This is a genomic window from Flintibacter hominis, from assembly GCF_014287965.1.
GTDB lineage: Bacteria > Bacillota > Clostridia > Oscillospirales > Oscillospiraceae > Lawsonibacter > Lawsonibacter aceti.
In genome coordinates, this window is record NZ_JACOPO010000001.1 from 570145 (window position 1) to 626702 (window position 56558).

Genomic DNA, 56558 nt, shown 5'->3' on the forward strand with positions numbered 1-56558 from the left:
CCTTGGCCCGGAGGATATAGCCGTAATCCTCGCCCATAGCCAGGGCGGACAGGGCCTCCTGCAGCTCCTCACGACTATATTTCCGGGGTGTTTCCCGGCCCCAGGAGGTAAAGATCTCGTCGGCGTCGTGGTGGTGATGGTGGTCTGCGCCACAGGCCATACAGGTGTCACAGGCGGTGTCGTCACAGATGTGGTCGTGGTGGTGTTCATGCCCATGCTCATGATGATGCTCGTGTTCATGGGCGTGGTGATGTTCATGCTCGTGGTGGTGATGGTCATGGCAGCCACAGTCACAGTGGTCGTCGTGGTCATGATGCTCGTGTTCGATCTCAGCCATCAAATCTTCCGCCAGAGTGTGGCCACCCTCCATGGCAGCGACGATTTGGCTGCCAGTAAGCTGATCCCAGGGGGTGGTGAGGATGGCCGCCTGGGAATTTTTTTCCCGAAGGAGGTGGACAGCGCCGTTCAGCTTGGCGGGGTCCAACTTTTGGGTCCTGGACAGGATGATGGCGGAGGCGTGTTCTACTTGGTCGTTGAAGAACTCGCCAAAGTTCTTCATATACACCTTGGCCTTGGAGGCATCTACCACAGTGACGAAGCTGTGGAGGTGGAGGCCGGGGGCCTCCTTCTGCACCCGCTCCACGGCAGCGACCACGTCAGACAGCTTTCCCACCCCAGAGGGCTCGATCACGATGCGGTCAGGGGAATAATCGGTCAGCACCTGCTTCAGAGCGGCGCCGAAATCGCCTACCAGGGAGCAGCAGATACAGCCGGAGTTCATCTCCGTAATCTCCACACCGGCGTCTTTCAAAAAGCCACCGTCGATCCCAATCTCACCGAACTCATTTTCGATGAGGACGATCTTCTCGCCCTGAAAGGCCTCATCCAGCAGCTTCTTGATGAGCGTGGTCTTACCAGCGCCCAAAAACCCGGAGATAATATCGATCTTTGTCATAACAGTCATATCCTTTCACAGAGAAATATTGATGGCCTGGGGCCCTCTGTTTGGGGGCCTAAGGAGGGGTACAGCGGGAATGCCGGTCAATCCCAGAGCAGTCCGATGCCCTCCATAATCTGATACAGCATCCCGGCAGCCACCTGGCGGGTCCCCAGATCGGCGGGGGCCAGATCGCCCACCAGCGCGTCCAGGGAGGCCAGATTTCGGGCGGGTGCCTGAGCCCACGGAGCGTATTCGTAGTAGGTTGCCCAGTCGGCGGCGGACACCTCCTGTTGGCTGAGATCGTATATATTCATATTGGCCCAAGCGGCCACGGCGGAGAGAATGGTCACCATCTCCTGATAGGTGATGGTGCTGTCCGGGCGGAAGGTGCCATCACCGTAGCCGGAGATAAACCCCATATCGGCCATGGCGGAGATGCCGTCAGCATACCAGGACTGGGCACTCACATCAGAGAACTGGTCCAGCACACTGTGGTCGGCGGGGAGTGCCAGGGCAGTGGCCGCCATAGTGCAGAACTCAGCCCTGGTGACAGTGTTGTCCGGGCGGAAGGTGCCGTCCTCATAGCCGCCCAGCAACTGATAGGTGGCCAGCGTGCGGATCTCCCGCTCAAACTCGCTCCCTTCCAAGTCGGAGAAGGAACGGGCGGTAAAGTCCAACTGCTTCTCCCGTGCCAGGTCGGCGGGGGATACCTCAGTCCAGGTCCGGGTGCCGGCGCCTTGATACAGAAGGGCGGAAGGGGGCAGAGCCTCCAGCAGCTCGGTAAAGGCAGCCTTGTTGTCTGCATTGAGCGCCTCACTGATCTTCAGATAGAAGGTCTGGCCGGCCAGAGACAGCTTCAGATGGCCGGAGGCGCGACTGGGTTCCTCCTGGCCCAACAGGAGAGCGGCGGCAGGGGCGTTTTCAGCGGAGATGACCAGGGTAGGAAGGACGCCTACGATATGGTTGGTGGTGCCGTCGGGGGAGAAGAAGCGGAGGGTGGTGATCTTCAGGCAGTCCCCATCAAAAATACCGGTAGTGTTGCTCTCGTCATAGATGTTCTGGGCAATCCCCTTGCCGAAGGTGCGCTGACCCAGGGCAATCCCCGCCTCATAGTCTCGGATTGCGGCGGCGAAGAGCTCGGAGCCGCTGGCGGAATGGGGGCTGGTCAGGATGACCAGGGGCTTGTCCGTCAGGTCCTCCACCAGGGGGGAGGTGGCCCGGTAGTAATAGCCGCCGGCGCTGTCACGGAAGTAGACCATGATGGCGCTGCCGATGAACTGGCCAGCAGTGAGCGCGGCGGACTCATCTGTACCACCGGGGTTGGAGCGCAGATCCATCAGCCAGATGGCGGTCTGGTTGTCCAGTTCCTCAATGGCAGCCTGGACCACAGAGGCGGTGCTGGCGCCAAAGCTGGTGCAGTCGATGACTGCCACCCCATCCACCAGATCATAGGTGACGATAGGGATGAGGACCGAGCGGCGCTCCATCGTGTAATCCCGCCGCTGCCCATCTGACTGACTGATGACAGTGATGGTGACCGTAGTGCCCTCCTGGCCGCTGATCATAGTGCGGGGATCGACCCCGGCGGCGGTAGCTACGCCGTCTACGGCAATGATGCGGTCCCCGGCCTCCAGCCCAGCCTCAAGGGCGGGGGAGTCCGGCAGGATGGACATGATACGGTAGCCGTCGTTATAGGCGTTTTCCACAGAGGCGCCAATTCCGACGACTGTGTCCCCATTGACCGAGGAGAGAAAGGCCTGATATTCCTCGGTGTTCATGTAGACGGTGTAGGGGTCGCCGATGGCCTCTAAAATCTCGTCCAGAGAGTCCAGGGACCAGATCTCATCCGGCAGGGGATCCACATAGTAGGTCTGGAGTAGGGTTTTGGCGTCCTCCAGCTCTAGGGCGGAGGCAGGCAGTGCCGTTAAGGACAGAGCGACCGCCAGGGAAAGAAAGGCAGATAAAAATTTTTTCATGGGTTTCTCCTTCAACATAGGGGCCTGTCGTACATCCGCCGGATGCCGCAGTTTGGCATCCGGCGGACAGGGTATAGCAACTTGAAAATAGAACTTCACCGCGTATTCCACATAAAAAATATTATACCTCTTTTTTGTCTCGCTGGCAAGGGGAGAAGGGGGTAAAAGTCCTTCTAGAGAAGCCTTTGGGTTAAGATTCTGGAGCAGGCACCAGATCGGGGCTGATGGAGTGCAGCCCCTGCTGGAGCCCTGCGGCGCTGATCATTCCAGGGGCGTAGAGCTGCAGATTTCCCTGGCTGTCGATAAAATAGGTGTGGGGGAAGCCGGTGACTCCGTAGGTCAGGATGCCCTGATAGTCGATATCGTAATATACAGGGAAGGAATACCCTGTCTCCATGAGAAAAGCCTCCGCCTTTTCTCGCGTCTCCCCCTGCATGGCGTCCCCCACATTGACCATGACAAAATGGATCTCCTGACCGTACTGTTCAAAGGCCGCCTGAAAGTCCGGCATCTCCTCCTTGCAGGGGGGGCAGGTACTGGCCCAGAAGTTCAGCACCACCGGTTTGTCTCCAATCAGGTCGGACAAATCCAATAAATTCCCTTCCGGGTCCTCAAGGGGAAAGGAAGGAGCGGGGACGGGGCTGCTCTCCTGAGAGGAGGAAGCACTGTCCTCTACCGGGGGCAGGCCAGGGGATCTGCCCTGGGAAAGTGTGTTGTACAGCAATCCGGCTCCCGCGAGGAGCAGAACCAGGACGGCGGCCAGAATAAAAGTCTTTTTAGAACGTTTCATAGAATTCCCTCCCTATGCCAAAAAGGTCAGAAGCTGCCCCATGGTGCCAGTGGCCATCATTATACCAACCAAGACGAGGAGCAGGCCGGACAGTTTTGTAATAATTCCATAGTGGGCCTTGATCCAGCCGAAGGCGCTCTTTAGGGATTGGATGAGCAGGGCGCTGGCCAGAAAAGGAATGCCAAGGCCGGCAGAATAACACAACAAGAGGAGGATACCCTGGAGGGCCGAGCCCTGCTGGGAGGCCAGCATAAGGGCGGAGCCTAGAAATGCACCTACACAGGGAGTCCAGCCCACTGCGAAAATGAGCCCGAAGAGCAGAGCGGAGAGAAAGCCCATCTCATGGGTCTGGCTGAATCCCCGAGTACCCTTGAAGATATTAAGATTGAACAGACCAAGAAAGTTCAAACCAAAGAGAATGACCAGCAGGCCGCTGACGAGATTGACGGCCGTCTGGTATTGCCGAAGCAGGGCGCCGATGGAGCCAGCAAAAGCCCCCATAGCCACGAAAACTATGGTGAAGCCCAGGACGAAGCCGACGGCGTTTTTTAGTACCGTGCCCTGACTCTCATCTGGGTTGCCCCCGGCGAAATAGGATAGGTAGATGGGCAGCATAGGCAATAGACATGGGGAGATGAAGGTGATAATACCCTCCAAAAAGGTGATGAAATAGGTCATAGGGCCCTCCTATTATTTTATATAGATATATCGGCTTCAGGGATTAAGGGTAAAGCATGGAACACAGGCTGTCAAGGCGGAGATATTGCCTTTAATATACTAAGAGAGGGAGAGGCAGTTCTGTGACCGAGTTACAAGGACTCTTGTTTTTTTCAGAGAAAACAGCTATCATAGAGTCAAAAGAAAAGGAGGGGTGCCCATGACTGGATACTGTTTGGAAGAACTGGCGTTTTGGGATAAGCTCTCTAACCAGGAGCGGGACCGGGTAAGGGCAGCCGCCTATGAGGCGGATTATGAGCCGGGGCAGATGATCTGGTCTGGGGAGCGGGACTGTCTGGGATTGCTGTTGATCCGATCAGGCGTCGTGCGGCTGTTCCTCTTGTCCGAGGATGGGCGGGAAGCTACTATCTCTCGTATTTCCGGGGGGCAAGTCTGTATTATGACGGCCGCCTGTACTATGTCTGTGTCCTCCTTCAATGTCCAGGTCCAGGCCGAGGGCAGGGTGGAGGCGGTGGTCATTCCTGCGGTGTGTCTGTCAACGCTGGTGCGGGATAACCTGTATGTGGAAAATTTCCTGTACCGGGGTGCCACCCAGCATTTTTCCCAGGTGCTCACTGCTGTGGAGCAGATGCTGTTCCGCACATTGGAGCAGCGGCTGGCGGCCTACTTGCTGGAGGAGTGTGAGCGGCTGGGGACCGATACCTTGAAGGTTACCCAGGAGCAGATGGCCCAGGCCATTGGTAGCGCCCGGGAGGCGGTGACCCGAACGCTGAAGAAGCTGGCCGCCTCCGGGGCTGTGGAATTGTTTCGGGGTGGTGTAAAGCTGACAGATAAGAATGATCTGGAGCGCAGACTGTGAAGAAAAGGAGCGCCGGGTAGGTTCCTGGCGCTCCTTCATATATCATGATCAATATTTGTCCCACCTCGTGTATTTGAATCTCCGTAGAATGAAAGCGGCTTTGGTCCGCTGAAACTGGAGCCCAGCACGATGGGGCGGCGCGGGCTCATTTCCGCCGAGCATTTTAAACATCTCAGGTATCTATAGAAATAACCACACCGTTAGGTGTGGTTATTTTTATGGAGGTGCCACCCAGATTTGAACTGGGGAGTGGAGCTTTTGCAGAGCTCTGCCTTACCACTTGGCTATGGCACCTTATTTAAAGATGGAGCAAAGAGGTCTTTGCTCCATCTAACTGGAGCGAGTGACGAGGCTCGAACTCGCTACCTCCACCTTGGCAAGGTGGCGCTCTACCAGATGAGCTACACTCGCGTTTTGGATCCCCCGCAAAGTTTCCTATGCGGGGGATGGTGCCTCCGGTCGGAATCGAACCAACGACACGAGGATTTTCAGTCCTCTGCTCTACCAACTGAGCTACAGAGGCAAATGGCGACTCGGAAGGGACTTGAACCCTCGACCTCCGGCGTGACAGGCCGGCGTTCTAACCAACTGAACTACCGAGCCAGGTAGTCCGAAGAAATGGACCATCAGGAAAAAGTGGTGGGAACAACAGGGCTCGAACCTGTGACCCCATGCTTGTAAGGCATGTGCTCTACCAGCTGAGCTATGCTCCCCACTGTGCTCGCTCTTGCGACGGCTTGCTTATTATACTAAACTGTTTCCCGCTTGTCAACAGGGAAATGCAAAATTTTGGCGTAAAAATTTTCGGGTCCATTTTTTTACGCTCTGGGCAAAATAAACCGTCTTTTCTGATCCAGATCTGAGAGCCTTGACAGGCCAGGAGCATGACAGCTATAATGATAAAACGATAGAGTTAAATCGAGAGCCGGCGTTCCAGTCCGGCATATCGTGAGGAGGTTCCAGGAAATGAGCAGCCAAGTGAAGCGCATCGGCGTACTGACCAGCGGCGGCGATGCCCCTGGCATGAACGCCGCGGTCCGTGGAGTGGTCCGCACCGCTGTGAACCAGGGGATCGAGTGTGTTGGCATTCGCCGGGGCTGGAGCGGCCTGATCAACAGCGACTTTGTGCAGTTGAGCGGTTCCAGTGTCAGCCATATTATTGACAAGGGCGGAACTATGCTCTATACGGCCCGCAGTCTGGAGTTTATGCAGCATGAGGGCCGGGAGAAAGCCATCGCCACCTGCAAGCTGTTGGGGTTGGACGGCATTGTAGCCATCGGAGGGGACGGTACCTTCCGAGGGGCACTGGCCCTGTCACGGCAGATAGCGGAATCTGGCCACAAGCTGGAGGTGGTGGGCATCCCTGCTACCATCGACAACGATATCGGCTGTTCCCACTATACCATTGGATTTGATACTGCCTGTAACACCGCCATCGAGTGTATCGATAAGCTGCGGGATACCATGCAGTCCCATGAGCGTTGCTCTGTGGTAGAGGTCATGGGCCGCCACGCCGGTTACCTGGCGCTCTATGTAGGCATCGCTGTGGGCGCTACCGCTGTCCTGATTCCCGAACGGACGGTAGATTTTGAGCGGGATGTGGTAGAGAAGATCCGCAGGGCGCGTCTGGCTGGCTCCACCCACTACATGGTGGTGGTAGCCGAAGGGGCGGGCAGCGCTATTGAGATCGGCAAACGCATCCATGAGGAGGTGGGGATCGATCCCCGTGTCACAGTGCTGGGGCACATCCAGCGGGGCGGCTCACCTTCCGCACGGGACCGGGAGACTGCCAGCCGCATGGGATACGAGGCAGTCATGGCGCTGGCCCAGGGACGTGGGAACCGGATCATCGCCACCCGGGACGGCCGTATCGTGGACTTGGATATGGAGGAGGCCCTGGCGATGACCAAAGAGTTTGATATGGACCGCTACGATGTGCTGGAGGCCCTGACCAACATCGGAAACTAAACTGCGGCGGAGAAAAGGCCTCGGAGCGGTCGGCTTCCGGGGCCTTTTTCCTTGTGTGATAGACGGAAATTTAGTATAATAAATGAGAGAGAATCTTCGGGCAGATCCGGGGAGGGGAGGAAAGATCGATGAAGATTGTAGTCGTAGACGGCCAGGGGGGCCGCCTGGGCAAGCTGCTAGTGGAGGGGGTCAAGTCCCGCGTCCCCCAGGCGGAAGTATATGCCTTGGGGACCAACAGTATCGCCACCTCTACCATGCTAAAGGCGGGGGCGGACCACGGCGCCACGGGAGAGAATCCGGTCCTGCGGGGCGTAGAAGACGCGGACGCGATTCTGGGCCCAGTAGGCATCGTGGTGGCAAACGCCATCCTGGGGGAAGTGACTCCGGCTATGGCACAGGCCGTGGGCAGTTGTAGGGCAAAGAAGTTCCTGGTCCCCATGAACAGCTGCGGGGTCCTGGTGGCCGGGGTGAGGGAACAGGCGCTCCCGGTCTATGTGGCCCAGGCAATCGACCAGATGATGGCGGAATTGGAAGGATGAAGGATGGAACGGCGTGAGATAAGCGGGCTGGAGCCCTCTCTGTTGGGCTACGGCGGGATGCGCTATCCCCTGGATCGAGAGACAAAAAAGATCGACCGGGAAAAGGCGGCAGACTTGATCCGGAGGGCTATGGAGGCGGGCATCAACTATTACGATACCGCCTGGACTTACCACGAGGGAGAGAGCGAATCCTTTTTAGGGCAGGCCCTGAAGGAGTACCCCAGGGAGAGCTACTATCTGGCCACAAAGCTGCCCTGCTGGCTGGTGGACAGCCGGGAGAAGGCGGAGGAGCTCTTTCATACCCAGCTGGAACGGCTGGACAGGGACTATGTGGACTTCTATCTGCTCCACAGCCTGAGCCGCCGTACCTGGACAAAAATGGTGGAACTGAAAATTCCCTCCCTGCTGGAGGAGTACCAGCGCCAGGGAAAAATCAGAAAACTGGGATTTTCCTTTCACGACGACTATGAGGTGTTTGAGGAGATACTCCGGTTCCGGCACTGGGACTTTTGTCAGATCCAGCTCAATTACATGGACACAGAGCACCAAGCCGGCCTGAAAGGGCTGGAGTTGGCCAGAGGTCTGGGGGTCCCAGTGGTGGTGATGGAGCCGGTGAAGGGCGGCTTGCTGGCCAAGCTGCCGGAGGAGGTGGCCGCTCCGCTCCGAGTGCTGGACCCGGAGGCCTCTGATGCGTCTTGGGCTCTGCGCTGGGTGGCCAGCCGGCCCGGCGCAGCTGTTCTGCTCAGTGGAATGACCACTATGGAGCAGCTAGAGGACAACCTGGCCACCCTGGGGCAATTTCGGCCCTTGTGTCCTGAGGAGGAGGCTGGAGTGGATGAGACCACCCTGCTGCTGAAACAGCGGGTAAAGAACGGCTGTACTGGCTGCCGCTACTGCATGCCCTGCCCTGCTGGCGTGGATATCCCTGAGAGCTTCAGGATCTGGAACAGCATGGGGATGTATGAGAACCAGAGATTGACGCGCCGGTCCTGGAAAGGGCTGGGGGAGGGGGCACGTCCCGCCAACTGCGTGGGCTGTGGCCGCTGTGAGGAGCTGTGTCCCCAGCATATCTCTATTCGGCGGGATCTGGTACAGGTTACCGCCCAAGTGGAGGAATTTATTCAAAAGTAAAAAAGCTGCCGGTCTTTCTTCTGAAAGGACCGGTAGCTTTTTATTGCCCGGAACAGTGGATCTGACAGCAGTCTTTCACATGACAGGCCTGAAAATAGTGGTCCTCCAGAGGGACCCAGATGTTCAAAAAACGATCTACGCAGCCGGGGTCCCGCCGTTCCAGACGGGTCCGGCGGACCCCCCAGGGGGCCTCTACCCACACCCGAAGCTGGTAGCGGTCCCGTAGGCTGGGGTGCAGAGAGTAGCTTCCCTCTACCACAGTGAGGGGGCCTGGCTCCACAGGGACAGCCGGGCCAAAGCAGCCGGACCGGCACTGCCAGGGCCGGTATACCGCAGTTTGGCCATGGCAGAGGGGGGAGAGAACCTCGCGGTCAAACCGCTCATGGTCCACATTTTCTCCCGGCTTGGCCAGACGCTCCGGCGTCCTGTCCTGAGGCAGTAAAAAGAAGTCGTCCATATGGAGCAGGGGACAGCAGTAGAGCTCTGCCAGAGCGGCACCTAGGGTAGACTTGCCAGAGGCGCAGGGGCCGTCGATGGCGACAAGGACGGGTTGCCCCTGGGTAAGCAACTGGTCTACAGCGGCCAGGAGCGGTATTTGATTTACATAATATTGAAATACTACACGGTAAGCAGGGGAGTAGGTATCACGATAGGTCTTGCTGTGACTAAGCGCGGGACAGCCTTGGGCACGGTACTGGGCCAGATATTGCTTTGAACTCTCCTGGGAAAAGGGGAGGGCCTGGAGCAATTCTAAGTCCTGCTCCAACCCTGCCCGGTCAAGGACTGTCTTTTGGGCGGTGAGGACAAAAAGGCGATTCAATGTTTTGATGGATAGCTTTATCCCTTTACAGGCACTTAGCGACAGCCTGCACAGGCCGTTTCCAAGGGGCTCGGACAGAGGAGAGCTTGGATCGGCCGGCAGCCGGCCCCACTCCTCCGCCAGCCGGTCTAGGGCCGCCCTCTCGTCGGAGATGAGATGCCCTGGTCCCATATGGCTCTGATAGATAAATTTTATGGCGTCCCGAACCTCCATGGCCGGATGGTTGTCATAATGCTCCTTCAGGAGCTCCGCCAAATCAGACATGGCTCAACCCTCTTGGGGGATCAGATTGGCTCGCTGAAGGGCCAGAACGATGATGGGGATGGCCACCAGTTGGAGGATGATGCCGGGGATGGCGTTGGTAAAGGCACCGGCGACAAAGGCGGAGAAGGGAAATTCCGTACCGCTGGAGGTGAGCAGGGCGAGCTGGACCACGCCCCAGACTACCCGGCCGATAAGCATGGCGGAGATGAGAGAGGCATAGATGCCGCCCAGAGTCTTGGGCAGACGCCGGTACAGGAAGCCGGACATAAAGCCGTAGACCGCCATCTCAACGGCCATGGAGATGGCGGTGGGGAACGGCGGCGGCATACCGAGGATAGCGGAGCGCATCAAGGGCGCGATAAAGCCCACCGCTGCGCCCCAGGGGCCGCCGCACAAGTAGCCGCACAGGATGGTTGGCAGATGCATAGGCAGCAGCATATTACCGATCTGGGGGATGTTTCCGGTAAAGTTGGGAAGGATGTAGGCCAGGGCGAGCATTAGGGCGGCGATGACCATACGCTTGATGGAAGTGCTGTTTTTGGTCGTTGTCATAAATGTTCTCCTTTACATACAGATGAAAAAATACCGGGAAGGCTCCCGCCCTTCTGGGCAGGAGATACCTTCACGGTATTGATTTTCAGAAGATATGGAACTATGGGCGCGGACGCCGGCTTCCTGCCGACATTGATTGAATTATAGCATAGGCTGCCCTAAGAGGTCAACCCCCTGGGGTCCCCTTTTAGTAATTGCCTTTGCCGCCGTTCCATTTCCACTCCCGTACCTCAGGCAGATCCTGACCATAGGTGGTGATATACTGCCGGTGTTCCACCAGCTTGTCCTTCATCTCCTGAATAAGATAGGAGGCGCTGTTGCCAAGCTGAGGCAGCCGCTTCACCGTGTCCATCACCAGGTGGAAGCGGTCGATGTCATTGCGTACCCGCATATCGAAGGGGGTGGTGATGGTGCCCTCCTCCTTGTAGCCGCGGACGTGGAGCTTTTTGTTGTGCCGGCGGTAGGTCAGCTCGTGGACCAGGGTGGGATAGCCGTGGAAGGCAAAGATGATAGGGGCCTCAGTGGTGAACAGGGCGTCGTAGTCCTCGTCGGTCAGGCCGTGGGGATGCTCGGTATGGGGCTGGAGCTTCATCAGGTCCACCACATTGATGACCCGGATCTTTAAGTCAGGGAGGTAATGGCGCAGGATGGTGACTGCGGCCAGAGTCTCCAGGGTGGGGGTGTCGCCGCAGCAGGCCAGCACAGCGTCCGGCTCGTAGCCCTGGTCGTTGGAGGCCCACTGCCAGATGCCGATGCCGTGGGTACAGTGCTTAATAGCCTCGTCCATATTCAACCACTGGGGCCGGGGCAGCTTTGAGGCCACCATTACGTTGATATAGTTCTTACTCTGGATACAGTGATCGAAGCAGGACAGCAGGCAGTTGGCGTCGGGGGGCAGATAGAGCCGAACCACATCGGCCTTTTTGTTGGCTACATGGTCCAGAAATCCGGGGTCCTGATGGGTGAAGCCATTATGGTCCTGCTGCCACACGTTGGAGGACAGCACATAGTTCAGCGAGGCGATGGACTGCCTCCAGGGGAGCTGCCGGGCCACCTTCAGCCACTTGGCGTGCTGGGATACCATAGAGTCCACTGTGCGGATGAATGCCTCGTAGCTGCTGAGAAAGCCGTGCCGTCCGGTGAGCAGATAGCCCTCCAGCCAGCCCTGACACAGGTGCTCGGACAGGGCAGCGTCCATGACACGGCCGTCATGGGACAGGTTCTCGTCCGACCTGGAGTCGATGGAGTCGGTCCAGCGGCGGCCGCTGGCCTGAAAGACCTGAGAGAGCCGATTGGAAGCGGCCTCGTCTGGAGCAAAGACACGGAAGTTCCGGTTTTCCAGATTCCGCTTCATCACGTCCCGGACATATCCTCCCAGCACATCCATGTCGGCGGCCTCCACCATGCCGGGCTGGGGGACGTCCAGGGTGTATTCCCGGAAGTCGGGCACCCGCAGATCCCGCAGCAGGAGTCCGCCGTTGGCGTGGGGATTGGCCCCCATGCGGCGCTCTCCCTGAGGGGCCAGTTCTCGAATAGCGGGGAGGAGAGAGCCGTTTTCATCAAAGAGCTCCTCCGGCTTATAGCTGCGCAGCCAGCGTTCCAGCTCCTGGATACGGCCGGGCTGTCCATCATGGACAGGGATGGGAGCCATGTGGGCCCGCCAGCTGCCCTCCACCTGCTTACCGTCTACCTCTTTGGGGCCGGTCCAGCCCTTGGGGGAGCGCAGAACAATCATGGGCCAACGGGGACGGGAAGCATCACCTGAGGTGCGGGCGTACTCCTGGATACGCTGAATCTCACGGACTGCCCAGTCCAGGGCCGCGGCCATCTTCTGATGCATGGTCCTGGGTTCGCTCCCCTCTACAAAACGGGGTTCCCAGCCGCAGCCCTTGAAGAACATCTCCAGCTCCTCGTGGGAGATGCGGGAGAGGATGGTAGGGTTAGCCACTTTAAAGCCATTGAGGTGGAGGATAGGCAGGACAGCTCCATCGCTGATGGGATTGAGAAACTTGTTGGAGTGCCAGGCGGTAGCCAGAGGGCCGGTCTCCGCCTCGCCATCGCCAACGACGCAGGCGGCGATCAAATCCGGGTTATCCATGACGGCGCCGAAGGCGTGAGACAGGGAGTAGCCCAGTTCTCCCCCCTCGTTGATGGAACCTGGGGTTTCAGGGGCTGTGTGGCAGGGGATGCCGCCGGGGAAAGAGAACTGGCGGAACAGCCGCTTCATTCCCTCGGTGTCCTGACTGATGTTGGGATAGACCTCGCTGTAGGAGCCGTCCAAGTAGTCTTGGGCTACCACGGCGTTCCCTCCGTGGCCGGGGCCGCAGATGTAGATCATGTTCAGCTCATACTTGACGATTGCGCGGTTGAGATGGGTATAGATAAAATTTTGGCCGGGGCAGGTGCCCCAGTGGCCCACGATGTTCTGCTTCAAATGGGCGGGCTTCAAAGGTTCCCGCAGGAGGGGGTTGTCCAGCAGATAGAGCTGGCAGGCGGACAGGTAGTTTGCGGCCCGCCACCAGGCGTCGATGGCGTGGAGCTGTTCCCGAGTGAGCGGGTCCTTTTTGGACATACGGGCGGGGGCCTTGACGGCCTTTTGTGTGTTGTCGGTGCGCTTTGGCATTGGCTTATCTCCTCCGCATAAGGGTTTTTCTATATCTTAAACCATATCGCCCAAACAATCAATGGGTAATCTCGGAAGTAAGCGGTAAAAATGAGAAGATAACGAGATTGTTAAGAGAGATCATAAAAAAGGGATGGCGTTAGAAGGGGTAAAAGCCAAAAGGAAGAACCGGAATATGAAGACGCGTCCCCCTCCCGTGTGGGAGAGGGACGCGTCTGGTCAACTGCGCTTGGAGCGGTTGATGGCGGACAGGATGGCCCGCAGGGGGGCCAGATTGATGTTGTGGGACAGGCCGACGCCCCAGTATTTCTGCCCAGTGCGCTGGTCCTGGAGCAGAATATAGGCCACGCCCTGGGAGTCAGAGCCGTCGGTGATGGCGTGGGAGGAGTAGTCCAGGAAGGTAAAGTGGGACATCTTCTCATCCTTGATGGCATTGAAGAAGGCGTCAATGGGGCCGTTGCCCTCGCCGGATACCTTAAAAATAGTATCGGTGTGCTGGAGGGTGCCCCAGAAGGCGACATGGGAATGACCTTCGCTATCAATGTTTTCCGCAAAGGCGTGCTTGAGCAGCTTGTAGGGCTCCTTGGCCTCGATGTACTCCTGCTGGAACAGCTCAAAGATACGCTCGGGGCTGATTTCCTTGCCCACAGCGTCAGTCTCCTTCTGGACCACGGCTCCGAAGTCGGGGTGCATGGCCTTGGGCAGATCGAAGCCAAAGTTGTGCTCCATGATATAGGCCGCGCCTCCCTTACCGGACTGGGAGTTGATACGGATGACTGGTTCATACTCCCGGCCCACATCGGCTGGGTCGATGGGCAGGTAAGGGATCTCCCAGTAGTCGGAGTTGGACTCCTTCATATACTGGGTACCCTTGTTGATGGCATCCTGGTGGCTGCCGGAGAACGCGGTAAATACCAGTTTGCCCACATAGGGCTGCCGGTCGCCTACCGGCATCTTGGTGCACCGCTCATACATCTCACGGATCTTGTTGATGTTGGAGAAGTCCAGCTTGGGGTCGATGCCCTGAGTATACATATTCATGGCCAGGGTGACAATGTCTACGTTTCCAGTGCGCTCGCCGTTGCCGAACAGGGTGGCCTCCACCCGTTCGGCTCCGGCCAGCAGGCCCATCTCCGCTGTGGCCACGCCGCAGCCCCGGTCGTTGTGGGGATGGAGGGAGATGATGGCGCTGTCCCGGCTAGGGATCTTCTTGCAGAAATACTCCAGCATATCGGCAAACTGGTTGGGCATACAGTTTTCCACGGTAGTGGGTAGGTTCAGGATGACCTTATTTTCCGGGGTGGCGTGGAGACGCTCCAGCACAGCTTGGCAGATCTCTACCGCGTAGTCCATCTCAGTGCCCATGAAGGACTCAGGGGAGTATTCAAAGCGGAGGTCCATGCCCTCCTGGATGAGGGGCTGGGCCATCTCATAGATCAGGTCAGCGGCGTCAGTGGCGATTTTGGTGATGCCGTCAGTGTCCATATGGAATACCACCTTGCGCTGGAGGGTGGAGGTGGAGTTATAGAAGTGGAGGATGACGTGCTTGGCGCCGCGGATGGCCTCAAAGGTTTTTTTGATCAGGTGTTCACGGGCCTGGACCAGCACCTGGATGGTCACGTCGTCTGGGATGTGCCCTCCCTCAATCAGTTCCCGGCAGATCTCATAGTCGGTTTCACTGGCGGAGGGGAAGCCAATCTCAATCTCCTTGATGCCAATGTCCAGCAGGGTGTGGAAATATTCCAGCTTTTCCTCCATATTCATGGGGTCTACCAGAGCCTGGTTTCCGTCCCGCAGGTCCACGGAGCACCACACGGGGGCTTTTGTGATGACCTTGTCCGGCCAGGTGCGGCCCACGATCTTCTGGGGCTGGAAGGGGATGTACTTTTTGCAGCCTGGGTTCATAATGAGTTCCTCCTTTTTGTTTGCTCCGCTGTAGTTGGCGGCGGAGCGGCCATCAGGGGATGAAAAAACGCCCCTGACTTTTAAAAGTCAGGGGCGTGTATTATAACCACGCGGTACCACCCTGGTTCAGCTGTGGGTCTCCCACACAGCCCTCATAGCCTCCAACAAGGCCGCGGCCGGTAACGGGGCCAGACGTTCCACCCTACTCGCTGGTTCAGATGGACTGCTCGGGGGCCAGTTATACACAGGCTGACTCACACCGGCTCGCACCGACCGCCGGCTCTCTGGGTGAGAGGGGCCTGCCTTTTTCCCCTTCATCGCATTTTCTTGCCCATCATTTTAGCCGAAGGAGGGCCCTTTGTCAAGAGATATTTTAGAGTGGGAGGGACTAAACTTTTTTGAAAAAAGTGGTTGCTTTTCCACAGAAACTATGCTATTATATCAGTTGCGTTTACGAGAATACCCTCCATGGAGAAAGAGGTGAACATACAATGAAGGAAGGCCTCCACCCTAATTATGAGCAGACCACCATCCGGTGCGCCTGCGGCAACGTGATCGAAACTGGTTCCACTAAGAAGGATATCCGCGTGGAAGTGTGCTCCAAGTGTCACCCCTTCTACACCGGCAAGCAGAAGATGGTAGACACCGGTGGCCGTGTCAGCCGCTTCAATAAGAAGTTTGGCCTGGCCAAGTAAGATCCCGCTTTCAAAAGCCGCACCGAGGAATCGGTGCGGCTTTTTGCGTATCGCTGCAAAAAAGACGGGTCAGCCGCATACCCTATTTAATGGTCCTGTATGATATTAAATTAAGGAGGACAATGTCATGTTCAAGAAAATCGCGCCTAAGGAGCTGAAAGAAAATCCCTTTTCACTGATCGGGGACAAATGGATGCTGATCACCGCTGGAACAGAGGAGCGGTGCAATACGATGACCGCCTCTTGGGGCGGGCTGGGTGTCATCTGGGGGGCGCCCGCGGCCACCTGCTATATCCGGCCACAGCGGTATACCAAGGAGTTCATCGACCAAGAAGAATATTTCACCCTGACCTTTTTTGGGGAGGAGTACCGGAAGGCCCTATCCCTATGCGGTTCCAAGAGCGGACGGGATATCGATAAGGTAAAGGAATGCGGCTTTACAGTAAAAACCGCGGAATGTGGCGCTCCCTATTTCGAGCAGGCCGAACTGGTGCTGGTGTGCCGTAAGCGATTTGCCCAGGCACTGGATGCCAAAAACATCCCCCAGGAGATCCGGGAGAAGTGGTACCCGGAGAAGGATTACCACACCCTGTACATCGGGGAAATCGTGGAAGTTCTGCAAAAATAAGGCGGGGGCAGTCCCGCGCTGTGATTCGGAGGAAAAATGTCAGACAAACTTACGCAAGAAAAATTTGACCGGGCTGTGCTGGTGGGGCTGAACGCCTTCAGCATGTCCCAGGAGGAGAACGCCACCGAGGAGACGATGGAGGAGCTGGCCGCTCTGTTGGAGACTGCGGGGGGAGAGACCGTGGGTGTGGTCACCCAGTCCAAGGACAGCCCAGACCCCCGCACCTTTATCGGGGAGGGCAAGGTGGCCGAGGTAAAAGAGCTGGTCCAAGCCATGGATGCCAACATGGTCGTCTTTGATAACGCCCTTTCCCCCTCACAGCAGCGGGCCCTCACGGAGGACCTGGGAGTGGCGGTTCTGGACCGATCCGCCCTCATTCTCGACATCTTTGCCCAGCGGGCCAGAACCAAGGAGGGCCGCCTCCAGGTAGAACTGGCCCAGTACAAATATTTGCTGCCGCGGCTGCTTGGTATGTGGAAGCACCTGGAGCGTCAGGAGGGCGCCATCGGCACCCGTGGCCCCGGCGAGACCCAGTTGGAGAGCGACCGCCGGCATATCCGGAAAAAGATATCCAAGCTGGAGGGGGACTTGAAGGAGGTCCGCCGGGTACGAGCCACCCAGCGGGAGCGCCGCATCAAGAACGAGGTCCCGGTGGTGGCCATTGTAGGGTATACCAACGCGGGCAAGTCCACACTGCTCAACCACCTGACCGGGGCGGAAATCCCGGCAAACGACCGGCTCTTCGACACGTTGGACACCACTACCCGGACTCTGGAGATCTCTGACACCTGTACCGTACTGCTGTCCGACACGGTGGGCTTCATCCGTAAGCTGCCCCACCATCTGGTAGAGGCATTCAAGGCCACATTGGAGGAACTGGAGTATGCCGATTTGCTGCTCCACATCATCGACGCCTCGAACCCCCAGTGGAGGGAACAGGCCCAGGTGGTGGACCAACTGATCCATGAGCTGGGAGCGGACCAAACTCCGCGCATCGAGGTATTCAACAAGTGCGACCTGTGGACGGGGGACATCCGGCCCCACGGGGAGGGCATTGTATCCATCTCTGCCAAGACCGGGGAGGGGGTGCCTGAGCTGCTGGCCGCCATAGGGAAGCGGCTGGACAACGGAGCCAGGCGGGTTACGATCCATCTGCCCTATGACCGGGGCGGACTGCTGGAAAAGCTATACCAGGACGCGAAGGTGGAGAACGTGGAGTATGGTGAGACCATCGACGTGGTGGCGGTCTGCACCCCCAAGGTCATCGGCCAGCTTGGCCCTCTGGTGGAGGGGTGGAAGCCCCACAGAGAGCCCTGGGAGGAATGACGGTGGGCTTTGAGCTTCGGGAATGGCGTCCGGAGGACGCCCCCTCCATTACCCGGTACGCAGATGACCCCCAGGTGGCGGCCAATCTCCGGGACATATTTCCTGCCCCCTATCACCTGTCCGATGCACGGGAGTTTATCCAAAGCTGTATGGAGGCGGATGAGGGACAGGCTATCTTCCGAGCCATCTCTGTGAACGGGCAAGCAGTGGGCAGCATCGCCCTGACCAGAGGGACAGACGTATACCGCCTCTCCGCCGAGCTGGGCTACTGGCTGGGGCGGGAATTCTGGGGCCGAGGCATTATGCCGGCCGCTGTGGAGGAGATGTGCCGCCTGGGCTTCCATCGCTGGGATATCGTTCGCATCTTTGCCGAGCCCTATGCCCATAACGCTGCCTCCCGGCGGGTGCTGGAGAAGGCAGGCTTCCATCTGGAGGGCGTGATGGCGCGGGGAGTAGTCAAAAATGGACAGCTCCACGACTACTGTATGTACGCAAAGCTGAAATAAGGAGAGGCGGGACGGCCAGCGCCGTCCCGCTTATTTTGTAAAGATCCCGCTCAGGGAGAACAGGTCGTGGTCAGATACCATACGGCGACACGAAGGAGAATGGCGTCTTCCAGCAGGGAGTCACAGCTTTCGGAAAAGTCTTCCAGCCATGCGCTGCGGTCTCCATACTATCACCTCAAATCGAGCAAGAGCTGTAAGCTCTTGTTTCAAAAAGAATAGCTATCAGCTATACTATAATTTAAAGCAGGTGATTGCAATGAAGGATTATCGTAAGATTATGAGAGCAAAGCGAGAAGCAAAAGGCCTGAGCCAGCATAAACTGGCCCAGCAGCTTGGGATTACGCAAACATTTTTGAGTGAAATAGAGAGAGGCCGTAAAAATCCTTCTCTGGAACAGTTCTTCCGCATCTGCGAGGCGCTGGACATCCAGCTGTTTCCCGAGGAGGAATAGGGTGCCCCGCCCGGCGGGCTGGTCAAACGCATACTATCTGCACTGAGGTGACTATATGATCGAATACTATATTCCTACCCAGCACAGCCAGACAGAACTGGTAGAGAAGCGATCCCGGTTTATCGGCCAGGTGTGGCGGGTGTCTTCTGAGGAGGAGGCCAGGGCCCGGATTGAGGAGACCAAAAAGAAGCACTATGACGCCCGGCACAACTGCTGGTGCTACCGGCTGCGGGAGGGGGGCGTGGAGCGATACTCCGACGACGGCGAGCCCCAGGGCACGGCGGGCCAGCCCATGCTCAATGTATTCCAACGGGAGAACGTCAATGATGTGGTGTGTGTGGTCACCCGGTACTTTGGTGGGATCCTCCTGGGGGCTGGGGGGCTGGTTCGGGCCTATTCCGCCGCCGCCAAGGACGCCCTGGACGGGGCGGGGATCTCGGTGGTCCGCCGGTGGGTGGCCATGGAGGTCCCCTGCACCTATGCCCAGTTTGAGGGGATGCGCCGGGAGATCGGCTCCTTCGGCGGCGTGGTGGAAGCTGTGGACTATGGGGTGGACGTCGTGCTGTCTGCCCTCTTGCCCGAGGAGCGGGCGGAGGACTTTGCCGCCCACATCCTGGACGTGTCCGCCGGCACCGTGGAGGCGCTGGAGGCCGGAGAAGCGTTTAAGGATGTCCCCTGGAGGCTTCCCACGGCGGATGAGAGCTGAGTGCTGCTCAGAAAAAAGCCTCGCATTCTTTCGCGCCGGAAGGCGCGAAAGAATGATAATCTGTTTTTTTCGGCAGCGTGTACGTCGGAAAAAACACTTCAAAGGCCGCCCATGGGCGGCCTTTTCTGATGCGGTGCAGTGTTTCTTTGTAACAAAAGGGCCTCGTCGATAGTCTTATAGTTAAAAACAGAAGGGGGAGGGAGAAACGGTTGAGCTGGGAAGATTACCGGGAGTTTGAATTGGTCTATCGGGAAAACGCAAGGCTGGTATATCGCTTTCTTGTCAGCCGTGGATGCCCTCCACAAGAGGCGGAGGACCTAACTCAGGATACCTTTGTTAAGGCTCTGCTTCATATCCACCGCTTCAAAGGGGAGTGCAGGCTGTCTGTCTGGCTGTGCCAGATCGCAAAAAATACCTGGCTGACCCATGAGACGCGGAGGCGGCGGGAGCCGTTTCCAGTGTGTCAGGAGCGCGGAGCGTGGGATAGCTCCCTCTGGGAATGGCTGGATCTGGTAGAGCGCCTGGAGGAGCCATACCGTTCTGTCTTTGTAGCTAAGGCCCTGGAGGAGCGCCCCTATGAGGAGCTTTCTGCTCAATACGGGAAGAGTGAGAGCTGGGCCCGTGTGACCTATCACCGGGCCAGGGAAAAATTAAGAGCCATGATAGAGGAGGGAGAAAAATGAAAAACAACTGTGATATCGTCCGTGACCTGCTGCCCCTGTATGTGGACGGGGTATGCAGTCAGGAAAGCGCCAAACTGGTGGAGGAGCACCTGACAGACTGTCAGAGCTGCCGGGAATTGCTGGACAAGCTGAGAGGGGAGGAGGAAATTATCCCCGGCTCCCCCTCCGCTGCCCCGCCGGAGGACGGCGCCAAGGTGCTGGAGCGGACAGCAAGGACGGTGGGCTTTCATGTGGTGCGGGCATTAGTCGGCATTTTTGCCATCGTTATGATCTGGATGGTGTACCTCTGGCAGGAGGGAATGGCGGGTCAGGGGAATTACCGATATGTGTCCTACGGCCTTCATGAGATATTTAACCTGGTGATCCTGATTACTGTGGCGGCCACCTGGATATGGATGATCGCGGTGCTATGGCGTATAGTACGGCAAAAACGCTGGCGGCGGTATTGGGCTCTGGCGCTGACCCTGGCGCTACTGGCAGGGGCACAGATCGCCTACTTTGTTTGGATGTCCGGATATACCGCCCATACGGGCGTGGCACAGGTCCTGAAGGTAACTGATCAGACACATGTGGTAGTTCAGATCGGGGAGGAGATTTGGGAGATGGAAACCGTTCCGATTTTGTCTGATCTGCTGGAGGAGGATGGAACCGTGTATATGATCGATTACTATACTCGGACCGACCGGCCGGGATGGGCCTATCTAAACTATGTCTGGGATATCGTGATAAACGGCCAGGGAGAGTACACAGATGGATAGAGGACTAAAAAAGTCAGCCGCCCGTATGGGCGGCTGACTTTCTATTTGCCATATTCCATTACACAGCGCGGGTGACCTTACCGGAACGGAGGCATCTGGTGCAGACGTACACGTGAGTGGGAGTGCCCTTCACGATCGCCTTCACGCGCTTCACGTTGGGCTTCCAGGTGCGGTTGGAACGACGATGGGAGTGGGAGACCTGGATGCCGAAGGTGACGCCCTTGTCGCAGAATTCGCATTTGGCCATGTTGCTTACCTCCTCGCTATGAGAATCGCTTTCCAAAAAGCTTCGACTGATATCATAACAGATATTCCGGCAGAATGCAAGCACTTTTTTCAAAAACTGGCCACGAAAAAATTTTAGAAAGAGGGGCGGTGCGCTTGCGTCCCAGTCGCTTTTCGTCTATACTGAAAAATAAGGAAGATCAAGGGGGGATGCCCCATTGATAACACAGTGAAAGGAGCGTGTCCCAATGGCGGAAGGAATAAGCAGTGTCCGGCTGGGAGATATTATCCAGGAATTTGGTCTGGAGGTGCTGAACAAAGGAACAAACTATGAGAACGTCCCACTCCGGACGGTGGACGTGAACCGTCCCGGTCTGCCGCTGACTGGATTTTTTGAGCATTTTGATACCGCGCGGCTGCTGCTCATCGGTCTGACGGAGTACACCTATTTGGAGACACTGGAGCCGGAGAAGCGGAGAGAACGCTTTGAGGCGCTGCTGTCTTACCCGGTCCCCGGCCTGATCGTCACTCGTGGGATGGAGCCCTTCCCTGAGTGTATGGAGATGGCGGAAAAGTACGACCGCACGGTGCTGCGCACCAAGGCACAGACCTCCGCCTTCATGAGCAACCTGATCGGCAGCCTATGTGACCGCCTGGCCCCCAAGATCACTCGGTCCGGAGTCATGATGGAGGTATATGGAGAGGGTGTTCTGTTCCAGGGGGAGTCGGGCGTGGGTAAGAGCGAGGTAGCTATCGAGCTGATCAAGCGCGGCCACCGCCTGGTGGCGGACGACGCGGTGGAGATCCGCCTGACGAACCACGGCACTGTGGAGGCAACTGCTCCCGAACTGATCCGGCACTACATGGAACTGCGGGGCATCGGAGTCATCGACGTGCGCCGGCTATTCGGTATGGGAGCTATCAAGGACAAGCAGCAGATCGATCTGGTCATCGACCTGGAGCCCTGGGACGACCATGCGGTCTACGACCGGCTGGGGCTGGATACCGTGCAGACGGATATTTTGGGGGTCAAGGTGCCGGAGGCCACTATCCCGGTGAAGCCCGGCCGGAACCTGGCCAGTATTGTCGAGGTAGCGGCCATGAACAACCGCAACCGCAAGATGGGCCACAATGCCGCTCTGGAGCTGACCAACCGGATGGACCGGCACTTCGAAAAGCTGATGGAAGAGGGAGATCTGTGACCATGTACTATGTGGGTATCGATGTAGGAGGGACCAACCTGGTCGCCGGTCTGGTGGACCGGGAGGGCAGTATCCTGAGGAAAGCCGGGGTGCCGGTGGACAAGTCCCTAGATGGCGCGGGGCTGTGTCGCCAGCTGGTCCGGCTGGCCGTAGAGGTATGCCGGGAGGAGGGGGTGGCCCTGGATCAGATCCAAGCTGTGGGAGCCGGCTTTCCGGGCCTGGTGGACAACAGGACCGGCGTGGTGGTCCAGACCGCCAATATGCCCTTCCGGGATACGCCGGTGCGTCAGTTGTTCCAGCAGGAGTGGGATGTGCCGTTCTTTTTGGGCAACGACGCCAACTGTGCGGCCATCGGTGAGTACTGGGCCGGCGCCGCGAAAGGCTGTGATCCGGCAGTGGTGGTCACCCTGGGCACAGGAATCGGCAGCGGTATGGTGGTGGGAGGCAGGCTGTTTACCGGGTATGCCAATTCGGGCATGGAGGCGGGCCACATGATTATCCAGCCCGGCGGTGTCCCCTGCGGCTGCGGCAATCACGGCTGCTGGGAGCAGTATGGCTCGGCCACCGCCCTCATTCGGATGACCCGCCAGGCGATGGAGCAGGACCGGCACAGTGTTCTGTGGGAGCTATGCGGCGGCGATCTCTCCAAGGTCCAGGGGCGGACCGCCTTCCAGGGGGCCAGACAGGGGGACGGCGCCGCCCTTCGGGTGCTGGAGAATTACCGCCAGGGGCTGTCCATAGGTCTAATCGATCTGGTCAATATCTTACAGCCCCAGATCATCTGTCTGGGCGGTGGCATCAGCAACGCGGACGACGATCTGCTGCTGACTCCCCTGCGGGAGCTGGTAAAGAAGGGCTCCTATGACAAATCCATGCCCACCCGGCTGGAGCGGGCCGCACTGGGCAACGACGCCGGAGTGGTAGGGGCCGCTCTGCTGTGCGACATGATATAAAATTTTAATAAAAAAAGTCCGAACCAGATCCCACAGATTTCGTCTAGAGAATTAGAGGACGCGGAAGGCTTCCCCCTTGGTGGGAAGTGACGCGCGAAAGAGTCGAGACGAAATGAAAAAGGGGGATCTGTTATGAGAGGAAAAAAGACACTGGCCACGGGGCTGACTCTGCTGTTTTTGCTGCTGGCAGGCTGTGGCAGCGGAAACAATGGCAAGGACTCTGGGGCCGCTGCGGGAAACACGGCTTCCAGCGCGGACATATCTTCCGGCTGGGACATAGGCTTTGGCGGGGAGGCCGCTCCTATGGAGCCCAGCGCGGACGAACAGGGCACGGATAGCTCCGTCTATCAGAACGCCGGGGCCAAGCTGGTCCGCCGGGCGGAGTTCAGCATCCAGACGGAGCAGTTCGACCAGACGGTCCAGGCCCTGGACCGTCTGGTGTCAGAGTGCGGGGGATATTTTGAAACCGCCTCTGTGCGCGGAGGGAGCTACCGGGATGCCAGTGCCAGCCGCTGGGGGGAGTACGTCGTCCGAGTGCCGGCGGAGCGGTACAGCGACTTTTTCAATAGCGCCGGGACACTGGGCTATATCACGGAGAGCAGCGAGAGCAGCGAGGACGTGGGGGAGCGGTACTATGACGCTGAGACCCGGTTGAAGACGCAGCGGACCAAGCAGGAGCGCCTGCTTGCCCTGCTGGAGCAGGCGGACACCATGGAGGATATCATCTCTCTGGAGAATGCCCTGGGTGATGTGGAGTATCAGATTGAGCAGTTGTCCTCCACCCTGAACCGCTACGATGCGTTGATCAGCTACTCTACCTTTACCATCTATCTGCAAGAGGTAGGAAAGGTGGTCCAGGAGGTGGGGGAGAGCTCTACCCTCGGCCAGCGGATGACCGCCGGCTTCAAGGCCAGCTGCGAGGGCTTTGTCCGGGGCGCTCAGGAGCTGCTAGTGTGGATGTCCTACAACCTGGTGGTCCTAGTCATCTTGATTGCTGCCGCGGCCATCGGCGGCTGGGCAGGCCTGCGAAAGTATAAAAAGTGGAAAACGGAGCAGTCTGAAAAGCAGGAACCGTAAAACCGGCCCCTCCCCACACAGGGAGGGGCCCATTTTTTGCGGCATTACGGAGTGGAACCCGTGAAAGGGGTACTGACCGAACAGAGGGGGGAGCCCGGAGAGGATATATTTCTGATTCTGCCTATTCTATTTGGAGAAAAAATTTGTTATAATAATTCGGTACATGATTTTATCCTGAGGATGCCAGGAGGCAATATGGATCGATTGGAACAGTTGTTGCGTAATTTAAGAGATCGCTGCCCTGAGCTGGAGCTGAGGACGGAGGAACCTATGTCTCGGCATACCACCTTTCGGATTGGCGGCCCGGCGGCCCTGATGGCCCTGCCCAGAACAGTAGGGGAGGCAAAGGCGGCGGTGAGGGCGGCCGGGGAGCTGGAAATCCGTCCCTTCTTTTTGGGCAACGGCTCCAACCTGCTGGTGCCGGATGAGGGCTACCGAGGATTTGTGGTGAAGCTGTGCGGCTTAGATCAGACCCAGGAGGTGAACCGCCGCCTGTGGGCGGAGAGTGGGATCTCACTGGCCCGTCTGGCCTGGGCGGCCTTGGGCCGGGGATTGGCCGGGCTGGAGTTCGCCCACGGCATACCGGGGTCCCTGGGGGGCGGTGTAATGATGAATGCCGGGGCCTATGGAGGTGAGCTGTCCCAGGTGGTCACTGCCGTCACCTATCTGGATGGGGAGGGGAACGAGCATACCATCCCCGCCGCCGGGTGTGAGTTTGGCTACCGCAGCAGCATCTTTGCTCGGCACCCCGACTGGCTTATCCTGAAGGCGGAGTTCTCTCTGCCCCAAGGGGAAGCGGAGGAGATCCGGGCGAAAATCGAGGAACTGGCCCGGCGACGCAGCGAGAAGCAGCCTCTGGAATACCCCAGCGCCGGCTCTATGTTCAAGCGCCCGACAGGCCACTTCGCTGCCGCCCTCATCGATCAGTGTGGGTTGAAGGGTGTGTGTGTGGGAGGCGCTCAGGTGTCGGAGAAGCACGCCGGTTTCGTCGTAAATCGGGGAGGCGCCACCTGCGCGGATGTGCTGGAGCTGGTAGAGCGGGTGAAGGCCCGTGTCCTGGCGGAAACTGGCGTAGCACTGGAGATGGAAGTGAAAGTCCTCCGGTGACGGGAGGGTCCTGGCGACAAGCCGCTGGCTTATGCTCTAGGAATAGAGGTGTCCAGGTGCTTGCCCTAGGGGCCTGCCGCTCTACCCGGTGGAAGGTCCCATGCCGCCTGTTGGACCTTATAGAAAGAGAAAAGCCGCCTGGTCCTTGGCGGAGAGGCGGCGGTGAGGTGTAATTGGATGGAATTTGTTATCATCTCCGGCCTGTCCGGAGCGGGAAAGAGCAAAGCCGCCTCTTTTATGGAGGATATGGATTTCTTCTGTGTGGATAATCTGCCCGCCCCCCTGATCCCCAAGTTCGCAGAACTCGGTATGGCTGGCTCCGGGGAGTATGACCGGGTGGTTCTGGTCACCGACATCCGGGGCGGCACCAACTTTGATAGCCTGTTCCAGGCCCTAACTGACCTGAAGGCCATGAAGTGCGCTTACCGGATCCTCTTTATGGATGCCTCGGACGAAACTATTATCAAGCGGTATAAGGAGAGCCGCCGCAGCCACCCTCTGGCCGAGGAGTGCGACAGTCTGGAGCAGGCCATCTCTCTGGAGCGGCAGATGCTGGAGCCCCTGCGCCGGCGGGCGGAATATATAATCGACACCACTAATCTGTCCCCCGCCAAGCTGAAGGGAGAGCTGCGCCGCATTTTTGCTAAGGGCAGTTCCACAGAGGGGCGGATGGACATTCGGGTGTCCTCCTTCGGATTCAAGCACGGGGTGCCTATGGAGGCCGATCTGGTCCTGGATGTCCGCTTCCTGCCCAACCCCTACTATGTAGCTGACCTGCGTCCCCTTACCGGACTGGACCAGGGGGTGCGGGACTATGTGTTTCACGGCGGCCAGGCAGAGGAGTTTTTGGAGCGGCTGTGGGCCCTGGTGGGCTGGCTCCTTCCCCGGTATGAGGAGGAGGGCAAGACGGCTCTAGTCATCGCCGTGGGCTGCACCGGCGGGCACCACCGGTCCGTGGCCATCGCCCATGCTCTAGCCGAGCGGATCAGAGGGCAGGGCTGGCCTGTGGCGGAGAGCCACCGGGACTTGGGAAGAAACTGATGGCAGGGGCCGTGGCCTGGATACGGGACACGGAGCAGGTCTGTCCTTTCAGGGAAAGGAGCGGTTATGAGCGATACGTTGCCCAGCCTCCAGCAGTGGGAGCGGGGGCCCAAGATCGTCGCTGTGGGCGGCGGTACGGGCCTTTCCACCATGCTGCGCGGCTTAAAAAAATATACCAAGAATCTGACCGCCATCGTCACTGTGGCGGATGACGGGGGAGGCTCTGGAATGCTTCGCCGGGATATTGGAATGCCGCCCCCGGGTGATATCCGCCACTGTATGGAGGCCCTGGCCAACACGGAGCCCATCATGGAGAAGCTGCTGACCTACCGCTTTACTGAGGGCTCCCTCTCCGGACAGTCCTTTGGCAACCTGATTCTGGCGGCCCTGAATGGGGTGACCGGCTCCTTTGAGGAGGCGGTCAGCCAGATGAGCCAGGTGCTGGCGATCACGGGCCGAGTCATCCCGGTTACCAGTGCGGACGTGCAGCTGGAGGCCATCTTTGAAAACGGGGCCCGTGTGGTGGGAGAGTCCAAGATATACCATTTTAAAAAAGAGCAGGACTGCCGGATCTCTCGGGTGGCGCTGATCCCAGAGCGGCCCGCCCCTCTGCCCGCCGCTCTGGAGGCCATCCGTGACGCGGATCTGATCCTGCTGGGCCCGGGGAGCCTGTATACCAGTGTGATCCCCAATCTGCTGGTGGACGGGGTGGCCAAAGCCATCGCCCAGTCGGACGCGCCAAAGATCTATGTGTGCAACATCATGACTCAGGATGGAGAGACAGAGGGGTATACCGCCGCTGACCACCTGGAAGCCCTGTTGGTCCACGGGGAGCCGGGGCTGCTGGACCTGTGTCTGGCCAACAGTGCGCCAGTTCATCCTGGGCTAGTGGAGAAATACCGGGTGGAGGACGCGGCGCCTCTAACGGTGGACCGGGAGCGCGTCGCCGCGATGGGGCTGGAGCTGGAGGAGCGGCCTCTGGCCTCCGACAAGGGCGATTTTGCCCGCCATGACCCGGATAAGCTGGCGGCCGCCCTGTTGGAGATCTACCGTCAGCGAGCGGTGCGCATCTTCCGGGGAGAGAGGCGCTACATATTGGAGGAATGACCATGTCCTTTTCCGGAGATGTGAAGACTGAGCTATGTCGGATCCCACTCAACCGGCGGTGTTGTGCCCAGGCGGAGGCCTACGGTGTGCTGCTCTACTGCAATACCTTCAGTGCCCGGGAGATCCGGGTGATGACAGAGAGCGAAGCCTTTGCCAAGCGGCTGCCTCCACTGCTGAAAAAGGCGTTTCGTATCACCTTTGACCGCCTGCCAGACGGGGAGGGGAAGTATATCTTCTCCATCATGGACCGGGATAAGCTGGCGGCTGTCCATCAGACCTTCGGCAGCGACTTGGGCGCGCTGGCCCTCCATTTGAATTTTGCTGTACTGGAGGAGAGCTGCTGCCGGACCTCCTTTCTGCGGGGAGCCTTCCTGGCGGGCGGATCGGTGACCGACCCCAGAAAGGGCTACCACCTGGAGCTGGCTACCACGCACCAGAGCGTCAGCCGGGAGCTGGAGGCCTTGATGCGGGAAATGGAGCTGGAGCCCAAAGCGGCCCAGCGGAAGGGAAATTCTGTCATTTACTTTAAGCAGAGTGACCGGATCGAGGATTTTCTTACCTCCATCGGTGCCCCTGTGTCCGCTATGGAAGTGATGAACGCCAAGCTGGAGAAGGACATCCGGGGCAGCGTGAACCGAAGGGTAAACTGTGATGCCGCCAATCTGGATAAGGCGGTGGAGGCGGCCATGGTCCAGTTGGAGGCCATACGGCGCCTGGAGGAGCGGGGCCGGCTGGCCCTTCTGCCGGACAAGCTGAAGGAGACCGCCGCCCTTCGACTAGCCCATCCAGAGGACACCCTGTCCCAGCTGGCGGAGCGGTGTGATCCACCGATCACCAAGTCAGCACTGAACCACCGCCTGCGGAAGCTGGTAGAGTTGGGGAGAGAGGAAGGATAGATGAACGGGCGTATGCAGGGAAGGCGCAAAATGGTTAGCCGGGTCGCATTCCCTGGGAGTCCCAAAGCACAAGCTGACAGATTTTGAGCTGCCCCGCTGTTCTCTGGTTCAATATGGAAATATAGGACCCATGGACAGGGGAAGCGGAGAGAAGCAAAAAGCAGTTAAGAAAAAAGCGGTAAGAGGGACAGGCCCTAGCCAATCAAAAGCGCGCCTATGACAAGGAGAGATACGATGACAGTTTGTACATTTCGGACCGCGGTCCCAGGGGATGAGGAGTTGATCCTGTCCTTTATCCGGGCTCTGGCGGATTATGAGCATATGTCCGACCAGGTGGTGGCCACACCGGAGCTGCTGCGGGAATGGATTTTTGAGAAACAGAAGGCGGAGGTCATCTTCGCTGCGGCCGGTGGGAGAGAGGTGGGCTTTGCTCTGTTCTTCCACAACTTCTCCACCTTTTTGGGCCGGGCGGGCATCTATCTAGAGGACCTGTTCGTTTTGCCTGAGGAGCGTGGAAAGGGCTACGGGGAGGCCCTGCTAAAGAGACTTGCCCGTATCACGGTGGAACGTGGGTGCGGGCGGCTGGAATGGGCCTGCCTGGACTGGAACACCCCTTCTATTAACTTTTATATCCAAAAGATGTGCGCCACTCCCATGGATGAGTGGACTACTTACCGCCTCACGGGGGAGAGGCTAAAGCAGGCGGCGGAGTGAACCGCACTCTAGAAATCAAATTTTAGAGCGAGAAATGAAGAAGTGGTGGGGCAGTTTGTCCCAGGGAGGAGAAAAGGCTATGTCCTTTGTCCATTTACATCTGCATACGGAGTTTTCCTTACTGGACGGAGCCTGCCGGATCAAAAAGCTGGTGGAGCGGGTCAAGGAGCTGGGGCAGGATGCGGTGGCCATCACTGACCACGGCTGTATGTATGGAGTCATTGATTTTTACCGGGCCTGCAAGGCCGAGGGGATCAAACCCATCATCGGCTGCGAGGTCTATGTGGCGCCACGGGGCCGCACCCGCTTCCAAAAGGTCCATGAGTTTGACGCGGATTCCCGCCACCTGGTGCTCCTCTGCCGGAACGAGGAGGGCTATCGAAACCTGTCCTATATGGTGTCTCAGGCCTATCTAGAGGGATTTTACATTAAGCCCCGCATCGACATGGACTTACTGCGGGAGCACGCTGGCGGCCTGATCGCCTGCTCCGCCTGCCTGGGCGGAGAACTGCCCAAGCTGCTGCTGGCGGGGGAGTATGAGCAGGCTAAGGCGGTGGCACTGGAGATGCGGGAGCTGTTTGGAGAGGACGGCTACTACCTGGAGCTCCAGGACCACGGCATCGCGGCCCAGAAGCAGGTGAATGCCGCGCTGGTCCGCATCCATGAGGAAACAGGCATCCCCCTTATCGCCACCAACGACGCCCACTATCTCCGCCAGGAGGATGCGGAGACACAGGACGTTCTGATGTGCATTCAAATGGGCAAGACTGTGGACGACCCCAATCGTATGAAGTTTGAAACCGACCAGTTCTATGTCAAGTCAGAGGATGAGATGGCCGCACTGTTCCCCAACTATCCTGAGGCGCTGGAGAACACTGCCAAAATTGCCAAACTGTGTGATGTGGAATTTGAGTTTGGAAAATATCACCTGCCCCACTTTCAGCTCCCAGAGGGCTGGACAGATGGGGAGGCGTACTTTGAAAAGCTGTGTATGGATGGCTTTGCACGCCGCTATCCGGACCAGCCTGAGGAATATCGGAAGCAGCTGCGATACGAGATGGATATGATCCGTAAGATGGGCTTTGTGGATTATTTCCTTATTGTGTCCGACTTTATCGCGTTTGCCAAGGGAAACCACATCCCTGTGGGACCGGGGCGCGGGTCGGCTGCCGGCTCCATGGTGTCTTACTGCCTGAATATCACAGACCTGGACCCCATGCAGTACTCCCTGTATTTTGAGCGATTTCTCAACCCAGAGCGGGTATCCATGCCCGATATTGATATTGACTTCTGTATCCGCCGCCGGCAAGAGGTCATTGATTATGTAAACAAAAAATATGGTGCCGACCATGTGGCCCAGATCGTCACCTTTGGTACCATGGCGGCCAGGGGATCTGTCCGGGACGTGGGGCGGGTTCTTGGAATGCCTTACGGAGATGTGGATGCGGTGGCCAAGCTTATCCCCAGTGGTCCTGGAGCGCTGCACATCACGCTGGAGGAGTCTTTGAAGCTGTCTAAACAGCTGAGAGAGCTGTATGACGGGGATGAGAGCATCAAAAAGCTCATCGATACCGCCATGGCCATCGAAGGGATGCCGCGGAATACTTCCACCCATGCTGCGGGTGTGGTTATCACCAGCCGGCCGGTCTGCGACTATGTGCCCCTGGCGACCAACGACGGCCTGCCTGTTACCCAGTATGTGATGACCACTCTGGAGGAGCTGGGACTGCTGAAAATGGACTTCCTGGGACTGCGTAACCTGACGATTCTGGATGACGCGGTCAAAATGGTCCGAAGCAAGGAAAAGAACTTTACACTAGAAAGCATCCCCTTGAACGACCCGGCTACCATGTCTATGCTGTCAGAGGGGAAGACCTCCGGTGTGTTCCAAATGGAGTCTGCGGGAATGACCGGGGTGTGCCTCGGCCTCAAGCCACAGAATATCGAGGATATCACCGCCATCATCGCCCTCTACCGCCCTGGCCCCATGGATTCCATTCCACGCTTTATTGCCAGCAAAAACAATCCGGACAAGATTACCTATAAGCACCCGGCCCTGGAGCCCATCCTGTCCAATACCTATGGATGTATCGTCTACCAGGAGCAGGTCATTCAGATCTTCCAACAGCTGGCAGGCTACTCCCTGGGACAGGCCGACATGGTGCGCCGCGCCATGTCTAAAAAGAAAATGAAGGATATTCAGCGGGAGCGGGCTGCCTTTATCCACGGGGACCCGGAGCGGAATATTGTCGGCTGTGAGCACAACGGAGTACCCGCCGCTATTGCCGAGTCTATCTACGATGAAATCAACGATTTTGCCAACTACGCCTTCAACAAGGCCCACGCTGTGTGTTACGCCGTGGTGGCCTATCAGACCGCCTGGTTCAAGTGCCACCACCCCAAGGAGTACATGGCCGCTCTGCTCACCTCGGTGCTGGATTCCACCGAGAAGGTGGCGGAGTATATCTCTGAGTGCCGGGATATGGATATCCCTCTGCTTCCCCCTGATGTGAACGAGTCCCAGGCCGATTTCACTGTGGTAGAGGGAGGAATCCGCTTTGGCCTGGTGGCCCTGAAGGGGGTAGGACGAAACGTTGTAAACGCCATGTTGTCAGAACGTGAAAAGGGTGGACCCTTTACAGACTTTATGGACTTCTGCGACCGGATGTTTGACCAGGATCTAAACCGGAGAGTGGTGGAGAGTCTCATCAAATCCGGAGCCTTTGACCGCATGGGCTACCGTAGGTCCCAACTGATGCAGGTATACGGCCAAGTGCTGGACGGGATTGCCGCGGCTCGGAAGCGGAACGTGGAGGGGCAGCTGGATCTCTTTGGGCTCGGCGGAGTGGAGGAGAGCGCCCCCCTTCCCGCACTGGTCCTGCCGGAGCTGGCGGAGTACAGCGCTCAGGAGCTGATGACCATGGAGAAGGAAATCACCGGGCTGTATCTGTCCGGGCACCCCATGGATCAGTACCGGGAGATGGCCAGGCGGAAGGGGGCGGTGAGCATCGGCTCTATCCTGCTGGACTTTCAGCGGGAGGATGGACCTAAGGAGTACCGGGACAACCAGAGGGTATCAGTGGCCGGTATTATTTCCACTTACCGTACCAGAACCACCCGGAATAACACCTTGATGGCTTATGTCAACCTGGAGGATGATACTGCCTCGATGGAGCTTTTGTGCTTTGCCAAAGTGCTGGAGAATAGTGGCAGCCATATCAGGGAAAACTCGGCGATCCTGGCTACGGGCCGGATCTCTGTCCGGGACGAGAAGGAGCCACAGCTCATGGTGGATGAGATCCGCCCCCTGGGAGACCTAAATGGGGAGATGACAGGGGAGGAGGAAAAGACGCTCTACCTCCGCCTGCCCGCCAGAGAGGACCCTCGCCTGCGTAAGGTCCGGCTGGCCCTCTCTTTTTTCCCCGGAGAGAGCCGGGTGGTGCTTTATTTTGAGGACTGCAAAAAGCGTGTGGGCTCCTACTGCCAAATCCATCCAGCCCTGGTGGCTGACCTGACGGAACGGCTGGGGGCGGAGAACGTGGTGGTGCAGTGACGGCCAAGCCGCTTAACCAGGGGTTGACAGCCCGCCAGAAAGAGGATATAATAGCCCCGTAATCCGGTAGGTAAGGCTACCGTGGGGATATGGGTCGCTGCCGCAAAGGGATGGAGACATCCTTCGTTGGTTTGAACAGGTCCTGTCGAACAGAAGGCAGGATTTAACGCGACTTCACCGCCCCGCGATGCTAAAGCTTGGACGGTGGCATGATAGGGTATGTGCAGAGCACGCTTGCCGCCGCCGCGGCTTGCGTGCTCTTTTCTATCCGGAGCGATTTTGAAGCAAAGAGAGGTGAACATCTCATGGACAGCGGCAGTCGAGGTCCCGGCGGACAAACTCAATATGGTACGCGGCGTCCTGGGATGGGCGCCGAGACAGCCGGCTGAGTTTGCCGGACCTCCTGTCACGAAACGGTAAAAAACCGAACTCGACGACAAGGAGGAAGCTGTTATGAAGAACATCAATATGATCCCTGCCATCCCTGGGACTGTGGGGGCTATCATGTCCCGTCAGCCCCTGGAGCTCTCTCCGCGGATGCGTGCCCGGGAGGCACTGGCCCGCCTGCGCCAGGTGGGTGTGCCCCAGGATTTTATGAGCAGCTGCTATGTGGTGGATGAGGAGGGGCGCCTGTTGGGTGCTCTTACCCTCTACGAACTGGTGGCGGCGCCCGACTGCGCCCGTTTGGATCAGGCCATGTCCGCCCCTAGGGCTGTCCTTACTCCGGAGTATGACCAGGAGGAGGCTGTGCGTCTGATGGAGGCGGCGGACTGCGTGGAACTGCCCGTGGTGGATGACGAGGGAAAGCTTGTTGGGACAGTCACCGCGGAGGATGCCATGGAGGTACTGCGGGACGAGGCCACTGAGGATATGGAGCGGATGGCCGCCATCCTTCCTTCCGAGCGGCCCTATCTAAAAACCAGCGTGTGGGAGATCTACAAAAAGCGTGTGCTGTGGCTCCTGCTGCTGATGGTATCGGCGGCCTTTACCGGGGCCATTATTACCCATTATGAGACTGCCCTGGCCGCCCAGGTGGTACTTACTGCCTTTATCCCCATGCTGATGGATACGGGAGGGAACTGCGGCAGCCAGTCCTCCGTCACCATCATCCGGGGGCTCTCCCTGGGGGAGATAGGGTATGGGGACTGGTGGAAGGTGGCCTGGAAGGAGATACAGGTCGGAGTGCTGTGTGGGATTACCCTGGCCGCTGTCAATCTGCTGCGACTGACTGTTTTGGACCACCTGGATCTGATAGTGGCCATAGTGGTCAGCCTGACTTTGGTAGTGACGGTGATTGTATCAAAGCTGCTGGGCTGTTTCCTGCCTATTCTGGCCAGCCGTGCCCATCTGGACCCTGCTGTGATGGCCAGCCCCTTGATCACCACCATCGCGGATGGGATATCCCTGATGGTATACTTTCGTATCGCCGTCCTGCTTCTTAGAATATGACGCGGAATACCCGGCGGAGAGAGGAGAAAAGCTGGAGGAAAGGCTGTGCCTTTCCTCCAGCTTCTTTCGATTAGCGGGCAAGATTTCGGCGGTGGGACCTTGTCGGAATCAGCGGGTTATATGAGTTAGGGCGTGGCCACGGCTGAGTACGGCGTAGACTGCGGCCGCGGCGGCCAGCCCAAAGAGCCCCTGAATGATATTCCCCGGCACGGAGGCCGCGGCGGCCAGACCCTTGCCCAGCCACAGGCAGGCGTAGCCGAAATAGCCGGCTACCATGATGATCTCAGCCGCAAAGCCGCTCACAGCCTGGGAGAGGAGTACATTTGGAGTGCGGCGCCGTTGGAGAGCCTGAAACAGCAGGGCGGCCACTACGGCCATCGCCAGCTTGATAGCGAAGGTTCCAGGAGCATAGTGAGCGTAGCCGGAGAGAAGGTCCGCCAGCATGGAACCTACGCCGGCGGCGGCCCCGCCGTAGAGTGGGCCCAGAACCCAGGCGGAGAGAAGAACGGCACAGTCTCCCAGGTTGACATAGCCCTGCATGGGGGAGGGAACCTGGATGACCAGGGTCATGATGGTACACAGGGCGGCAAAGAGGGCGGCTAATACCAGCTTACGGATCTTGGTATCTGACATGATGATCGCTCCTTTGAAAGTGGTGGGGAAATTTTTGCTTGCTTTTTCAACTGAGTTGTATTTTAATCATATCTGATATGATTAAAAGGACCAAACTATAACTTTTTTATAGGACCAGATTGGAGGGCTGTTTATGCTGACATATGATTTGGAAAAGCGAGGGAGCCTGGCCAGGTACGACTATCTGTATCGCTGCATCAAGGAGGACATCCTGTCCGGCCGCTTGAAAGCGGGGGAGAAGCTGCCCTCCAAGCGGACCCTGGCCACCCATTTGAATACCGCAGTGGTAACGGTGGAGAACGCCTATGCCCAGTTGGAGGCGGAGGGGTACCTGAACGCCAGGGAAAAGCGGGGGTATTTTGTCAACCCGGTGGAGACAGGACCAGTTAGGGAGAATCCGGCAGAGGCCAGGGAAAAGAACAGGGAACAGCGGGAGTGGCGGCTGGACCTGCGGGGGACCGGAAGCGGGACAGAGGGCTTCCCTTTTTCTGTCTGGGCCCGGCTGATGCGAAGAATACTTACGGAGCGGGGAGCCGAGCTGCTTCAGGCGACTCCCCACAACGGTGTCTATCCTCTGCGGCAGGCAATCGCCCGACATCTCTACCAGTTCCGGGGCATTTCCGCCGCACCGGAGCAGATCGTGGTGGGGGCGGGGACGGAGTACCTGTATAATTTGATCGTACAGCTTTTGGGCCGGGACCTGCTGTACGGGGTAGAGGACCCTGGCTACTCTAAGGCGGCCAGAATATACGGCCTGAACGGGGCGGGATGCATCCCCCTTCCGATGGACAGCCGGGGGGTGCGCCCCCAGGAGGTAGAGGAGAGGGGGGTGCAGATCCTCCATATATCGCCCAACCACCAGTTCCCCACAGGGACAGTGACCCCCATCCTGCGCCGGCAGGCGCTTCTGCGATGGGCGGAGGAGCAAAGGGGATATATCATCGAGGACGACTACGACAGCGAGTTTCGCTTTACAGGGCGCCCTATACCAGCGATGAAGAGCATAGACGCTGCAGGACGGGTCATCTATATGAATACCTTTTCCAGGTCACTGGCCCCCTCGCTGCGTGTCAGCTATATGGTGCTGCCGCCCTCTCTGATGGAGGAGTATCCACGTCGGCTAGGCTTCTACTCCTGTACAGTTCCGGCGATGGAGCAGTATACCCTGGCAAGCTTTCTGGAGGAGGGCTATTTTGAGTCCCATGTGAACCGGATGCGTGTCTTTTACCGAAATCGCCGGGACGAGGTGCTGGCAGCCATCGGCCAAAGTCCTCTGTCCGGCCGCTGCCGTGTGCTTGGAGAGGAGGCCGGACTCCATTTTTTGCTGGAGCTGGAGACGGAAAGGGAGGACAGTTGGTTGTCGAGGGAGATGGAGGCGCGCGGAGTAAGGCTCTCCTTTCTCACAGACTACCAGCAGCGGCCGGGGGCGGCCCCCCTCCACACTCTGGTAGTCAATTATCCGGGAACAGCGCCCGCACGGCTGGCTCCTGCCCTGGCGCTTCTGGCTGGCCTGCTGGATTGACAGAGAGACAGCTCTGTATTAGAATGCAGGGGCAGAGATAAAAACACAAGGCGGTTGGTAGTCCGTCCGCGGGTCCGCGCTCCCGTAAGTAGCCTTCCCTCCCGGGTCGTCCCTTCTCTGACGTGTCATGTTAGGGAGGAAACTGAATATGGTTCCAAGTATGAGCAGTTTTATAGTGCTGTTCCAGTCCCCTTTTTGGGTGGGTATTGCCCAGCGATGGGGGGAGGAGGGCTATCAGGCGGCCAAAATCACCTTTGGCGCCCAGCCCACTGACACTCAGATCTATCAATGGGTGTTGAAGGAGTGGCACAGGCTGGTGTTCAGTAAGCTGTCGGAGGAGGAGAGTCCTGTCCTGGAGAGAAAACAAAAGCGCCTTCAGCGGGAAGCGAGAAAGGCTATTCAGGTCAGAGGGATAGGGACCAAGGCCCAGGCGGCTCTCGCGCTTCAGCGGGAGGATCGAGGGCTGGCCCGAAGGGAAAAGAAGCATCTGGAGCGTCAGGAGGAGGACCGGCGGAAATTCCTTCTCCGGCAGCAAAAAAAGCGCGAAAAAAAGCGGGGCAGATAATTCTGCCCCGCTTTTTGAATGTTGCAAATGTAATTCTAGAAGGAAAGCGGCTGGTCAGACCGCTTCAGTGGAGCGTAAGCAGGGGAGGTCAGGCTTCGCTCTCGGCCGGGGCGGATTTTTTGCTCCAACCTTCGCCGTGGATGACGTGGCGGGAAACGGTCTTGTAGACTAGGAAGGTAACGGTGGAATTGATGGTACCTACCAGCAGGTTAAAGGGAAGAATCCCAGGGAGGAGCAGGGAATCAACTACCTCCACAGGCTGGCCCATGAAGAGGGGGGTAATAAAGTGATTGGCGGGCAGCATAACTAATCCCCGTGCCAGCGTAGCTAAGAACAACCCAAGAACCGCGCCAGATTTAGTATGCCGAATACGGTAAACAGAACAAACCACCATCACCATGGTAGAGGTAGCGATAATATGCATGATAATGCCATAAAACAGCCCGCCGGTAGCGGCACTTACGGTAAGCCCTTGGACCACACTGACAACCACAGTGAGCAGGACGCCAGCTAAAGGACCATAGGCCAGGGCACCGATGAAAATGGGGATATCAGCAGGATCGTACTCTAAAAAGGGGACTAGAGGGATCAGCGGAATACGGATAAAGTATACCAGCACCACCGATACTCCGGCCAATAGGGCCAATACCACCAATTTCCGGGTCTGCTCTCGATTAGACATAAAAAACACTCCTTTATTGTTTTGGTACCCCTGAAAAGCCAAAATGCCTTCCAGGTGTTAAAACAATCAAGGAGGTGCGCGAACACGCGCAAAAACACACGTGTCATTGTTCAACACACATCTTCTTCCATCCGGACTGTGACCGTTGGTCCCGGAGTTCCACCGGGTCAGCGAATGTGCTGCCACATTCGGTCGCGGACTTTACCGCCAGTGGGGAGTTTCACCCCGCCCTGAAGACATTGGATTCAGTTGTCCATGGAGTATTATATGCCAGGGGAAGAAAAAATGCAAGAGAAAATTTCAAAAATCATAGCCACCGGCACTGCCGGTGACTATGATTTAAGGAAAGAAGTCAGTCCTGATACAGGGGGAAACGGGCGGTGAGGGCCAGGGCCTCCTCCTTCAAACGATCCACCTTGGCGGCAAAATCCTCCTGAGCGGCGGCACAGATCAGTTTGCCCACGATCTCCATCTGCTCCTCTTTAAAACCGCGGGCGGTAACGGCGGGAGTACCCACTCGGATGCCGGAGGTGACAAAGGGCTTTTCTGGGTCGTTGGGGATGGCGTTCTTATTGACCGTGACACAGATCTCGTCCAGCCGGTGCTCCATCTCCTTGCCGGTCAGATGGGCGGGGCGTAGGTCCACCAGCATCAGGTGGTTGTCCGTGCCGCCAGACACCAGATCCAGGCCGCCGGCCATGATAGTCTTGGACAGAACTTGGGCGTTTTTGATGATCTGACCCTGGTATTCCTTGAACTCGGGCTTCAGAGCTTCGCCAAGCGCCACGGCTTTGGCGGCGATAATGTGCTCCAGCGGGCCGCCCTGGGAGCCGGGGAAGATAGCGGAGTTCAGCTTTTTGGCGATGTCCGGGTCGTTGGTCAGCAGCATACCGCCACGGGGGCCGCGGAGAGTTTTATGGGTGGTAGTGGACACCACGTCCGCATAGGGGATGGGGGACGGATGGAGCCCGGCGGCGACCAGTCCGGCAATGTGGGCCATATCCACAAAAAGATAGGCCCCTACCTCGTGGGCGATATCCGCAAAGGTCTTGAAGTCGATGGTGCGGGGATAGGCGGAGGCACCAGCCAGGATCATCTTGGGCTGGTGTTTTTTAGCTAGGTCCCGGACCTGGTCATAGTCGATATATCCCTTGCTGTCCACGCCATAGGCCACCATGTGATAGTTCTTGCCGGAGAAGTTGACAGGAGAGCCGTGAGTCAGGTGTCCGCCGTTATCCAGGCTCATACCCATGACCGTGTCGCCCAGCTGGCACAGGGCCTGGTAGACAGCGTAATTGGCCTGGGCGCCGGAGTGAGGCTGAACATTGGCAAACTTGGCGCCGAACAGCTCCTTGGCCCGCTCGATGGCGATATTTTCCACCACGTCCACGCACTGACAGCCGCCGTAATACCGCTTGCCGGGATAGCCTTCGGCATACTTGTTGGTAAGAACGGTGCCGGCCGCCGCCAGAACAGCGGCGCTGACGATGTTCTCCGAGGCGATCAGCTCGATGTTCTGCTGCTGGCGGTCATACTCCGCCCGGATGGCCTGACCCACTTCAGGGTCCTGCGCGATGAGAAAATCCATAGACTCCTTGACCATGTATAGCTCCTCCTGATATCAATAAGCAGTTTGCTCTGAGGAAAAGAGATATTCCCCCAGAATAATATATATTATATCAGTAAGCGGAGAAAAAACAATGGAGGAATGAAAAAAAGCCGTCGAAATTTTCCGGTAAGTATGGTATGATATCAAAATGACAGAACTTCTCCCTCCTGTGGAGAAAGCTGAATGGAGAGAAACAGATATGAAAAAGAAAAAGGCCGATGTGGCCGCCATTATAGAGGAGCTGAAAGCCCTATACCCGGACGGAATCTGTTCACTGGACTACCGGAAGGACTACGAACTTCTATTTTCCGTTCGACTGGCCGCCCAGTGTACTGACGAGCGTGTCAATAAGGTGACTCCGGCACTGTATGCCCGCTTTCCTACTCTGGAGTCGCTGGCCAATGCTGAGATTGCCGAAGTGGAGCAGTACATACATTCCACGGGCTTTTTCCGGGCAAAGGCCAAGGACATCGTACTAGCCTCCCAAATGCTTCTGCGGGAATACGGCGGCAAGGTGCCCAATACTATGGAGGACCTGCTGAAGCTGCCTGGTGTGGGCAGAAAGACAGCCAACCTGATCCTGGGAGACGTGTACCACACCCCCGGCGTGGTGGTGGCGGACACCCACTGCATCCGCATCTCCGGTCTGCTTGGGTTGACCGACGGCTCCAAGGACCCCGCCAAGGTGGAGATGCAGTTGAGGAAGATCCTGCCTCCAGAGGAGTCCAATGACTTCTGCCACCGGCTGGTCCTCCATGGACGGGCCGTCTGTATCGCCCGGCGGCCCCAGTGCCAGCAGTGTACCCTGCGGCCCTGGTGTGATTTTTTTAGTAAGCAGCAGGGAAAAGGAGCATAAGGGCCGGAGCGTCCTTTCGCCAGGATGTCATCTATCTGGCGGGCAGCAGCGCATATGCGCAGAAAGGCGGAGCAACCATGAAGAAAAATTATACCATTTATCAGGTGGACGCATTTACACGGGAGAAACTGGCGGGGAACCCCGCCGGTGTGGTGCCGGACGCGCGAGGGCTGACAGAGGGACAGATGCAGCGCATCGCCCGGGAGCTGAATAACTCGGAGACGGCCTTCCTTTTCCCGGGAAAAGAGGGGGAGTATGATGTCCATGTCCGGTTTTTCACCCCCACCCGAGAGGTACCTGTCTGTGGTCATGCCACCATCGCCTCCCACTATATCCGGGCCATGGAACTGGGTCTGGACAGCGCCCGGGTAGTCCAGAAGTGCGGAGCTGGCCTTTTTCCTGTGGATGTGTGCAAGGAAAACGGTGATTACCGGGTGGTCATGTCCCAGGGAAAGGCCGTCATTGGAGAGCCATTGGCCCAGGAGTACCAGGTCCGTGTGCTGGACGCCCTAGGCGTGACATGGGACGACCTCCGGCCCGGCTGCCCCATGGCTTCCGCCTCCGTAGGCTCTCCCAAGCTGATGGTGGTCCTCAACGACCTGGATAAGCTTCACAGCTTAAAACCGGACTTAGAGGCTCTCAAGGAGTTGAGTGGTGAGATTGGCTGCAACGGGTATCTGGTCTTTACCCTCCATCCTGGGGAAGAGCCTCTGGTCCATGGACGAATGTTCGGTCCTGCGAACGGTGTGGCCGAGGACCCGGTGACGGGGATTGCTAACGGCCCCATGGGTGCCTATCTGGTCCAATTTGGACTGATCCCCACAGATGGAGACGAGGTGCGCTTCACCTCTGCCCAGGGGGAGGCCATGGGCCGGCCAGGTGCTATGGAGGTCTGTGTGGAGCTGGAGGAGGGACGTCCCGGCGAAATCCGCATTATCGGCGACGCAGTGGTGGCGTTCCAGGCGGAGATAACGCTGGACGAGGAATGACAGAGAACCCCGTGAGGAGATGAGAAACGATGGCATACCGCCCGTTAGCGGATGAGATACGCCCCCAGAGCCTGGATCAGGTGGTGGGGCAGAGGCATATATTGGGAGAAAACGGCCTGCTGCGCCGGATCATTGAGGGGGGCAATATCCCCAACCTGATTTTTTACGGCCCCTCAGGCACAGGCAAGACTACGGTGGCGAACATCATCGCCCAGCGGACCAACCGGCCCCTGCACCGGCTCAACGCCACCACGGCCTCCATCTCCGACATCAAGGACATCATCGGAGATATCGGCACTTTGATGGCGCCGGAGGGTGTGCTGCTCTATCTGGACGAGATCCAGTACTTCAATAAGAAGCAGCAGCAGTCCCTGCTGGAGTTTATGGAGGACGGTCGCATCACCCTTATCGCCTCCACCACAGAAAACCCATTCTTCGCCGTCTTTGGGGCGGTGCTGTCCCGGGCTACGGTTTTCGAGTTTAAGCAGATCACGGCGGAGGATGCCCTCCCCGCTGTGGAGCGGGGTATCTCCATCATGGAGGAGCGGTTGGGCGCCCAGGTAGTATGCGAGGACGGGGTAAAGGAGCACATCGCCTGGGCCTGTGGCGGCGACATCCGAAAGGCCATGAACGCCATTGAGCTTTTACTCAGCGCCGCGAGGCGTGAGCAAGGGAAACTCCTTGTCAGCTTGGAGGATGCCAAAACGGTGGCCCAGAAGTCGGCGATGCGCTACGACCGGGAGGGAGATGCCCATTTTGATATCGCGTCAGCCCTCATGAAGTCCATGAGGGGCTCTGACCCGGACGCGGCGCTCCACTATCTGGCCCGGCTGCTGGAAGCGGGGGATATGATTACCGCCATCCGCCGCATCCTGTGCTCCGCCAGCGAGGATGTGGGCATGGCTTATCCTCTGGCGGTGCCCATCGTCAAGGCATGTGTGGACAATGCCCTTCAGCTTGGGCTGCCGGAGGCCAAGCTGCCTCTGGCCCAGGCGGTAGTCCTTCTGGCCACTGCCCCAAAGTCCAACACCTCCTGCATGGCCATTGAGGCCGCTATGGCCGATGTGCGCCGGGGCAGGGTAGGGGACATCCCGCGGCATCTCCAGAATGTCCACGCCGATTCCTCCGGTCTGGAGCGGGAGCAGGGCTATCTCTATCCCCACAGCTTCCCAGGCCGGTGGGTGGACCAGCAGTATCTGCCCGACGAGCTGAAGGATGCGCGCTATTACGTCTATGGGGAGAATAAAACAGAACAGGCCGCCAAGCGGTACTGGGATGAGATAAAAAGAAAAAGGGAGTGACCCCGCCTGGGGTGGGAAGAGGGAAGCATGGAGGAGTTAGAAGTTTTCAGAGCGTTGGTCATCGTCTGTCCGCTGATCTTTCTGGGAGGCATTGTAGACGCTATCGTGGGGGGCGGGGGACTCATCACGATCCCAGCCTATCTGCTGGCTGGGCTGTCTCCTCACGGGGCCACCGCTACCAATAAATGCAGCAGTTCCTGTGGGAGCCTGCTGTCCACCATCCGTTTTTTTCGTCAGGGGGACGTTCATCTCCCAAGCGTCCTGGTGGGGGCGGCGGCCGCCCTGGGAGGCTCCTGGATCGGAGCGCGGCTGAATATGATGGTTCCAGAACAGATCCTGTATTATATCATGCTGGCTATCGTACCTGTTGTGGCGGTTTTTCTCCTTGTCAGGCGGGACCTTGGAAGGGAGGACCGGTCCAATGAGCTGAGTCGGGCCCAGCTTATGGCTATATCTCTTTCCATCGGCCTGGTCATTGGAGGGTATGATGGCTTTTTTGGTCCGGGTTCTGGCACCTTTATGATACTGGGCTACACCGCCCTTTCCAAGTTTGACCTGCTCACCGCGTCAGGAAACAGCAAAGCGATCAACTTTTCCAGTAACATCGCGGCGCTGGTGACCTATGCCCTGGCGGGTAAGGTCGTGTGGCTGGTAGGGATCCCTGCCGCCCTGTGCAGTGTGGCGGGCAACTATGTGGGCTCCAGTCTGGCCTTCAAGGGGGGCGCTAAGATTATCCGCCCTATGTTTTTTGTGGTGCTTGCCCTGCTGCTGGGGCGGCTGATCTATGATTTGGCAGTGTAGTCCGGCGTATTTGTGAGGGAGGGCAGCCTTGAAGGCCGCCCTCCCTCTTTCATTTTCTTCCGAAATAGCTGACCAGCAAATCGACACAGGCTCCGTAGGAGCGCATCCCCAGCTCCTGGCCGTTGCCCTTCAAAAAGGCGTCGTAGGCCTGTCCGGCCGCATCCTCGATAGGGGACTCCAGGGCGGCCCAATAGGCGTTGTTCTCATTCCAGTCTGTGGCCAGCTCCAGAGTAAACCACCGGCCGGCGATCTCGTCCCACAGGTCTGGAGCCACGGGGTACAGGGCGTTACACAGCTGGATCAGTCCGGCGAGATAGCCGGAGTATTGAAAGACGGTGTCGCCGCAGGTGACACAGGCGGCGATGCCCACAAAGTTGGCCTCCAGCTCAGAGGCTACCATCCGCTGGTGGGCCATCTCATGGGCGATGGTTTCCGGAATCAGGCAGGCGGGACAGTCCACATTCACATTGGCTTCTCCGGTGAAGGGGAAGTAGACGCCAGTAAAGCCCAGAATACTCTGGAGCCTGGAAAAGAGAAGGGGTTTTGCCCTGACCGGCGGGATATCCAGACAGGGAAATTCCTGGATAAGCCCTTCATAGACCTGTGTTCCTTTGTGAAAATAGTAATCACGGGGCACAGCGAAGCGGCCCTCTGAGTCCCGGTCCACCTGGCTGGAAAGCCGGGCGGCGTTTTGGGCAAAATACTCCGTGACGGCGGCCAGCGCCTCGACTGAGTAGGGAGCGACCTCCAGCCCACTGCGCCGGGTGAAGCTGGAGGCCTGATAGGCGGCGTTCCAAAACCAGAAAAGGGCCGCTAGGACCCAAAGCCACACGGCGGCCAGCGCCAGCAGCCGCCGTAAGAGAGGGGAGAGCTCCCTGCGCCGAACAGCTAAAACGATAGCCCGGACCAGCCAGGCCACGCTGCCTGTCAAGACCAGGACGACCAGAACCTCGGCCACAGAGAAGGGAAAGATGGACCACATTCGGCCCAAAAACTGCTCCACAGGGGCCATTACGCCAAAGACCCACCAATCCATCACTCTGGGCAGAGGGCTGAGAAGATAAAACAGCCCAATGAGCAGGATTGGGAGGAACAGAGCGGCGGCCAATCCCCAGTGTATCTTTCGTTTTACCTTTGTTTCCATAGCGGCCTCCATGGGGCAGAAAAGGGGCAGGTCAATTTCCAACAACGACAGGTCCCGAGGTCCATTCCCGCCCGGGGACGGGAACGGACTCCAGGCACAGGTCATACAGGTCGGTGCATCTGGCCTCCTGTGCGAAAAGGGAGCGGCCCACCTCATCCAGTGCCTTGGCGTGGGCCGGCTTTGTGAGGATGGGCAGAGATGCCTGGGACTTCATCTTCTTCAGAATGGCTTGCCCCCTGGCGTTAAGGCCCAGCACACGAAGATAAGGCGGATTGTCTGGGCGGTCTGCCTCCGTCAACCCCAGGTAGGCCCACGTCAGCAGACGCCGCGTCCGGGATGCAGTCCAATGTCTGGGCTTGGCCAGATGGAAAAACTCCTCTAGGGAGCGGCAGTTTCGGCCAGCCCGCTCCAGCCGGACGGAGGCTCCCTCCGCTGCCCCGCTGTCAGGAAGCTTGGCCCAGTTTTCCGCTGTCATAGCGCGTAGGTTGGCCAGCAGACCCCGCTCTACCCGCTTCAAGGAGGGAGAACCATGCCAGCCCTCCTTTAGTACCTCCAGTCCTCCTTGGGGGAGATAGAGCTGTGCGGCTTCCCAGCTTCCCTGTTCCAAAAAGGCCCGAAGCTGGGTAGCGGAGAGAAAACGGGGGTGCTCCGCCACCTTTAACAGTACGCCGTGGGGAGCCCCCTCCCGTCTGACGGTCATAGGGAGAATACTGCTTTTCAGCCTGTCCAGCTCCCGGAGATACTCCACACCCAAATTGTTGTTGGGAGCAGACAGAAGCTCTGAACTATCGGGCCCAAGGATGCTCCGCACCGTTTCCTGCCGGGAGGAGGCGAATGGCATCCCCTCGTCCACGAAACGGCGTACTCCCGTCTCGTATACCGGACTGTTGAGACACACGGCCACCCGTTGGAGTCGGTCCACATCTCCGCACTCGCTGCCGAAGGAGAGCACATCCACCACTCCAGTGGCATCCAACAGGTCCACAGCCCCCTGAGCGAAGGACTCCGCCGAGGAGACTGCCCACACCGTGGGCAGTTCCAGCACCAAATCGACGCCGCCCATCAGGGCCAGCCGGGCCCGGTTCCACTTATCGGTAATGGCACAGCCTGCCTGCTGGACCCAGTTTCCGCTCATGACAGCCACGACCCCGGCCTCGCCACCCACGGCCCGCCGGCTCTCAGAGATCTGATATTGGTGGCCGGTGTGGAAGGGATTGTATTCCGCCACGATGCCGATGACCCGCATGGAAGGCCTCCTGACAAAGAAAATTTCCTGTTTTTCGAAAAAACGGTTGTCCTGGCCGGGGAAAAGCGGTAGAATAGGGACCATAGACAGAGGATGAAACTATTATAGTGCATCCCCCGGCTCAAGGCAACCACAAGCTTGTGAAATTTGATTTGTGAAGGAGATCGATCTCAATGAACATTTTGGTCATCAACGCTGGCAGCTCTTCCCTGAAGTATCAGCTGCTCAACCCTGAAACCCAGCAGGTGCTGGCCAAGGGACTGTGCGAGCGCATCGGAATCGACGGTAAATTTACTTATAAGCCTGAGGGCAAGCAGGCCGTCAAGGAGGCCGACGTGGCCATGCCCACCCACTCCGAGGCCATCCAGACTGTGCTGAACGCCCTGGTGGACCCCGCCAATGGCGTCATTGGCTCCATGAAGGAGATTGATGCTGTGGGTCACCGGGTGGTCCATGGCGGCGAGAAGTTCGCCAAGAGCGTGCTCATCACGGACGAGGTCATGGCCGCCATCGAGGAGTGCAACCCCCTGGCCCCTCTGCACAATCCCGCCAATATCATTGGCATCAAGGCCTGTCAGGCCCTCATGCCCGGAACCCCCATGGTGGCTGTGTTTGACACCGCGTTCCATCAGACCATGCCCTCCGTGGCCTACACCTACGCCCTGCCCTATGAGTATTATGAACAGGACAAGGTCCGTCGCTACGGCTTCCATGGTACCAGCCATAAGTATGTGTCCCAGCGGGCGGCGGCCATGCTGGGCAAGCCCATTGAGGAGCTGAAGCTCATCTCCTGCCACCTGGGTAACGGCTCCTCCGTTACCGCTATTGACGGCGGAAAGAGCGTGGATACCTCCATGGGCTTTACCCCCTTGGCTGGTCTGCCCATGGGCACCCGTGCCGGCGACATCGATGCCGGTATTATGGAGTACCTGATGAACAAGTACGGCTATGATATCAAGGAGATGCTGAACATCCTCAATAAGAAGTCCGGTGTCCAGGGCATCTCCGGCGTATCCTCTGACTTCCGTGATTTGGAGAAGGCAAAGTCTGAGGGCAATCAGCGGGCCGCTCTGGCTCTGGATGTGTTCCATTACAGCGTGAAGAAGCTCATCGGCTCCTATGCCGCTGTTATGGGAGGCGTGGACGCCGTGATCTTTACCGCCGGTGTAGGCGAGAACGGCGCCGGCGACCGCAAGGCCATCGTTAGCGGCCTTGAGTTCATGGGAATCAAGATTGATGACGAGAAGAACGGCAAGCGGGGCGAGGAGATCGACATCTCTGCCCAGGACGCCACCGTGCGCACCCTGGTCATCCCTACTAACGAGGAGCTGATGATCGCCCTCGATACTGCCGAGCTGGCGAAGTAAAACGGCTGAACAAATCGTGTCATACAGGCCGCCGGAATTCCGGCGGCCTATTCTATTTTGTGGAGAGAACAGCCGCCCGTTGACAATTTCAAAAGCTCTATACTATAATAGAACCACTTTAAAAAAGGACGGGACAGGAATGGATATCCATGTCAATGACATCCTGAAAATGAAGAAGCCCCATCCCTGTGGCAGCCAGGAGTGGCTGGTCCTGCGGGTGGGGATGGATTTCAAGCTGCGCTGCCAGGGCTGCGGGCATGAGGTCATGCTCCCCAGGAGCAAGGCGGAAAAAAATATCCGCAAGGTATATCGGGACGGCAGCGAGGTGGGGGCGTGAGTCTCCCATCCAGTAATAGACGGACGGAAGGCGGGTCACACTATGGATAAGAGATTTTGGAGCAGCCGTATTCAGGACTTGGAACCCTACATCCCTGGGGAGCAGCCAAAGGACCGGGTATTTATTAAGTTAAATACCAATGAGAATCCCTACCCGCCTTCCCCTAAAGTGTTGGAGGCAATCCGCTCTGCTGCTGATGAGACATTGCGGCTCTATCCGGACCCGGAGGCATCCCAACTGCGGCAGACCATCGCGGAGTACCACGGCCTCACTCCAGAACAGGTGTTCTGCGGCAACGGCTCTGACGAGGTGCTGGGCCTGTGCTTTTACGCCTTCTTCTCCCCGGGCAGAAGGGTGATCTTCCCTGATATCACATACAGCTTTTACCCGGTCTACGCTCACCTTTTCCAACTGGATTTTGAGGAGATACCGCTCAATGAGGACTTTTCTTTCCCAGTGGAGAAGTTCCTGCGCGGCAGTGGAGGCGCGGTGGTGTGTAATCCCAATGCCCCCACCGGCCGTACCCTTCCGCTGGAGGAGATCTGCCGCATCTTAGAGGCGGATCCGAACAGGGTGGTGATGGTGGACGAGGCATATGCCGACTTTGGTGCCCGTTCTGCTGTGGAGCTGTTGAACCGCTACCCCAATCTGGTTACAGTCCACACGCTGTCCAAGTCCCGGTCCCTGGCCGGTATGCGTGTCGGCTACGCCTTGGGAAGTCCTGAGGTGATGGCCGCTGTGCGCTGTGTGAAAAACTCCTTTAACTCCTACCCTCTGGACCGGCTGGCCCTGGCGGCTGGGGAGGCGGCGATTCGGGATGTGGAATACTTTGAGGAGAGCCGGCGTAAAGTGATGGCCACCCGGGAGCGTACCACGGCCCGCCTGCGGGAACTGGGCTTTTTCGTCCATGATTCCAACGCCAACTTTATTTTTATTACGCATCCCGCTGTTGGCGGAAAAGAGCTTCAGCAGGGCCTGCGGGACCGCGGGGTCCTGGTCCGTTGGTTTGACAAACCCCGCATCCGGGACTATCTCCGCGTGTCCATCGGCACTGACCAGGAGATGGAGGCGATGTGCCGGGCCTGCCAGGATATTTTGAAAGGATAGAGACTTATGCGTTACGACAGTGACCTTCTGTACCGTCCGCCGGGAGAGTGGAGGAGCTATCTGCTCCAATGTACCATTGGCTGCTCCAACAACCAGTGTACCTTCTGCGGAATGTATAAATCCAAACAGTTCCGAATCCGCCCGACAGAGGAGATCCTGGAGGATATCGATATGGCTCGGGACTACTACGGTCCTGGACTCCAGCGGGTCTTTCTGATGGACGGCGACGCCATCATCATCAAAACGGAGGAAATGCTCCGCATCCTGAAAAAGCTGTACGACACCTTTCCTCATCTGGAAAAGGTCACGGTCTATGCCGGCCCCCGTAGTACGCTTTCCAAATCGCCGGAGGAGCTGAGGACGCTCCATGAGGCGGGTCTTTCCAGAGCCTATCTCGGAGTGGAGAGCGGCAGCGACACGGTGCTGCGTTTCATCCGGAAGGGAGTTACTGCCGACCAGATGCTGCTGGCAGGACAGCGGCTGGTGGAGGCGGGCATCGATCTATGGGTCACCATCATCTTGGGCATGACTGGGGCCAGGGGAGAGGGGGGCGACTGGCGGGAGCACATTCTGTCTACCGCCAAGATGATAAACGCCATGAAGCCAAGACACTTGTCCGCTATGACCTTTGCCCCGGCCAAGGGGACTCCGCTGGGGGAGGATGTGCTGGCTGGCCGCTTTGAGGTGTGCTCTGCCGACCATGTACTGGAGGAGTGCCGTCTGCTGATCGAGAATCTGGATGTGGACCCGCTTCATTTTACCAGCAATCATGCCTCTAACTATCTGCCCCTAAAAGGCGGATTGCCGGAGGATAGGGAAAAGTTCCTCTCCATGATCGACCAGGCTCTGGAGGGAAAAATACGTCTGCGCAAGACATTGGACAGAGGTATCTGAAAAGAACTCCCCGGACGCTCACCCGTGGCCCGTCCGGGGAGCGATGGGCAACCTATTCATTTTAGCTCTTGACAAGTGGGTGGGGGTATGGTATGATAATCCTCGCCTCTGATTTGTTTGAAAAGATGAGGAGAGATGTCCGAGTGGTTTAAGGAGCCGGTCTTGAAAACCGGTGACTCGAAAGAGCCGTGGGTTCGAATCCCACTCTCTCCGCCACTTTTCATCTCTAGCCAAAGTAAATAGTGAACTCGTAGCTTACAGCCATGCAGAAGTACCCAAGTGGCTATAAGGGGCTCCCCTGCTAAGGGAGTAGGCGGGTAAAACCGTGCGGGGGTTCGAATCCCCCCTTCTGCGCCAAAAAGCCGCAACAATTTGGATATAGTGGGCTGTAAGCTCACTGTTCCAAGGTGTTGCGGCTTTTTATTTGTAAAATTTCTGAAGGTAAAAAAGATACCAGACGAGGATTCCTGAAATCGAATAGACTTGCACTTTTTGGAACCAAAGGCAGAAATAAACGCCCTTTTTCAAATCAAAAAGGCGATGAACTGCTCCTTGTCAAGCAGACAAAGCAAAAGATAAAAAATTAAGCAGAGGATTCTATAGCCAGTAGGATCCTCTGTTTTTTATTTAGTGGAAGTTTCGATAAATTCCGCCGACGTCATACAGCCAAGCTTTTTCTGATGTCAATGGTTGTTATAGAAGTTAATGCATGCACAGATCGCCTCCCGAAAGGTATCATAGTCCTCAAAATGATAGAGGCGTTACAATCCCGTTTTCAGGATACCCCAGAACCCCTCCATCGGGGTGTTATCAAGACAGCGTCAAACGCGGGACATACTCTGGTATATGCCAGCCCGTTTCATAACTTTTTGGAAGGGGCGGCTGGTGTATTGGACACCCAGGCCGTTGTGAAGCAGCGGCTTTGTGTGCGGATATTTCTGAAGAGCCTGCTCGAAAGTATTCAGAAACAGAGGAGTATTATTACGACGGCTCAGGGAAAACGCAACAATATTCCTTCCGTAACAGATCCAACACGGCGCTCAGGCACGCCTTGCCGCCTTAAAGTCGCTGGCCCACACACTGTTTTGGTTTGACATCCGCCCCACAAAAATGTCACCGCTGGTTGTCAAACATGCTTTTATGGACATGCCTTGGTAGGTATCCACGATGAGGACGGCAGCCTGTCGGCCGGAAATCTGCTGGATGATCCCAGCATACTCCATTTCTGGCCGAAAATATGAGACAGCAGATCAACGCGACAGAAACTGCTGTAGGTCTTCTTCTGATGTTCACCGCCGTACCGGTTCGGTTACTTGGAATTGGCGGCTATGCATCTGTGTGAGCAGGATATCACCCTGTTTCTCTCGTATGCGTGGATCGGTACGGAGTCCCCAAACAATGACCCGAATCTCAGCAAAAGAAATCTGTTGGATATGTTTCGTTCTATTGACCCGCACAGGCTGATGAATGAGGGGAAGTACGATCTGTTCCGGCGTCTGGACGATGTGATGACGGCCTAACACACTGTGATCCCACTCAACGCCCAAAATGCCAGGGAATTGTCATGGACGCTGAACCGTGAGGTTACTGAGTGGTTTGCCCACCAGTATGGTGAAAACGGCACAATATATGAGGCGCAGCTCAGAAAGAAGAAGATCCTATGAGAATTAACATCGGAGCAGCCCCCATGCATCATGACGGCACGATACTCTCCCTACACCCACTGAAACGGGAGAAAACGGTTTCACGCCGAATCAACGGCGTATTCCGCCTGCTTGGAGAGAAAATAACCTTGGAACAGTTCTGCGAGGAACATGATCTGGCATACCCCCAAGATAATCAAGAATTTACGCCCTGCCTTACCGGATGAGGCGGGACTGTTCTATTCCGAGCTGGAGCCTGAAAAGGACAAAGCCCTCAGTACAGTCGGCCATATAAGACTTGACTACGGCCACGGCGGGAAGGAGTTCTGATATACCTGGTGGCCTCACAATGACGACCGGTTCAACATGCCGGAATTCAAAGATATCCTGTAGCGGTTTGTGACAGCTTGCGAGGGGATGGGCCGCTGAAGGATCTGAGAGCCATGAGAGCCGACTGCCTGCGGCACGGCGGGTCCATTACAGAAGGTAACCGCCGCTATGGGACAACGAGAGACAGTGCTGGCCGGGGATCCGGATTATAGCCGCTGAGTTGGCTCTCTCAGTCCACGATCAAGCGGGAGAATGGGAGCTTCAGTTCTAACCTATACAAACTCCAATGATGAATAAAAAGCAAGGGCCCCGCCAAGGTGCTCTTGCGTCTTGACCGTAGACGAGGGTAGATTCATGGTGAATCCACCAGAAGGACCCACTCTAAGGAGAAAATATAAGGCGGACAAGGATACTTATGGCCTCAAACGACTCTATAATATTCCTACTGAAAATGACCACGAACTGTAATTTCTGGCTCAATAAACCAAGTAGTCCCAAACAAAGACTTGATTTGCTCCTTACTTTGGCGCAGATCTGACTAAAATATTAAAAATTCACAACTAGTATCAGTCGAATACTCAATCAAGCTGTCAGGGTAAGAGAAGATATCTGGAGTACAAAAATTTAAATATGAAGTCGCCGGCGCAGTTCCTTTACCCGATCCCGGCCGATAGGGAGGGAATCGGAGGAGCCGCGGACCCGGAGGGCAAAGCTGCTGTTATTCCAGGGAAAAATATCCTGGATATATTTCAGGTGGACTAGGCAAGTCTTGTGGATGCGGTAAAAACCCTGCCCATCCAGGCGGCTTTCATACTCAGACATAGGAGAGTTGTCGCTGTAAGATTCGCCGGACAGAGTATGGAGGACACAACCACGGCCGGCCCCGTCAGTCTCAATATAGGTCACGTCATTGACATCAAGCAGAATGGTATGACGGTTACAGCTGACGGCAAGACGGAGCGGCCCAGGGGTCTTGTGGGGAGAAGACTGAAGCTCTGCCACACACTGGTCCAGCGCCTGACGGATCCGCTGGGGATCAAAGGGTTTGAGAATATAGTCGTCTACCCGAAGTTCAAAGGCAGTGACCGCGTACTCAGAGTACGCAGTGGCGAAGATGATCTTCGCCAATGGCATGAGACGGCGAGCGAGGGAGGCCACCGTAGTTCCCTCCAGGTCACCCAGATGGATGTCTATAAAAAGAATATCAAAGGTATCCTTCTCCAGCAACTGGATTCCCTGGGCACCACTGGATGCCTCAAATATTTCGGCTTGTGGCAGATGTTGACGAATCTGGTGGATCAACTCAAGGCGGGAATATTTCTCGTCATCGATTACTGCGATACGCACTGGACCTCACTCCTTTTCACATCAGAATAGGACTGGGAAGGCGGAGTCAGGGGAATAGAGAAAAACACAGTAGAGCCGGCTTGGGAGCTGTCGATGGTAAATTTGCACTGTTCTCCGTAGATGCTGCGAAGCCGCTTCCGTACATTGAACAGGCCGGAGTAGCTTGGATCTTCCGGGTCCTGAAGCATCTCTAGAACCTGGGGCGGAAATCCGTGGCCCCGGTCAGAGACTTGGATATAGGCCCGCTCCTGATCCTGGCGAATGCAGATACAGACGTGTCGCTCATCTACAGAGGTGCTTCCGTGGCGTACTGCATTCTCAACAATCGGCTGGAGAATCAGCGGAGGGAGGTGGAGCCGGGTCAGGTCGTCAGGTAGCTCGCGGGTCACATGGATAGCTCCCTCAAAGCGGGCATCTACAAGGGCCAGATAGTTATCCACATTGGACATCTCCTGGACTAAGGTAACAAAGGGCTCGTTGATAGATAGAGTTTGGCGCAAATAGCTGGCCAAAATCAGAATGGTCTCTCGTGCCCGTTCGGAGTCGGTGAGGCACAGGGCGGAGATAGTGTTTAGTGCGTTATATAGGAAGTGAGGATTGATCTGGGACTGAAGGGCCCGGAACTCTGCCTGCCGCCGCAGCTCGATCTGGTGGTGGAATTCTCCCAGCTCCAGTTGGGAAGAAAAAAGCTGGGCCAAACCGTCCGCCGTGCGGATGTCTGCATCCAGAATTAGATTGGGTCCCATAGGGACCACCAGGATCAAAACACCCACTGCCTCGTCATCCCACATAAGAGGGGCGGCAATGGCGGCGTTGTCTTCCTGGTGAACTGGTACGTCTACCTCGCCGGGAAAATCCTGCATTACCACCAGTTCTCTCCGCTCTAGGGCCTGGCGGGCAGGTTCGGGCAGGGGGTGACCCTGAAGGGCAATACCACTGGTGGCCAGTACCTGCTCCCGGTCTGTGATGATCACCTGAAAATCAGGCAAGGTGGCTCGGACGGTATCCGTCGCCTGTTGGAGGGCGTGCCTATCCCCAAGGCCCTCTCGGAGATAGGGGAGGCATTTCTGAGCGATGTACAGGGCGAGGTACTGCTGCTCTACCAGTTCAATGGTCAAACTGCGGTTGAGTCGGTTGAGCAAAGTCATGAAGATGACAAGCCCCAGAGAATTCACCACCATCTTGGGCAGAAGGATTACCTTCTCCAGGGCGATAGCGGCCTCAAAGGGTTTAGCCAAAATCAGAATCAAGACACATTGTACCAGTTCGGATACAAGAGTAATGGCGACAAGGGCGAGGTTCCGCCTGGAACAACGGCTGAATCGGCGGTAGCACAGAGCACCGATGATACCAAAGCCAAAGGTACCCACCCCACAGGCCAGAGAGGTGAAGCCGCTCGGATCAAAAAGATAGCGGTGCAGGCCGCTGAGAGCGCCCGCGCACAGTCCGGAAAGGGGGCCGCCCACAAGACCAGCAGCCACAGTGCTCACCACCCGCGTGTTGACTACCGCCCCCTGGAAATTCATTCCTGTATAGGTCCCACTGATGGACAGCAGGCCGAAGATCAGTCCCAGGCATAGCTGATTGGGGACGGAACGGACCCTGCGCTTCAGTATGATGCGCAGAGGGCGGACCTCCGTCAGAATGGCGGCGACGATGTAGAGCAGACTGATGTTAAGCAGGAGATAGATCAGCAAGCTGTTCTTCATACAGTTCACCTCGTTCCTGGCAAGTCAAATGGGCGAGGAGCCGTGGCCGGACCGGATATAGCTGTGGCAATTAACAGATTCTTAACAATCATAAGTTTAACATGAACGGGCTGGATTTTCAAGAAAGTGGAGGAACCGTTCTCACACGGTTTCCAACCGTTCTCACAGGTAAAATGACCTTAGGCCGAAAAATCGTTGACGAAGATGTTTTTTGCACATAAAATGCGCCATAGAAAGCGGAAAAATTGTGCGTATTGTGAGCTCCGCTTTTATTTCCACGGATGGCCGCTGAAATAAAAGAACTACTTTGAAGAAAAGGAGAGAATTGAAAGATGAAGAAGATCCTGGCTTTGGCTCTTGCGCTTTCCATGGCACTGTCCCTAGTCGCCTGCTCCAACGGAACGGAGAATACCTCCAACGGGGGAGGCTCTAACGGCGGAGGAAGCTCTGCCTCTATTCCGGATGGCTCCGCTGGGGGTGACAGTGAGAAGGGGCTGACCGCGGATGAGCGCGCCGGTGAGTTTATCACTGTGGGCACCGGCCCAACCTCCGGTATCTATTTCCCCATTGGCGGTGCCTTTGCCACCGCCTTGGCGGACTGGGGCTATAAGACCAGCGCCGAGTCCACCAACGCCACTGGACAGAACATCCAGAATATGCTCAACGGTGATCTAGAGATCGCCATCGCCATGCAGGACGCTGTCATGCAAGCCTACACCGGCACCGAGGCCTATGACGGCATCGAGCCAGCCGAGAACCTGCGTGCCCTGATGCGCTTGTGGCCTAACTATGTTCAGCTGGTTACCACCGCCGACACCGGCATCACCTCCATCCAGGACCTGGTGGGCAAGCGCGTGGGCGTAGGTGCCGCCAACTCCGGCGTGGAGATCAACGCTCGTATGATCCTTAACGCCTATGGCATTACTTACGATGACATTACCCCAGACTACCTGGCCTACGGCGAGGCTATCGAGAACATGAAGAACGGCCAGTGTGACGCCGTGTTCGTCACCTCCGGTTTGCCCAACGCCACGGTTATGGACCTGGGTGTTCAGTATGACATGGTGGTGGTCCCTCTGGACGGCGAGGGCCGCGACAAGTTGGTGGAGGAGTATCCCTACTATGCCAAGTCTGTCATCCCCGCCAATACCTATAACAACACTGAGGATATCGAGGGCATCTTTGTGTACAACATCATGTTGGTCCGGGATGATCTGAGCAATGAGATGGTGTACGACATGCTGGAGGGTATTTTTGCTAATATTGATACCATTAAAAATTCCCACAACACCGCCAACGAGAACATTGACATCACCTTCGGTGTCGACGACATCCAGCTCCCCCTGCACCCTGGCGCCGAGGAGTTCTGGAAGGACAACGGCTACCTGTAACTGTTGATGTAAACCCTCGTGCCGGAGGACAAATACCACAGTCTGTCCTCCGGCCTTTTTTGAGGACGCATTCGAATGAGACACAAGGCTCACTTTTTTCTGCCGCTGGCAGTTTTAGCTGCGGTGGTGTGCGCGGCTCTGTGGTGGGCATTTCTTAGCCCACATATGGTTTTCCAGCTCTATGACAGGGAGAACGAACGGGTCGTACTGGAAGTCCCGGCTGGCCCAGGCGACCAGCTCCGGCTGGAGATTGAACATTCTTTTGAGCACATTCCCTGGTACGAATATTACACCGTGACCGACGACGGCGCATTCAATCTGGATGCCATCGCAGTGGCGGGATACGGCGCGGGAATTCCGGCAGAAATGGACGTGCCCACCCACATTGAGGATGGGTTAGTCTGGATGGAGGAGATCAACAGCCGTTTTGAGCAGTTTATGTGGATCACATCGGCCTCTTATATGAAGGGGCTGCAGCTCAATGGCGAGGAGATTTTTGACTTTCGGACACTGCCGGACGCCAGCCGAATCCGGGGTGATATGATTATGAAAAGGGGGTACCTCTCCATTGGCTGACATGGAAAAGAATCCTGTGATCGAAGCGTCGCCCATTGATGAGGCCAAGGGCGCAGAGATTATGGAGAAGTACGAGAAGGAGTCTCGTACCCGCAAATTTGACGCAGGCTGGCTGGTAAAGCTGATTTATTTTATCTGCCTGGCCTTCACTATCTACCACCTGGCCTATGCCTCTGGAATCCGGGCGCTCCAGATGGTCAGCATTAAGCACCACGCCATCCATGTGGGGCTTATCCTGGTGCTGGGTTTTGCTCTGTATCCCGCATTTAAAAAATCGACCCGCAGAAAGATCGTCTGGTATGATTGGGTGTTCCTGATCTTCTCTGCGGCCATGCCCATCTATGTGTTTCTGCGCTATCCCACTTTTATCTCCACTGGTTTCCAGGG

General features: G+C 57.4%; 53 protein-coding genes, 7 tRNA genes, 2 riboswitches and 1 other annotated feature (2 of these 63 only partly in view). Of the genes, 39 read left to right on the plus strand and 21 right to left on the minus strand.

The window, feature by feature from the left end:
• The 4 genes from H8S11_RS02720 to H8S11_RS02735 form a co-directional block, all read right to left on the minus strand.
• Window positions 1-955, minus strand: the 5' portion of a protein-coding gene (locus H8S11_RS02720; RefSeq protein ID WP_147572158.1) for a CobW family GTP-binding protein. 161 nt of this gene lie to the left of the window's left edge; only the first 955 of its 1116 coding nucleotides appear in the window; its start codon is at window positions 953-955; its stop codon lies beyond the left edge, outside the window.
• An 86-nt stretch (window positions 956-1041) separates the two neighbouring features.
• Window positions 1042-2916, minus strand: coding sequence for a S41 family peptidase (locus tag H8S11_RS02725; RefSeq protein WP_186852093.1), 1875 nt, complete (start codon window positions 2914-2916; stop codon window positions 1042-1044).
• Between the two features lie 190 nt (window positions 2917-3106).
• Window positions 3107-3706: a TlpA family protein disulfide reductase gene (locus tag H8S11_RS02730; RefSeq protein ID WP_186852094.1), complete on the minus strand. Its 600-nt coding sequence runs from the start codon at window positions 3704-3706 to the stop codon at window positions 3107-3109.
• A gap of 12 nt (window positions 3707-3718) precedes the next feature.
• A complete protein-coding gene (locus H8S11_RS02735) occupies window positions 3719-4384 on the minus strand; it encodes a cytochrome c biogenesis CcdA family protein (protein WP_186852095.1) in 666 nt (221 codons plus the stop codon).
• 199 nt (window positions 4385-4583) lie between these two features.
• On the opposite strand from H8S11_RS02735, the gene H8S11_RS02740 reads away from it, so the two are divergent.
• Entirely contained in the window at window positions 4584-5243 is a 660-nt protein-coding gene (locus H8S11_RS02740; protein WP_186852096.1) for a Crp/Fnr family transcriptional regulator, read from the plus strand.
• Window positions 5244-5462: 219 nt separating this feature from the next.
• On the opposite strand, the gene H8S11_RS02745 is transcribed toward H8S11_RS02740, so the two are convergent.
• From H8S11_RS02745 to H8S11_RS02765, 5 genes are all read right to left on the minus strand, one after another.
• A tRNA-Cys gene (locus H8S11_RS02745) sits at window positions 5463-5537 on the minus strand.
• Between the two features lie 41 nt (window positions 5538-5578).
• Window positions 5579-5654 (minus strand) — tRNA-Gly (locus H8S11_RS02750).
• A 36-nt stretch (window positions 5655-5690) separates the two neighbouring features.
• A tRNA-Phe gene (locus tag H8S11_RS02755) sits at window positions 5691-5766 on the minus strand.
• A 3-nt stretch (window positions 5767-5769) separates the two neighbouring features.
• Window positions 5770-5846: transfer RNA gene (locus H8S11_RS02760), tRNA-Asp, on the minus strand.
• A 34-nt stretch (window positions 5847-5880) separates the two neighbouring features.
• Window positions 5881-5956: transfer RNA gene (locus tag H8S11_RS02765), tRNA-Val, on the minus strand.
• A gap of 253 nt (window positions 5957-6209) precedes the next feature.
• On the opposite strand from H8S11_RS02765, the gene pfkA reads away from it, so the two are divergent.
• The 3 genes from pfkA (at window position 6210) to H8S11_RS02780 (ending at window position 8881) form a co-directional block, all read left to right on the plus strand.
• Window positions 6210-7211, plus strand: coding sequence for a 6-phosphofructokinase (gene pfkA, locus H8S11_RS02770; RefSeq protein ID WP_147572163.1), 1002 nt, complete (start codon window positions 6210-6212; stop codon window positions 7209-7211).
• 128 nt (window positions 7212-7339) lie between these two features.
• Window positions 7340-7750 (plus strand): DUF3842 family protein, encoded by a 411-nt coding sequence (locus H8S11_RS02775; RefSeq protein ID WP_147572164.1) that lies wholly within the window; start codon window positions 7340-7342, stop codon window positions 7748-7750.
• Window positions 7751-7753: 3 nt separating this feature from the next.
• Complete coding sequence (locus H8S11_RS02780) at window positions 7754-8881, plus strand: aldo/keto reductase (RefSeq protein WP_147572165.1); 1128 nt, start codon at window positions 7754-7756, stop codon at window positions 8879-8881.
• 40 nt (window positions 8882-8921) lie between these two features.
• Here H8S11_RS02780 and H8S11_RS13770 read toward each other — a convergent pair whose 3' ends face one another.
• From H8S11_RS13770 to leuA, 4 genes are all read right to left on the minus strand, one after another.
• Complete coding sequence (locus H8S11_RS13770; protein ID WP_207721879.1) at window positions 8922-9965, minus strand: uridine kinase family protein; 1044 nt, start codon at window positions 9963-9965, stop codon at window positions 8922-8924.
• 3 nt (window positions 9966-9968) lie between these two features.
• Window positions 9969-10517, minus strand: a complete 549-nt coding sequence (locus H8S11_RS02790; RefSeq protein WP_186852097.1) for an ECF transporter S component — start codon at window positions 10515-10517, stop codon at window positions 9969-9971.
• Window positions 10518-10704: 187 nt separating this feature from the next.
• The gene (locus H8S11_RS02795; RefSeq protein WP_240288887.1) at window positions 10705-13089 is read right to left on the minus strand and encodes a phosphoketolase family protein; all 2385 of its coding nucleotides are present in this window, start codon (window positions 13087-13089) and stop codon (window positions 10705-10707) included.
• A 270-nt stretch (window positions 13090-13359) separates the two neighbouring features.
• Window positions 13360-15045 (minus strand): 2-isopropylmalate synthase, encoded by a 1686-nt coding sequence (gene leuA / locus H8S11_RS02800; RefSeq protein WP_186852098.1) that lies wholly within the window; start codon window positions 15043-15045, stop codon window positions 13360-13362.
• Between the two features lie 86 nt (window positions 15046-15131).
• Window positions 15132-15372, minus strand: a binding site (T-box leader).
• Window positions 15373-15536: 164 nt separating this feature from the next.
• Between leuA and rpmE the strand changes: the two genes are divergently transcribed.
• The 8 genes from rpmE (at window position 15537) to H8S11_RS02840 (ending at window position 20798) form a co-directional block, all read left to right on the plus strand.
• The gene (gene rpmE / locus H8S11_RS02805) at window positions 15537-15740 is read left to right on the plus strand and encodes a 50S ribosomal protein L31 (RefSeq protein ID WP_147572169.1); all 204 of its coding nucleotides are present in this window, start codon (window positions 15537-15539) and stop codon (window positions 15738-15740) included.
• A 127-nt stretch (window positions 15741-15867) separates the two neighbouring features.
• Window positions 15868-16368, plus strand: coding sequence for a flavin reductase family protein (locus H8S11_RS02810; RefSeq protein WP_147572170.1), 501 nt, complete (start codon window positions 15868-15870; stop codon window positions 16366-16368).
• Window positions 16369-16404: 36 nt separating this feature from the next.
• Window positions 16405-17694 (plus strand): GTPase HflX, encoded by a 1290-nt coding sequence (hflX, locus tag H8S11_RS02815; protein ID WP_186852099.1) that lies wholly within the window; start codon window positions 16405-16407, stop codon window positions 17692-17694.
• Between the two features lie 2 nt (window positions 17695-17696).
• Window positions 17697-18200 (plus strand): GNAT family N-acetyltransferase, encoded by a 504-nt coding sequence (locus tag H8S11_RS02820; RefSeq protein ID WP_186852100.1) that lies wholly within the window; start codon window positions 17697-17699, stop codon window positions 18198-18200.
• A gap of 256 nt (window positions 18201-18456) precedes the next feature.
• On the plus strand, window positions 18457-18651 hold the full coding sequence (locus H8S11_RS02825; RefSeq protein ID WP_147572299.1) for a helix-turn-helix domain-containing protein: 195 nt from the start codon (window positions 18457-18459) through the stop codon (window positions 18649-18651).
• A 55-nt stretch (window positions 18652-18706) separates the two neighbouring features.
• Window positions 18707-19357, plus strand: a complete 651-nt coding sequence (locus tag H8S11_RS02830; RefSeq protein WP_186852101.1) for a YigZ family protein — start codon at window positions 18707-18709, stop codon at window positions 19355-19357.
• A 209-nt stretch (window positions 19358-19566) separates the two neighbouring features.
• Window positions 19567-20040 (plus strand): RNA polymerase sigma factor, encoded by a 474-nt coding sequence (locus H8S11_RS02835; RefSeq protein ID WP_186852102.1) that lies wholly within the window; start codon window positions 19567-19569, stop codon window positions 20038-20040.
• Entirely contained in the window at window positions 20037-20798 is a 762-nt protein-coding gene (locus H8S11_RS02840) for a zf-HC2 domain-containing protein (RefSeq protein ID WP_147572175.1), read from the plus strand. The genes H8S11_RS02835 and H8S11_RS02840 overlap by 4 nt, the downstream gene beginning before the upstream one ends.
• 58 nt (window positions 20799-20856) lie before the next feature.
• Here the strand turns inward: H8S11_RS02840 and rpmB are convergent, their stop codons facing one another.
• Complete coding sequence (gene rpmB, locus H8S11_RS02845; RefSeq protein ID WP_087288054.1) at window positions 20857-21045, minus strand: 50S ribosomal protein L28; 189 nt, start codon at window positions 21043-21045, stop codon at window positions 20857-20859.
• Window positions 21046-21271: 226 nt separating this feature from the next.
• On the opposite strand from rpmB, the gene hprK reads away from it, so the two are divergent.
• From hprK to mgtE, 10 genes are all read left to right on the plus strand, one after another.
• Window positions 21272-22225 (plus strand): HPr(Ser) kinase/phosphatase, encoded by a 954-nt coding sequence (hprK, locus tag H8S11_RS02850; RefSeq protein WP_147572176.1) that lies wholly within the window; start codon window positions 21272-21274, stop codon window positions 22223-22225.
• Between the two features lie 2 nt (window positions 22226-22227).
• Window positions 22228-23178 carry an ROK family protein gene (locus H8S11_RS02855; protein WP_186852164.1) on the plus strand — a complete coding sequence of 317 codons (951 nt, stop codon included), beginning with the start codon at window positions 22228-22230 and terminating at the stop codon, window positions 23176-23178.
• Window positions 23179-23310: 132 nt separating this feature from the next.
• Window positions 23311-24255, plus strand: a complete 945-nt coding sequence (locus tag H8S11_RS02860; protein ID WP_186852103.1) for a DUF4349 domain-containing protein — start codon at window positions 23311-23313, stop codon at window positions 24253-24255.
• Between the two features lie 195 nt (window positions 24256-24450).
• A complete protein-coding gene (gene murB / locus H8S11_RS02865) occupies window positions 24451-25362 on the plus strand; it encodes a UDP-N-acetylmuramate dehydrogenase (protein ID WP_147572178.1) in 912 nt (303 codons plus the stop codon).
• A 177-nt stretch (window positions 25363-25539) separates the two neighbouring features.
• Window positions 25540-26403: an RNase adapter RapZ gene (rapZ, locus tag H8S11_RS02870; protein ID WP_147572179.1), complete on the plus strand. Its 864-nt coding sequence runs from the start codon at window positions 25540-25542 to the stop codon at window positions 26401-26403.
• A 66-nt stretch (window positions 26404-26469) separates the two neighbouring features.
• Entirely contained in the window at window positions 26470-27510 is a 1041-nt protein-coding gene (locus tag H8S11_RS02875) for a gluconeogenesis factor YvcK family protein (protein WP_186852104.1), read from the plus strand.
• Between the two features lie 2 nt (window positions 27511-27512).
• Window positions 27513-28406 carry a DNA-binding protein WhiA gene (whiA, locus tag H8S11_RS02880; protein WP_186852105.1) on the plus strand — a complete coding sequence of 298 codons (894 nt, stop codon included), beginning with the start codon at window positions 27513-27515 and terminating at the stop codon, window positions 28404-28406.
• Window positions 28407-28640: 234 nt separating this feature from the next.
• Window positions 28641-29120, plus strand: coding sequence for a GNAT family N-acetyltransferase (locus H8S11_RS02885; RefSeq protein WP_186852106.1), 480 nt, complete (start codon window positions 28641-28643; stop codon window positions 29118-29120).
• Window positions 29121-29199: 79 nt separating this feature from the next.
• Window positions 29200-32673 (plus strand): DNA polymerase III subunit alpha, encoded by a 3474-nt coding sequence (locus tag H8S11_RS02890; RefSeq protein ID WP_186852107.1) that lies wholly within the window; start codon window positions 29200-29202, stop codon window positions 32671-32673.
• Window positions 32674-32728: 55 nt separating this feature from the next.
• Window positions 32729-32890: riboswitch (M-box (ykoK) riboswitch) on the plus strand.
• Between the two features lie 236 nt (window positions 32891-33126).
• Entirely contained in the window at window positions 33127-34122 is a 996-nt protein-coding gene (gene mgtE / locus H8S11_RS02895) for a magnesium transporter (protein WP_147572184.1), read from the plus strand.
• Window positions 34123-34230: 108 nt separating this feature from the next.
• Here the strand turns inward: mgtE and H8S11_RS02900 are convergent, their stop codons facing one another.
• Window positions 34231-34755, minus strand: a complete 525-nt coding sequence (locus tag H8S11_RS02900; RefSeq protein ID WP_186852108.1) for an ECF transporter S component — start codon at window positions 34753-34755, stop codon at window positions 34231-34233.
• Between the two features lie 133 nt (window positions 34756-34888).
• On the opposite strand from H8S11_RS02900, the gene pdxR reads away from it, so the two are divergent.
• Both pdxR and H8S11_RS02910 read left to right on the plus strand, forming a co-directional pair.
• The gene (gene pdxR / locus H8S11_RS02905) at window positions 34889-36277 is read left to right on the plus strand and encodes a MocR-like pyridoxine biosynthesis transcription factor PdxR (RefSeq protein WP_147572186.1); all 1389 of its coding nucleotides are present in this window, start codon (window positions 34889-34891) and stop codon (window positions 36275-36277) included.
• A 160-nt stretch (window positions 36278-36437) separates the two neighbouring features.
• The gene (locus H8S11_RS02910) at window positions 36438-36842 is read left to right on the plus strand and encodes a YjdF family protein (protein WP_186852109.1); all 405 of its coding nucleotides are present in this window, start codon (window positions 36438-36440) and stop codon (window positions 36840-36842) included.
• Window positions 36843-36930: 88 nt separating this feature from the next.
• Here the strand turns inward: H8S11_RS02910 and H8S11_RS02915 are convergent, their stop codons facing one another.
• Window positions 36931-37524 (minus strand): ECF transporter S component, encoded by a 594-nt coding sequence (locus H8S11_RS02915; RefSeq protein ID WP_147572188.1) that lies wholly within the window; start codon window positions 37522-37524, stop codon window positions 36931-36933.
• A gap of 115 nt (window positions 37525-37639) precedes the next feature.
• A riboswitch (FMN riboswitch) is annotated at window positions 37640-37766 on the minus strand.
• 110 nt (window positions 37767-37876) lie between these two features.
• Window positions 37877-39127, minus strand: coding sequence for a serine hydroxymethyltransferase (glyA, locus tag H8S11_RS02920; protein ID WP_279287530.1), 1251 nt, complete (start codon window positions 39125-39127; stop codon window positions 37877-37879).
• A 205-nt stretch (window positions 39128-39332) separates the two neighbouring features.
• Here glyA and nth point away from each other — a divergent pair, with 205 nt between their 5' ends.
• The 4 genes from nth to H8S11_RS02940 all read left to right on the plus strand — a co-directional run bounded on the left by nth (window position 39333) and on the right by H8S11_RS02940 (window position 43080).
• Window positions 39333-39989 carry an endonuclease III gene (nth, locus tag H8S11_RS02925; protein WP_147572190.1) on the plus strand — a complete coding sequence of 219 codons (657 nt, stop codon included), beginning with the start codon at window positions 39333-39335 and terminating at the stop codon, window positions 39987-39989.
• Between the two features lie 77 nt (window positions 39990-40066).
• Window positions 40067-40978: a PhzF family isomerase gene (locus tag H8S11_RS02930; RefSeq protein ID WP_186852110.1), complete on the plus strand. Its 912-nt coding sequence runs from the start codon at window positions 40067-40069 to the stop codon at window positions 40976-40978.
• 29 nt (window positions 40979-41007) lie between these two features.
• Window positions 41008-42279, plus strand: a complete 1272-nt coding sequence (locus tag H8S11_RS02935) for a replication-associated recombination protein A (protein ID WP_186852111.1) — start codon at window positions 41008-41010, stop codon at window positions 42277-42279.
• Window positions 42280-42306: 27 nt separating this feature from the next.
• The gene (locus H8S11_RS02940) at window positions 42307-43080 is read left to right on the plus strand and encodes a TSUP family transporter (RefSeq protein ID WP_243200897.1); all 774 of its coding nucleotides are present in this window, start codon (window positions 42307-42309) and stop codon (window positions 43078-43080) included.
• A 49-nt stretch (window positions 43081-43129) separates the two neighbouring features.
• On the opposite strand, the gene H8S11_RS02945 is transcribed toward H8S11_RS02940, so the two are convergent.
• Together H8S11_RS02945 and H8S11_RS02950 are read right to left on the minus strand one after the other, a co-directional pair.
• Window positions 43130-44224, minus strand: coding sequence for a DUF3810 domain-containing protein (locus tag H8S11_RS02945; protein ID WP_186852112.1), 1095 nt, complete (start codon window positions 44222-44224; stop codon window positions 43130-43132).
• Between the two features lie 31 nt (window positions 44225-44255).
• Complete coding sequence (locus H8S11_RS02950; protein WP_186852113.1) at window positions 44256-45470, minus strand: tRNA(Met) cytidine acetate ligase; 1215 nt, start codon at window positions 45468-45470, stop codon at window positions 44256-44258.
• Window positions 45471-45643: 173 nt separating this feature from the next.
• Here H8S11_RS02950 and H8S11_RS02955 point away from each other — a divergent pair, with 173 nt between their 5' ends.
• The 8 genes from H8S11_RS02955 (at window position 45644) to H8S11_RS02990 (ending at window position 51045) form a co-directional block, all read left to right on the plus strand.
• Window positions 45644-46837 carry an acetate/propionate family kinase gene (locus H8S11_RS02955; protein WP_186852114.1) on the plus strand — a complete coding sequence of 398 codons (1194 nt, stop codon included), beginning with the start codon at window positions 45644-45646 and terminating at the stop codon, window positions 46835-46837.
• A 139-nt stretch (window positions 46838-46976) separates the two neighbouring features.
• On the plus strand, window positions 46977-47174 hold the full coding sequence (locus H8S11_RS02960) for a DUF951 domain-containing protein (protein WP_147572196.1): 198 nt from the start codon (window positions 46977-46979) through the stop codon (window positions 47172-47174).
• Window positions 47175-47216: 42 nt separating this feature from the next.
• The gene (hisC, locus tag H8S11_RS02965) at window positions 47217-48281 is read left to right on the plus strand and encodes a histidinol-phosphate transaminase (RefSeq protein ID WP_186852115.1); all 1065 of its coding nucleotides are present in this window, start codon (window positions 47217-47219) and stop codon (window positions 48279-48281) included.
• Between the two features lie 6 nt (window positions 48282-48287).
• Complete coding sequence (locus H8S11_RS02970) at window positions 48288-49175, plus strand: B12-binding domain-containing radical SAM protein (RefSeq protein ID WP_186852116.1); 888 nt, start codon at window positions 48288-48290, stop codon at window positions 49173-49175.
• A gap of 129 nt (window positions 49176-49304) precedes the next feature.
• Window positions 49305-49391: transfer RNA gene (locus H8S11_RS02975), tRNA-Ser, on the plus strand.
• A gap of 49 nt (window positions 49392-49440) precedes the next feature.
• A tRNA-Ser gene (locus H8S11_RS02980) sits at window positions 49441-49532 on the plus strand.
• A gap of 971 nt (window positions 49533-50503) precedes the next feature.
• Window positions 50504-50695: a hypothetical protein gene (locus H8S11_RS02985; RefSeq protein WP_186852117.1), complete on the plus strand. Its 192-nt coding sequence runs from the start codon at window positions 50504-50506 to the stop codon at window positions 50693-50695.
• A 140-nt stretch (window positions 50696-50835) separates the two neighbouring features.
• Window positions 50836-51045 (plus strand): hypothetical protein, encoded by a 210-nt coding sequence (locus H8S11_RS02990; protein ID WP_186852118.1) that lies wholly within the window; start codon window positions 50836-50838, stop codon window positions 51043-51045.
• Between the two features lie 727 nt (window positions 51046-51772).
• On the opposite strand, the gene H8S11_RS02995 is transcribed toward H8S11_RS02990, so the two are convergent.
• Together H8S11_RS02995 and H8S11_RS03000 are read right to left on the minus strand one after the other, a co-directional pair.
• A complete protein-coding gene (locus tag H8S11_RS02995) occupies window positions 51773-52495 on the minus strand; it encodes a LytR/AlgR family response regulator transcription factor (protein WP_186852119.1) in 723 nt (240 codons plus the stop codon).
• Window positions 52480-54204, minus strand: coding sequence for a LytS/YhcK type 5TM receptor domain-containing protein (locus H8S11_RS03000; protein WP_186852120.1), 1725 nt, complete (start codon window positions 54202-54204; stop codon window positions 52480-52482). Before H8S11_RS03000 ends, H8S11_RS02995 begins: the two co-directional genes overlap by 16 nt.
• A gap of 332 nt (window positions 54205-54536) precedes the next feature.
• Between H8S11_RS03000 and H8S11_RS03005 the strand changes: the two genes are divergently transcribed.
• The 3 genes from H8S11_RS03005 to H8S11_RS03015 all read left to right on the plus strand — a co-directional run.
• Window positions 54537-55595: a TAXI family TRAP transporter solute-binding subunit gene (locus tag H8S11_RS03005; protein ID WP_186852121.1), complete on the plus strand. Its 1059-nt coding sequence runs from the start codon at window positions 54537-54539 to the stop codon at window positions 55593-55595.
• Between the two features lie 75 nt (window positions 55596-55670).
• Window positions 55671-56171: a DUF1850 domain-containing protein gene (locus tag H8S11_RS03010; protein WP_186852122.1), complete on the plus strand. Its 501-nt coding sequence runs from the start codon at window positions 55671-55673 to the stop codon at window positions 56169-56171.
• A gap of 1 nt (window position 56172) precedes the next feature.
• Window positions 56173-56558, plus strand: partial view of a TRAP transporter permease gene (locus tag H8S11_RS03015; RefSeq protein WP_186852167.1) — the 5' end (the start) only. It continues 1591 nt past the right edge of the window; only the first 386 of its 1977 coding nucleotides appear in the window; it begins with the start codon at window positions 56173-56175; the stop codon falls past the right edge of the window.

Excerpts from the sequence above, each read along its gene's own strand:
- hflX (WP_186852099.1), top strand. The coding sequence starts at position 16,405 with ATGTCAGACAAACTTACGCAAGAAAAATTTGACCGGGCTGTGCTGGTG.
- H8S11_RS02740 (WP_186852096.1), top strand. The coding sequence starts at position 4,584 with ATGACTGGATACTGTTTGGAAGAACTGGCGTTTTGGGATAAGCTCTCT.
- H8S11_RS03000 (WP_186852120.1), bottom strand. The coding sequence starts at position 54,204 with ATGAAGAACAGCTTGCTGATCTATCTCCTGCTTAACATCAGTCTGCTC.
- H8S11_RS02970 (WP_186852116.1), top strand. The coding sequence starts at position 48,288 with ATGCGTTACGACAGTGACCTTCTGTACCGTCCGCCGGGAGAGTGGAGG.
- H8S11_RS02825 (WP_147572299.1), top strand. The coding sequence starts at position 18,457 with ATGAAGGATTATCGTAAGATTATGAGAGCAAAGCGAGAAGCAAAAGGC.
- H8S11_RS02890 (WP_186852107.1), top strand. The coding sequence starts at position 29,200 with ATGTCCTTTGTCCATTTACATCTGCATACGGAGTTTTCCTTACTGGAC.
- H8S11_RS02725 (WP_186852093.1), bottom strand. The coding sequence starts at position 2,916 with ATGAAAAAATTTTTATCTGCCTTTCTTTCCCTGGCGGTCGCTCTGTCC.
- nth (WP_147572190.1), top strand. The coding sequence starts at position 39,333 with ATGAAAAAGAAAAAGGCCGATGTGGCCGCCATTATAGAGGAGCTGAAA.
- H8S11_RS02810 (WP_147572170.1), top strand. The coding sequence starts at position 15,868 with ATGTTCAAGAAAATCGCGCCTAAGGAGCTGAAAGAAAATCCCTTTTCA.
- H8S11_RS02790 (WP_186852097.1), bottom strand. The coding sequence starts at position 10,517 with ATGACAACGACCAAAAACAGCACTTCCATCAAGCGTATGGTCATCGCC.
- pfkA (WP_147572163.1), top strand. The coding sequence starts at position 6,210 with ATGAGCAGCCAAGTGAAGCGCATCGGCGTACTGACCAGCGGCGGCGAT.
- rpmE (WP_147572169.1), top strand. The coding sequence starts at position 15,537 with ATGAAGGAAGGCCTCCACCCTAATTATGAGCAGACCACCATCCGGTGC.
- H8S11_RS02830 (WP_186852101.1), top strand. The coding sequence starts at position 18,707 with ATGATCGAATACTATATTCCTACCCAGCACAGCCAGACAGAACTGGTA.
- rapZ (WP_147572179.1), top strand. The coding sequence starts at position 25,540 with ATGGAATTTGTTATCATCTCCGGCCTGTCCGGAGCGGGAAAGAGCAAA.
- H8S11_RS02875 (WP_186852104.1), top strand. The coding sequence starts at position 26,470 with ATGAGCGATACGTTGCCCAGCCTCCAGCAGTGGGAGCGGGGGCCCAAG.
- H8S11_RS02945 (WP_186852112.1), bottom strand. The coding sequence starts at position 44,224 with ATGGAAACAAAGGTAAAACGAAAGATACACTGGGGATTGGCCGCCGCT.
- H8S11_RS02935 (WP_186852111.1), top strand. The coding sequence starts at position 41,008 with ATGGCATACCGCCCGTTAGCGGATGAGATACGCCCCCAGAGCCTGGAT.
- mgtE (WP_147572184.1), top strand. The coding sequence starts at position 33,127 with ATGAAGAACATCAATATGATCCCTGCCATCCCTGGGACTGTGGGGGCT.
- H8S11_RS02940 (WP_243200897.1), top strand. The coding sequence starts at position 42,307 with ATGGAGGAGTTAGAAGTTTTCAGAGCGTTGGTCATCGTCTGTCCGCTG.
- H8S11_RS13770 (WP_207721879.1), bottom strand. The coding sequence starts at position 9,965 with ATGTCTGATTTGGCGGAGCTCCTGAAGGAGCATTATGACAACCATCCG.
- H8S11_RS02885 (WP_186852106.1), top strand. The coding sequence starts at position 28,641 with ATGACAGTTTGTACATTTCGGACCGCGGTCCCAGGGGATGAGGAGTTG.
- H8S11_RS02860 (WP_186852103.1), top strand. The coding sequence starts at position 23,311 with ATGAGAGGAAAAAAGACACTGGCCACGGGGCTGACTCTGCTGTTTTTG.
- hprK (WP_147572176.1), top strand. The coding sequence starts at position 21,272 with ATGGCGGAAGGAATAAGCAGTGTCCGGCTGGGAGATATTATCCAGGAA.
- rpmB (WP_087288054.1), bottom strand. The coding sequence starts at position 21,045 with ATGGCCAAATGCGAATTCTGCGACAAGGGCGTCACCTTCGGCATCCAG.
- H8S11_RS02910 (WP_186852109.1), top strand. The coding sequence starts at position 36,438 with ATGAGCAGTTTTATAGTGCTGTTCCAGTCCCCTTTTTGGGTGGGTATT.
- H8S11_RS02735 (WP_186852095.1), bottom strand. The coding sequence starts at position 4,384 with ATGACCTATTTCATCACCTTTTTGGAGGGTATTATCACCTTCATCTCC.
- H8S11_RS02840 (WP_147572175.1), top strand. The coding sequence starts at position 20,037 with ATGAAAAACAACTGTGATATCGTCCGTGACCTGCTGCCCCTGTATGTG.
- H8S11_RS02855 (WP_186852164.1), top strand. The coding sequence starts at position 22,228 with ATGTACTATGTGGGTATCGATGTAGGAGGGACCAACCTGGTCGCCGGT.
- H8S11_RS02930 (WP_186852110.1), top strand. The coding sequence starts at position 40,067 with ATGAAGAAAAATTATACCATTTATCAGGTGGACGCATTTACACGGGAG.
- murB (WP_147572178.1), top strand. The coding sequence starts at position 24,451 with ATGGATCGATTGGAACAGTTGTTGCGTAATTTAAGAGATCGCTGCCCT.
- H8S11_RS03005 (WP_186852121.1), top strand. The coding sequence starts at position 54,537 with ATGAAGAAGATCCTGGCTTTGGCTCTTGCGCTTTCCATGGCACTGTCC.
- whiA (WP_186852105.1), top strand. The coding sequence starts at position 27,513 with ATGTCCTTTTCCGGAGATGTGAAGACTGAGCTATGTCGGATCCCACTC.
- H8S11_RS02955 (WP_186852114.1), top strand. The coding sequence starts at position 45,644 with ATGAACATTTTGGTCATCAACGCTGGCAGCTCTTCCCTGAAGTATCAG.
- H8S11_RS02775 (WP_147572164.1), top strand. The coding sequence starts at position 7,340 with ATGAAGATTGTAGTCGTAGACGGCCAGGGGGGCCGCCTGGGCAAGCTG.
- pdxR (WP_147572186.1), top strand. The coding sequence starts at position 34,889 with ATGCTGACATATGATTTGGAAAAGCGAGGGAGCCTGGCCAGGTACGAC.
- H8S11_RS02900 (WP_186852108.1), bottom strand. The coding sequence starts at position 34,755 with ATGTCAGATACCAAGATCCGTAAGCTGGTATTAGCCGCCCTCTTTGCC.
- hisC (WP_186852115.1), top strand. The coding sequence starts at position 47,217 with ATGGATAAGAGATTTTGGAGCAGCCGTATTCAGGACTTGGAACCCTAC.
- H8S11_RS02985 (WP_186852117.1), top strand. The coding sequence starts at position 50,504 with ATGCATCTGTGTGAGCAGGATATCACCCTGTTTCTCTCGTATGCGTGG.
- H8S11_RS02795 (WP_240288887.1), bottom strand. The coding sequence starts at position 13,089 with ATGTCCAAAAAGGACCCGCTCACTCGGGAACAGCTCCACGCCATCGAC.
- H8S11_RS02960 (WP_147572196.1), top strand. The coding sequence starts at position 46,977 with ATGGATATCCATGTCAATGACATCCTGAAAATGAAGAAGCCCCATCCC.
- H8S11_RS02915 (WP_147572188.1), bottom strand. The coding sequence starts at position 37,524 with ATGTCTAATCGAGAGCAGACCCGGAAATTGGTGGTATTGGCCCTATTG.
- glyA (WP_279287530.1), bottom strand. The coding sequence starts at position 39,127 with ATGGTCAAGGAGTCTATGGATTTTCTCATCGCGCAGGACCCTGAAGTG.
- H8S11_RS02990 (WP_186852118.1), top strand. The coding sequence starts at position 50,836 with ATGAGAATTAACATCGGAGCAGCCCCCATGCATCATGACGGCACGATA.
- leuA (WP_186852098.1), bottom strand. The coding sequence starts at position 15,045 with ATGAACCCAGGCTGCAAAAAGTACATCCCCTTCCAGCCCCAGAAGATC.
- H8S11_RS02730 (WP_186852094.1), bottom strand. The coding sequence starts at position 3,706 with ATGAAACGTTCTAAAAAGACTTTTATTCTGGCCGCCGTCCTGGTTCTG.
- H8S11_RS02780 (WP_147572165.1), top strand. The coding sequence starts at position 7,754 with ATGGAACGGCGTGAGATAAGCGGGCTGGAGCCCTCTCTGTTGGGCTAC.
- H8S11_RS02950 (WP_186852113.1), bottom strand. The coding sequence starts at position 45,470 with ATGCGGGTCATCGGCATCGTGGCGGAATACAATCCCTTCCACACCGGC.
- H8S11_RS03010 (WP_186852122.1), top strand. The coding sequence starts at position 55,671 with ATGAGACACAAGGCTCACTTTTTTCTGCCGCTGGCAGTTTTAGCTGCG.